A 55,461-nucleotide genomic window follows, 5' to 3' on the forward strand; every position below is an offset into this window, starting at 1 on the left:
GACACGGACTTGCTGTCTCAACGCAATTGATCCTCTCAAATGGCATCATGTATAATGGCGTCATTCATGAGGCTCGGGGTGATAGAGTTTGTCGACGCAGCCGACACCAAGAGACGCCGACGCGGCCCCGCCGTACGACACGGCGCCCTATGAGAAGATGACGGACGAAGAGTTGGTCGAGGCTGTTCATCGAGGGGACACCGACGCGCTCGACTATCTGATTCACAAATACAAGAATTTCGTTCGAGCGAAGGCGCGGTCGTACTTTCTCATTGGGGCTGATCGGGAAGACATCGTGCAGGAAGGCATGATTGGGCTGTACAAGTCCATCCGCGACTTTCGCGGAGACAAGCTCTCCTCCTTCAAGGCGTTCGCCGAACTGTGTATCACGCGTCAGATTATCACCGCTATTAAAACCGCCACGAGACAAAAGCATATTCCGCTCAATTCCTACGTTTCGCTGGACAAGCCCATTTACGATGAGGACTCGGATCGCACGCTGCTCGACGTCATCTGCACGGTGCGTGTCGCGGATCCGGAAGAGCTGATTATAAACCAGGAAGAGTTTGACGATATTGAGGGTAAGATGTCCGAATTGCTGAGCGACCTCGAGCGCCAGGTTCTGATGCTGTATCTCGATGGTCGCTCCTACCAGGAGATTGCCGTGGATCTCGCTCGGCACGTCAAATCCATCGACAACGCCCTTCAGCGGGTCAAGCGAAAGCTGGAGAAATACTTGACGGTGCGCAACGTGATATGATAATGTTGTGCAGGTATGAGCCCCGGTTTGGGGGTTCTTCTGTTTCTGCGTCCATGGCCGAGACATCGGTTTCGTGGTCGGCTGACACGGGGAGGTGCTAGCATGCGCGAGATCATCACCCTCGCTTGCACAGAGTGCAAACAGAGGAACTATACCACGACGAAGAACAAGAAAAATGACCCAGATCGTCTGGAGTTGAAGAAGTACTGCCCCACCTGCAACTCGCACACGACGCACCGCGAGACCCGTTGAGGCGCCGCTTGTGGCCGGCAAAGGAGCATCGAACGTGGCGAAACCGAACGATACTCTGGTGGAACTGAATCAGCACGCAAAGCGCACGGGAATCGTGGCTTTCTTCAAGGAGTCGTTCCGGGAGTTAAAGCGCGTTCGTTGGCCGAAGCGCCGTGAGGTCGTGGTGTACACGGCGGCCAGCCTTTTGGTGTGTGCCATTTTGGGTGTGCTCATCTGGGCGTTTGACATCGGTGTTTCCGCGGCGATGTCGGCCATCGGCGTAGACTAACGCGTCATGGGGGTGGCGGGCGGCTCGCCCTGCTCAATGGAGAATCTTGAGAAGCAGTGGTATGTGATTCACACATACTCCGGCTACGAGAACAAAGTGAAGAGCAATCTCGAAAGCCGCGTCCAGACGATGGGTATGGAGGATCGGATTTTCCGCGTCATCGTGCCTACGGAAGAGGCTGTCGAGGTCAAAAACGGCAAGAAGCGCGTGGTTCAGCGCAAGACGTACCCGGGTTATGTCCTTGTCGAGATGATCATGACGGACGACTCTTGGTATGTGGTGCGCAACACGCCGGGCGTGACGGGTTTTGTGGGCTCGCCTGGCGCGGGAGCCAAACCTGTGCCGCTCATGCCTCACGAAGTCGAACAGATCTTGAGTTCCATGGGTGTGAACGAAGCGAAGCCTGTGGCGCAGTTCAAGGTCGGCGACGTCGTGCGCTTGACCAGCGGGCCGTTCGCGGACATGGTTGGCACGGTCGAGGAAGTTCATCCGGAGCATCAGAAACTCAAGGTTCTCGTCTCGATGTTTGGGCGCGAGACGCCGCTGGAGGCTGACTTCACCCAGGTGGAGCACCTGCCCTGAGGTCGATGGCGCCTTCTGATTCAGGCAGCGAGCTGGCCGATGTCCTGTCGGCGGCTTTCTGTAGCTCGGTGTTTGCCGGGCTTGCATAGATGGTTTCCTGTGGGAGGGCAAACCCCGAACACCACATCTCGAGTGAAGGAGGTGGCTGTGTTGCCGAAGAAGGTCGTCAAGGTTGTGAAGCTGCAAATTCCAGCCGGAAAGGCAACGCCTGCGCCGCCGGTAGGTCCTGCGCTCGGCCAAGCGCAAGTGGGCAACATCATGGGCTTCTGCAAGGAGTTCAATGCGCGCACGGCCGATCAGGTCGGTTTGATTATTCCGGTCGTCATCTACGTGTATGAGGACCGCTCGTACACGTTTGAATTGAAGACCCCGCCGGCTTCCGTGTTGCTCAAGAAGGCGGCTGGCATTGAGAGCGGTTCGGCCGAGCCGAATCGCGTCAAGGTTGGCAAGGTCACGCGGGCGCAAGTTCGCGAGATCGCCGAACAGAAGATGCAAGATTTGAATGCTGCGTCGATCGAGGCCGCCATGCGGATGGTCGAAGGTACGGCCCGCAGCATGGGCATCACGGTTGTCGACTGACGGCAAGCGGGAGCCCGTGGGAGGTTTCAACAACCGATTACCACGCGGAGGTGAGTGAAACATGGCAAAGCTGAGCAAACGTCTCCAGGAGCTTCATAAGCTCGTGGATCGCGATAAACTGTACGACGTTGACGAGGCGATGGACCTCGTGAAGAAGACCGCCACCGCGAAGTTCGACGAGACGGTGGAGGTTGCCGTCCGGCTCGGCGTGGACCCGAAAAAGCAGGATCAACAGGTCCGCGGTGCGGTCGTGCTTCCGCACGGCACGGGGAAGACGCCCCGGGTCCTCGTCTTCGCCAAGGGCGAAAAGGCGCGCGAGGCCCAGGAGGCAGGCGCGGACTTCGTCGGCGACGAAGATCTGATTCAAAAAATTTCTCAGGGCTGGCTCGACTTCGACGTCGCCGTCGCGACTCCGGACATGATGCCGGCGGTCGGCCGTCTCGGTCGGATCCTGGGTCCCCGCGGCCTGATGCCGAACCCGAAGACCGGAACGGTGACGTTCGACGTCGCGCGCGCGGTGAACGAGATCAAGTCCGGTAAGGTCGAGTATCGCCTCGACAAGGCGGGCATCATCCACTGCCCGATTGGCAAGGCGTCGTTCGAGAAGGAGCAGCTGGTCGAGAACTTCCGCGCGCTGATGAGCGCGCTCGTCAAGGCGAAGCCGCCGGCAGCAAAAGGCACGTATGTGCGGGGCGTGACGGTCTCGTCCACGATGGGACCTGGCATCCGCGTCAACCCGCAGCGCGCCGCGGTCGGCGATTGACCCGCAGAGATCTGGCGGGAATCATGCTCGTATGCTATAACATCCATAGCGAAAGGCCGTAGACAGCAGGTCTGCCCGCTTGGGGCAGTGAAAGTCGCCTGCCGAGGCGTTTCCCGCAACGATATGCAACTGGCATGTCGAATTTCGTGGGCGCCTCGCGTCGTCGAGGCGCCTTTCGCTGTGTAGAGGTCACAATTTGCGGGGAGGTGGGCGGTTTGGCGATTCGCCGTGCCGAAAAAGAGCAGATCGTGCAGTCCGTCGCCGAGCGCATGCGCCGCAGCAAAAGCATCGTGCTCGCCGATTACCGCGGCCTCACGGTGGCAGAGGACACGGAGCTGCGCGCGCGCCTGCGCCAGGCCGGGATCGATTACTCCGTCGTCAAGAACACGCTGACGACGCGCGCCGCCGAGCAGGCCGGGATTGAGGGACTGGAGCCGTTTTTGACGGGGCCGACGGCCATCGCCTTCAGCTATGACGATCCCGTCGCGCCGGCGAAAATCCTCCATGAATTCTCGCGCGAACACAAGGCGCTCGAGCTGAAGGGCGGATACGTCGAGGGCAAGGTCGTCGACGCGAAGGAGATTGAGTCGCTGGCGAAGCTGCCGTCGCGCGAAGGGCTCTTGTCCATGTTGCTCAGCGTCCTGCAGGCGCCGATGCGCAACCTGGCGTACGTGCTGTCGCAGGTGGCCGAAAAGCAGGGTAGCGAGGCGGCTCCTGCGGCCGAGTGAACCTGGCGTCCGTGCATTCGGATGAATGTCGCGCGGTCGATGTACAACGAAATCCGATGAGGAGGGCTTTGTGATGACCACGGCTGAGATCTTGGAAGCTGTGAAAAACATGACGGTGCTCGAGTTGAACGAGCTGGTCAAGGCAATTGAGGAAGAGTTCGGCGTGACGGCGGCTGCCCCGGTCGCGTTTGCGGGTGCGGCTCCGGGCGCTGGTGAGGCGGCTCAGGCGGAGCAGACCGAGTTCGACGTGATCCTCGCGTCCGCGGGTGCATCGAAGATCAACGTCATCAAGGTGGTCCGCGAGATCACGGGCCTCGGCCTGAAGGAAGCGAAGGATCTCGTGGATGGCGCGCCGAAGCCGATCAAGGAGAAGGTCTCGAAGGAAGAGGCCGAGAGCATCAAGGCGAAGCTCGAAGAGGCCGGCGCTTCGGTCGAAATCAAGTAAGCTATCTGCAGCGCCGAGGGGTGCCCATGGGGCACCCCTTTCGCGTACCGGAGGTGGTGACGTGGATCATTACTTTCTCGGCGATCCTTCTGCACCGAGCGACGAGCGCATCGTCCGGGCCGAGGCTCGCGGCATCGCCGTGGAGTTGGTGACGGACCGCGGGGTGTTCAGCAAGGCGGGCCTTGACGAAGGGACGCGCCGGCTGATTGAATCGGTGGACCTCACGGGCGCGGCTACGGCGCTCGATCTCGGCTGCGGCTACGGGCCCGTCACGGCGATCCTCGCCCGCGCGTATCCCGGCGTTCGGTGGTGGATGATCGATATCAACCGCAGGGCCGTGGAACTCGCGCGGCGCAATACGGCGGATCTGGTCCCGCAGCCCGTGGTGCTGCAGCACGACGGCATCCCGAACGAGCTCGAATCGTTCTTCGATCACGTCCTTCTGAACCCGCCCATTCGGGCGGGCAAATCCGTGGTGTTTCGCCTGTACGAGGAAGCTCGCCGCGCCCTGAAACCAGGGGGGAAGCTGTGGGTGGTGATTCAGAAGAAGCACGGCGCGCCGTCGACGGAGGCGCGGCTGCGGGAGCTGTTTGAATCGGTGGATGTCGCGCACCGAAAATCGGGCTACTTCGTGTTTTGCGCAGTAGCGGCGCTTCGCTAGCGGGCGAAAGGTCTCGATCCGCTATCCGTCCCCACGCGAACGCCTATCTTTCGCTTGATCGCCTGCACCGTATGTGATATCATCAAGCAATGCAAAATGAGTTGTTTGGACGGATGCCTCCTCTTCGCGCATAAAATCCATTCTTTTGGGGAATAGGTGAATACGACTGGCGTGTCCATCATCGTCTAGCATGCCGAGTTGAAAGAGAAGTGCTGCACGCAAAAGTCCAGAACAGGCGGTCGCTCATCGGGCGTCGTCCTGGCGTCTTTTTGTGTGCGGCGCTTGTCTCTTTGTCTGACTTGGCTCGTCCGAGCTCAAGAAGACCTCTGATGCAAAGCCTCCTTTGCGCATCGTCCAACAAATCCGCTTGAGGGGTGACGGTTTTGCAGGGACACATGGTCAAGTACGGATGGGCGGAGCGCCGCAGCTACGCGCGCATTCGCGAGGTCCTCGATCTCCCAAACCTCATCGAGATCCAACAGAAGTCGTACGAGTGGTTCCTGCGGGAGGGCCTGCGCGAGACCTTCGCGGACATCTCTCCCATCACGGACTTCACCGGGAACCTTGTGCTTGAGTTCGTGGACTACAGCCTCGGCGAGCCCAAGTACGACGTGGAAGAATCCAAGGAGCGGGACGTCACGTATGCGGCGCCGCTTCGCGTGAAGGTTCGCCTCCTCAACAAGGAGACGGGCGAGGTCAAAGAGCAAGAGGTGTTCCTCGGCGACTTCCCGCTCATGACAGAGACGGGCACCTTCATCATCAACGGTGCAGAGCGCGTCATCGTGAGCCAGCTTGTCCGCTCCCCCAGCGTCTATTATAGCAGCAAGATCGACAAGAATGGCAAACGCACGTTCGCTGCGACGGTCATTCCGAATCGAGGAGCATGGCTCGAGTTCGAGACGGACGCCAAGGACGTCGTGTACGTACGCATCGACCGGACGCGCAAGTTGCCCATCACGGTCTTGCTTCGGGCGCTTGGATTGTCGTCCGACGCCGAGATTATCGAGCTTTTGGGCGAAGACGAGTATCTGCAGAACACGCTGGACAAGGATACGACGGACTCGACGGAACGAGCCCTCATTGAGATCTACGAGCGGTTGCGCCCGGGTGAGCCGCCGACCGTGGAGAATGCGCGGGCTCTCTTGGCTTCGCGGTTCTTCGATCCCAAGCGGTACGATCTCGCCGCCGTCGGCCGTTACAAGATCAACAAAAAGCTCCACTTGAAGAATCGCTTGCTCAACCAGCGGCTGGCGGAGACGCTCGTCGACGAGGAGACGGGTGAGATCATCGCCGAGGCCGGGACGGTGCTCGATCGCCGCACGCTGGACAGGATCATTCCGCGTCTTGCGGGCAAGGTCGGGCGGTTCACCATTCGCGGCACGCGGGATCTCTTCGAACACGACGAGATTCCCCTGCAGATGGTCAAGATCTTCAGCCCGGCGGAAGACGGCAAGATCCTGCATGTCATCTCCAACGGCGAACTGCCTGCGGATGTGAAATACATTACGCCGTCTGACATCATCGCGGCAGTCTCGTACTTCTTCAACTTGCTGCGCGGGGTGGGGACCACCGACGACATCGATCATCTGGGCAACCGGCGCCTCCGCTCCGTGGGCGAGTTGCTGCAAAATCAGTTCCGCATCGGGCTCTCTCGGATGGAGCGCGTGGTGCGCGAGCGCATGTCGATTCAGGACGCGAGCGCCATCACGCCGCAGGCGCTGATCAACATCCGGCCGGTGATCGCCGCCATCAAGGAGTTTTTCGGATCCAGCCAGCTGTCGCAGTTCATGGATCAGACGAACCCGCTGGCGGAGCTCACGCACAAGCGGCGCCTGTCGGCGCTCGGGCCCGGCGGGCTGACGCGCGAGCGAGCCGGCTTCGAAGTGCGCGACGTCCACTACTCGCACTACGGTCGCATGTGCCCCATCGAGACGCCGGAAGGTCCGAACATCGGTCTCATCAACTCGCTCTCGACGTATGCGCGCGTCAACGAGTACGGCTTCATCGAGACGCCGTACCGGCGCGTGGATCCCGAGACCGGCGTGGTGACGGACCAGATTGACTACCTGACGGCGGACGAGGAGGAAAATTACCTCATCGCGCAGGCGAACGAGCCGCTGACCGAGGATGGCCACTTCGTGGCCGAAGAAATCACGGTGCGTTCGCGCGAAGACGTGATTACCGTCAGCCGGGATCGCATCGACTACATGGACGTCTCGCCGAAGCAGGTTGTGTCGGTCGCCACGGCGCTTATCCCGTTCCTCGAAAACGACGACGCCAACCGCGCGCTCATGGGTTCGAACATGCAGCGCCAGGCAGTGCCGCTGCTCGTGACCGATTCGCCGCTCGTGGGAACGGGGATGGAGTACCAGGCGGCCAAGGATTCCGGCGTGTGCGTGGTTTCGAAGCACAACGGTGTCGTGGAGCGCGTGACGGCCCGCGAGATCTGGGTGCGCGAAGAAGCGCTGGTGGACGGGCAGGTCGTGAAGGGGAACGTCCACAAGTACAAGCTGATTAAGTTCGCGCGTTCGAACCAGAACACCTGCTTGAACCAGCGTCCGATTGTACGCGAGGGCGATCGCGTCAAAGTCGGGGATATTTTGGCGGATGGGCCGGCGACGCAAAACGGCGAGCTTGCGCTCGGCCGGAACGTGCTGGTCGCGTTCATGACCTGGGAGGGCTACAACTACGAGGACGCCATCCTCATCTCGGAGAAGATGGTGAAGGAGGACGTGTACACGTCCATTCACATTGAGGAGTACGAGATTGAGGCGCGTGACACGAAGCTCGGGCCTGAGGAGATCACCCGAGATATCCCGAACGTCGGCGAAGACGCACTCAAAAACCTCGACGAACGCGGGATCATCCGCATTGGGGCGGAGATCACCACGAACGACATCCTCGTCGGAAAGGTGACGCCGAAGGGTGTGACGGAGCTCACGGCGGAAGAGCGGCTGTTGCATGCGATTTTCGGTGAGAAGGCGCGAGAGGTGCGCGACACCTCGCTGCGCGTGCCGCATGGCGGTGCTGGAATTGTCGTCGACGTGAAGGTGTTCACGCGCGAGAACGGCGACGAGTTGCCCGCTGGCGTGAATCAGCTGGTGCGCGTGTACGTGGCGCAGAAGCGCAAGATCTCGGAGGGCGACAAGATGGCCGGACGCCACGGTAACAAGGGCGTGGTGGCACGCATCCTGCCGGAAGAGGATATGCCGTTTTTGGAGGATGGGACGCCGGTCGAGATCGTGCTCAATCCGCTCGGTGTGCCTTCGCGTATGAACATCGGTCAGGTGCTGGAGACGCACTTGGGCATGGCTGCGAAGGTGCTGGGGCTGAAGATGGCCACGCCCGTGTTTGACGGCGCCAAGCCCGAGGACGTGTTCGAAACGCTTCGCGAGGCGGGCTTGCCTGAGGACGGCAAGCAGGTCCTGTACGACGGTCGGACTGGCGAACCGTTTGAAAACCGCGTCACCGTGGGATACGTGTACATGATGAAGCTGCACCATCTGGTGGACGACAAGATCCACGCGCGGTCCACGGGTCCGTACTCGCTCGTCACTCAGCAGCCGCTCGGAGGCAAGGCCCAGTTCGGCGGCCAGCGGTTTGGCGAGATGGAGGTCTGGGCACTGGAGGCGTACGGCGCGGCCTACACCTTGCAGGAGCTTCTCACCGTCAAGTCGGACGACGTGGTGGGACGCGTGAAGACGTACGAGGCCATCGTCAAGGGCGAGAACGTTCCGGAGCCCGGTGTGCCGGAGTCGTTCAAGGTGCTCATCAAGGAGCTCCAGAGCCTCGGGATGGACGTGAAGATCTTGAGCGGCGACGAGCGCGAGATCGAGATGAAGGAGATGGACGACGACGAGGACAGCCCCGACAAGCTCAATCTGAACCTGGAGTACAACGAGGTCGGCGATTGACCCTGTGCGAGACCGATACCCAGGCACGACGATTGGAGGGTGCACAAGTTGTTTGACCTGAACAACTTTGAGTTCATGAAGATTGGACTCGCGTCGCCGGAAAAGATCCGCTCCTGGTCGCACGGCGAGGTGAAGAAGCCGGAGACCATCAACTACCGCACGCTCCGCCCGGAGAAGGAGGGGCTGTTCTGCGAGAAGATCTTCGGCCCCACGCGGGACTGGGAGTGTCACTGCGGTAAGTACAAGCGGATCCGCTACAAGGGCGTCGTGTGTGATCGGTGCGGCGTCGAGGTCACGCGGTCCAAGGTGCGCCGCGAGCGCATGGGTCACATTGAGCTGGCGGCGCCTGTCTCGCACATCTGGTTCTTCAAGGGCATTCCGAGCCGCATGGGGCTCATCCTCGACATGTCGCCGCGGGCGCTCGAAGAGGTCATCTACTTCGCGTCTTATGTCGTGACTGATCCCGGCGACACGCCGCTCGAGAAGAAGCAACTGCTCTCGGAGAAAGAGTATCGATCCTACCGTGAGAAGTACGGCTACGCGTTCAAGGCGGGCATGGGCGCCGAGGCGATTCGCACGCTTCTGCAGGAGATCGATCTGGACCGTGAGGTGGAGATCCTGCGCGAGGAGCTGCGCACGGCCCAGGGGCAGCGGCGCAACCGCGCCATCAAGCGCCTGGAGGTCATTGAAGCGTTCCGCCAGTCCGGCAACAAGCCGAGCTGGATGATCCTTGAGGCGCTGCCGGTCATTCCGCCGGATCTGCGCCCGATGGTGCAGTTGGACGGCGGCCGCTTCGCCACGTCGGATCTCAACGACCTCTACCGCCGCGTGATCAACCGCAACAACCGCTTGAAGCGTCTGCTCGATCTCGGCGCGCCGGACATCATCGTGCAGAACGAGAAGCGGATGCTGCAGGAGGCTGTGGACGCGCTCATCGACAACGGCCGGCGCGGGCGCCCGGTCACGGGGCCTGGCAATCGGCCGCTGAAGAGCCTGTCGCACATGCTGAAGGGCAAGCAGGGTCGCTTCCGCCAGAACCTGCTCGGAAAGCGCGTCGACTACTCTGGCCGATCCGTCATCGTGGTGGGGCCTGAGCTCAGGATGTACCAGTGCGGCCTGCCCAAGGAGATGGCGCTCGAGCTGTTTAAGCCGTTCGTCATGAAGGAACTCGTCGCGCGCGGGCTTGCGCACAACATCAAGAGTGCGAAGCGCAAGGTCGAGCGCGTGTCGGACGAAGTGTGGGACGTGGTTGAGGACGTGATCAAACAGCACCCGGTGCTGTTGAACCGCGCTCCGACGCTCCACCGCCTGGGCATCCAGGCATTCGAACCCATCCTTGTAGAAGGGCGCGCCATCAAGCTGCATCCGCTCGTCTGCACCGCGTACAACGCGGACTTCGACGGCGACCAGATGGCCGTGCACGTGCCGCTCTCCGCGGAGGCGCAAGCGGAGGCGCGCCTCTTGATGCTGGCGGCGCACAACATCCTCAACCCGAAGGACGGCAAGCCGGTGGTGACGCCGACGCAGGACATGGTCCTCGGCTCGTACTATTTGACCATCGAGCGCGAGGGCGCGATCGGCGAAGGCAAGGTGTTTGCCTCGGTTTCCGAGGTGGAATATGCGCTCCATCAGCGGCTCATTACGCTGCAGACGCGCATCGCCCTGCCGGCGAAGGCGGTTGGCAAGACGTCCTTCACCGAGAAGCAGGCGAACGCCCTTCTCATTACGACGCCGGGCAAGCTCATTTTCAACAGCATCTTCCCGGCCGACTTCCCGTACCTGAACTCGGCGGCGAAGTCGAATTTGCTCGGTGGTCCGCCGGATGAGACGTTCATTTTTGAAAAGGGCGTGGACATCCGCGAGGCCATCCTGAAGCGCCCTGTGCCGAAGGCGGTGATCAAGAAGGACCTGGGCAACATCCTGGCCGAATGCTTCCGCCGTTATGGCACGACGATGACGGCGGAGATCCTCGACAAGGTCAAGCGGCTCGGGTTCCACTACTCGACGCTGGCCGGCATCACCATCTCCATCAGCGACGTCGTGGTGCCGGAGGAAAAGAAGCGGATCATCGCGGAGGCCGAGGCGAAGGAACACAAGCTGAAGCTGCAGTACCGGCGCGGCCTCATCACGGAAGAGGAGCAATACGTGACCTTCAGCCAGATCTGGTCGGAGGCTAAGGAGCAGATCTCGTCCATCCTCATGGAGAGCATGGACCAGTTCAATCCGATTTACATGATGGCCACTTCGGGTGCGCGCGGCTCTAACTCGCAGATCACGCAGCTCGCCGGCATGCGCGGGCTCATGGCGAATCCGTCGGGCGAGATCATCCAGTTGGCCATCAAGTCGAACTTCCGCGAGGGCCTGTCCGTGTTGGAGTACTTCATCTCGACCCACGGCGCGCGCAAGGGTCTCGCGGATACGGCGCTGCGCACGGCGGACTCGGGTTATCTCACGCGCCGCCTGGTCGACGTGGCGCAGGACACGATTGTGCGCGAACACGACTGCGGCACCGACAAGGGCTTGCGCGTGATGGAGATCCGCGACGGCAGCGAGGTCATCGAAGATCTGCGCGATCGCCTCGAGGGCCGGGTGGCGTTCCAGGACGTGTATCACCCGGAGACGGGCGAGAAGATCATCGGCAAGAACGAGATGATCGACGAGGAAGCTGCGGACAAGATCGTCGCCGCGGGCATCAAGGAGGTCACCATCCGCTCGGTGCTCACCTGCCGCACGCGCCATGGCGTTTGCCAGCTCTGCTACGGGCGCAACCTGGCGACGGGCGACATGGTGGAGGTGGGCGAGGCGGTCGGGATCATCGCCGCGCAGTCCATCGGTGAGCCGGGTACGCAGCTCACCATGCGCACGTTCCACACGGGTGGCGTCGCGGGCGACGACATCACCCAGGGTCTGCCGCGCGTGCAGGAGTTGTTTGAGGCGCGCAACCCGAAGGGCCAGGCCGTGATCGCAGAGTTCGACGGCGTCATCACGGATATCCGCGAGGGCAAGGACAAGCGCGAGATCGAGCTTACGGGCGAGAGCGAGACGAAGACGTACCAGATCCCGTACGGCTCGCGGATTCGCGTCAGCGTCGGTCAGCAGCTGGAGGCCGGCGAGGAGCTCACGGAGGGCTCGGTCGATCCGAAGGAGATGCTGCGCGTCAAGGGCCTGCAGGGCGTGCAGAACTACCTGCTGCGAGAAGTGCAGCGCGTCTATCGCCTGCAGGGCGTCGATATCAATGACAAGCACATCGAGGTCATGATCCGGCAGATGCTGCGCAAAGTCCGCATTCTCGATGCTGGCGACACGGATCTCCTGCCGGGGACGTACGTGGACCTCTTCGAGTACGAAGCCGCCAACCGGGAGGCGCTTCTCTCCGGGAAAGAGCCGGCGGTGGCGCGTCCGGCACTGCTCGGAATCACGAAGGCGTCGCTGGAGACGGACTCGTTCTTGTCGGCCGCGTCGTTCCAGGAGACGACCCGCGTGCTCACCGAGGCCGCTATCAAAGGCAAGGTGGATCGCCTGCTCGGGCTGAAGGAGAACGTCATCATCGGGAAGCTCATCCCGGCGGGCACGGGCATGGTGCGATACCGCAATGTGGAGCCGGAGGTCGTGCGCCCTGGCGACGCGGAGGCGGCCGCGGCGGGCGAGGAGATGGCCGAAACCGAGGCCATCTCGAGCGCAGAGTGACGGCGGAAAGGCGCTGGGAAATTCGGGCTGTCGACCCGTGTTTGGTTGACAGCCCGGAAATCGCGATGATAGAATTCCCTAGTGTGCGTCAGCACGATGTTTTCCATTGAGGAGGATCGTGCGGTGTCCCTTGACGACATACGCCAAGCGAAGAAGAAGACCGTCGGCACCAACCAGACGTTGAAGGCGCTGAGGCAGCCGTCTGGTCGAGTGGTGTGCGTGTATGTCGCGAAGGATGCCGAGCCGAGAGTGACGGAACCTGTGGTGCAATTGGCGTCGAAGCTCGGAGTTCCGATTGAATGGGTCGACACCATGAGGCAACTCGGGAAGGCCTGCGGCATTGAGGTCGGCGCGGCGTCCGCCTGCATCCTGGCAGAGTAGCGACGCTTCGCTGTGGCGTGCTTTTTGTTTGCGGACCGATGAACCACCAGGGTCTGTGGTCTTGCGAGAGGGTCAACCGCGAGGATTGGAACACTTGAGAGGAGGTGCACGGGTGCCGACGATTAACCAATTGGTGCGCAAAGGCCGGAAGGCCGTCGTGAAGAAGTCCAAGGCGCCTGCGTTGCAATTCGGCTACAACAGCCAGACCAAGAAGCTGACGAACCTGCCGTCGCCCCAGAAGCGCGGCGTGTGCACGCGCGTGGGCACGATGACGCCGAAGAAGCCGAACTCGGCGCTGCGGAAGTACGCGCGTGTCCGCCTGACCAACACGATTGAGGTCACGGCGTACATCCCTGGTATCGGGCACAATTTGCAGGAGCACTCCGTCGTGCTGGTTCGCGGCGGGCGTGTCAAGGACCTGCCTGGTGTGCGTTACCACATCGTCCGCGGTGCACTGGATGCGGCTGGCGTGAAGGACCGCATGCAGGGCCGTTCGAAGTACGGCGCGAAGCGGCCGAAGAAGTAATCCTTGGTCGGCTGCGTGAGAAAGCGTCGCGTCAGCTGCGCGAGCGTGCCGACGAGTTTGGAAAGGAGGGGGCAGTGTGCCGAGAAAGGGGCCCGTCCCAAAGCGTGACGTGTTGCCGGATCCCGTGTACAACAATAAGTTGGTCGCCCGCCTGATCAACAAGGTGATGGTCGACGGGAAGAAGGGCATCGCGGAGCGCATTGTGTACAAAGCGTTTGATATCATTCGGGAGCGCACCGGCAAGGACCCGATGGAGGTCTTTGAGGCGGCGCTGAAGAATGTGATGCCCGTGCTGGAGGTCAAGGCTCGCCGCGTGGGCGGATCGAACTATCAGGTGCCCGTCGAGGTGCGGCCGGAGCGCCGCGTTTCGCTCGGTCTCCGCTGGCTGGTTCAGTATGCCCGTTTGCGGAGCGAGAAAGGCATGGAGTATCGCCTGGCCGCCGAGCTGATGGATGCCGCCAACAATACGGGTGGCGCAGTCCGCAAGCGCGAGGACACGCACCGCATGGCGGAAGCCAACAAGGCGTTCGCGCATTACCGCTGGTAATCTGAATGGTTAGAAGGGAGGCGGCGCGATGGCACGCGCATTCCCGCTCGAGAAGACGCGGAATATCGGCATCATTGCTCACATCGATGCCGGTAAGACCACCACGACCGAGCGTATCCTGTTTTACACTGGCCGCGTCCACAAGATCGGCGAAGTGCACGAAGGTGCCGCGACGATGGACTGGATGGTCCAGGAGCAGGAGCGCGGAATCACCATCACGTCCGCCGCTACGACCTGTCAGTGGAAGGGGCACCGCATCAACATCATCGACACGCCAGGCCACGTGGACTTCACGGTCGAGGTGGAACGTTCCCTGCGCGTGCTCGACGGTGCGGTAGCCGTCTTCGACGCCAAAATGGGCGTCGAGCCCCAGTCCGAGACGGTGTGGCGGCAGGCTGACAAGTATCGCGTTCCCCGTATCGCCTACGTCAACAAGATGGACATTGTGGGCGCTGACTTCCTCGGATGCGTCGAGCAGATGAGGAAGCGCCTCGGTGCGAAGGCGGTCCCGATTCAGCTGCCTATCGGCGCGGAGGACACCTTCAAGGGTATGGTCGATCTCATTGAGATGAAGGCCATCATCTACACGGACGATCTCGGCACACGCGCCGAGAATACGGACATCCCGCCGGAGCTGCAGGCGCTCGCGGAGGAGAAGCGCACCGAGATGATCGAGGCCGTCGCCGAGGTCAACGAGGAGCTCATGATGAAGTACCTCGAGGGCGAGGAGTTGACGGTCGAAGAGATCAAGACGGGGCTCCGTGAGGGCACCTGCAAAGGAATTCTCTTCCCGGTTCTGTGCGGTTCGTCCTACCGCAACAAGGGCGTTCAGCCGATGCTGGACGCGGTTGTGGAGTATCTCCCGGCGCCGAACGACATCCCGGCCATCCGCGGCTTCACGCCGGACGGGCAAGAGGTGGAGCGGCATTCATCCGACGATGAGCCGTTCGCGGCGCTCGCGTTCAAGATTATGAGCGATCCGTTCGTCGGGAAGCTCGCCTTCTTCCGGGTGTACTCCGGCACGCTGCAGTCGGGATCGTACGTGCTGAACTCGACGAAGGGCAAGCGCGAGCGGATTGGCCGCATCCTTCAGATGCACGCCAATCACCGCGAGGAGATCGACGAGGTGTACGCGGGCGACATCGCGGCAGCGGTGGGCCTCAAGGACACGACGACGGGCGACACGCTGTGTGATGAGAAGAACGTCGTCATCCTGGAGTCGATGGACTTCCCGGATCCGGTGATCTCCGTCTCCATCGAGCCGAAGACGAAGGCCGATCAGGACAAGATGGCCCTCGCGCTTCAAAAGCTCGCGGAGGAGGACCCCACGTTCCGCACCTACACGGACCAGGAGACGGGTCAGACCATCATCCAGGGCATGGGCGAGTTGCACCTCGAGATTATCGTCGACCGCATGCAGCGCGAGTTCAAGGTCGAGTGCAACGTCGGCAAGCCTCAGGTCGCATACCGCGAGACCATCACGAAGCGCGTCGACCAAGAGGGCCGTTTCGTGCGGCAGTCCGGTGGGCGCGGCCAGTATGGTCACGTCAAGATCATCCTGGAGCCGCTCGAACGCGGACAGGGCTTCGTGTTTGAGAACAAGATCGTCGGCGGTGTGGTGCCGAAGGAGTACATCCCCGCGGTCGAAGAAGGCATTCAGGAGGCCATGCGGAACGGCGTGCTGGCGGGTTATCCGCTGGTGGACATCAAGGCCACGCTGTACGATGGTTCGTACCACGAGGTCGACTCCAGCGAGATGGCCTTCAAAATCGCCGGTTCGATGGCGCTCAAGGCAGGCGCCGAGAAGGCGGATCCCATCCTGCTCGAGCCCGTCATGCGTGTCGAGGTGACGGTGCCCGAGGAGTACATGGGCGATATCCTGGGCGACATCAACGCCCGCCGCGGCCGGGTGGAAGGCATGGAGACGCGCGGCAACGCGAGCGTCATCCGGGCCTATGTGCCGCTGGCTGAGATGTTTGGTTATTCCACCTCTCTGCGCTCGCGCACGCAAGGGCGCGGCACCTATTCCATGGAACTCGCGTATTACGACGAGGTCCCGCGGAATGTCGCAGAGGGGATTATCAAGAAGAATAAAGGCGAATAAGGAGTGAGCTCTGGTGGCTAAGGAGAAATTTGAGCGCACGAAACCCCACGTCAACATTGGCACCATTGGCCACGTCGACCACGGGAAGACCACGTTGACCGCTGCCATCACGACCGTGTTGGCTTCGAAGGGCAAGGCGAAGGCGCAGCGTTACGAGGATATCGATAAGGCTCCGGAGGAGCGCGAGCGCGGTATCACCATCAACACGGCGCACGTCGAGTATGAGACGGACAAGCGTCACTACGCGCACGTCGACTGCCCTGGGCACGCTGACTACGTGAAGAACATGATCACCGGTGCTGCGCAGATGGACGGCGCCATCCTCGTGGTGTCCGCTGCGGACGGCCCGATGCCGCAGACCCGTGAGCACATCCTCCTGTCCCGTCAGGTGGGTGTCCCGTACATCGTGGTGTTCCTCAACAAGTGCGACATGGTGGACGACGAGGAGCTGCTCGATCTCGTCGAGATGGAGGTCCGCGAGCTTCTCAACGAGTACGAGTTCCCCGGCGACGACGTCCCGGTGATTCGCGGCTCTGCGCTGAAGGCGCTCGAGGGCGATCCGCAGTGGGTTGCGAAGATCGAAGAGCTGATGAACGCGGTGGACGAGTACATCCCGACGCCGGAGCGCGACACCTCGAAGCCGTTCCTGATGCCGGTTGAGGACGTGTTCACCATCACCGGCCGCGGTACGGTTGCGACGGGACGCGTGGAGCGCGGCACGCTGAAGGTTGGCGATGAGGTCGAGATCGTCGGCCTGCGCGAGGAGCGCCGCAAGACGGTCGCGACGGGTATCGAGATGTTCCGCAAGCTCCTCGATGAGGCGCAGGCGGGTGACAACATCGGTGCGCTGCTCCGCGGTGTGGAGCGCAAGGACGTCGAGCGCGGCCAGGTGCTGTGCAAGCCCGGCAGCATCAACCCGCACACGAAGTTCGAGGCTGAGGTTTACGTCCTGACGAAGGAAGAAGGTGGCCGTCACACACCGTTCTTCAACGGCTATCGGCCGCAGTTCTACTTCCGCACGACGGACGTCACGGGCGTGGTTCAACTGCCGGAGGGCACCGAGATGGTGATGCCTGGCGACAACGTGTCGATGACAGTGGAGCTCATTGCGCCCATCGCTGTCGAGGAAGGGACGCGCTTCTCCATCCGCGAGGGCGGCCGCACGGTTGGCGCTGGCGTCGTGACGAAGATCGTCCAATAAGGCGAACGAAAGAAATTGAAACGGGCTGTGAATGAGAAGGCGGTCGACAGGCCGCCTTCTCGCTTGTCGAGGACATGGCGCGCGCGGCGAGAGGGTCGAGCTGGCACAAGTCTTGTCAGCGCACCGCGCCTCTAGTATAATATCGAGCGTTGGTCTCTGAAGGCGATGAGGCGGAAGGTTGCCCATGTGTCCAGCGCCATATGGGATACCGCTGGGGGAATTTCCGCGGAGTATGTCCAACAAATTGGGCGACAAAGGAGGGAAAACATATGGCGAAGCAAAAGATCCGGATCCGCCTGAAGGCGTACGATCACACGGTATTGGATCAATCCGCGGAGCGCATCGTCGAAACGGCGAAACGTTCGGGTGCAAAGGTGTCTGGGCCCGTGCCGCTTCCGACGGATCGCGAGCTGTACACGATTCTGCGCGCTCCTCACAAGTACAAGGATTCGCGTGAGCAGTTTGAGATTCGCACGCATAAGCGGTTGATCGACATTCACAATCCGACGCCGCAGACGGTGGATGCGCTCATGCGCCTCGATCTGCCATCGGGTGTGGACATTGAGATCAAGCTTTGATCATAGGGTGAAACGCGTGGGTGCGTTGTAACGTGCGACGAGGAGGTGCACGCTTTGAAAGGGATTCTCGGGCGCAAGCTCGGCATGACGCAGGTCTTCACGGAGGACGGCGACGTCGTGCCGGTCACGGTGATTGAAGCGGGCCCGTGCGTCGTGCTCCAGAAGCGCGTCCTGGACAAGGACGGCTACGAGGCGATTCAGCTGGGCTTTGCGGACAAGAAGGCGAGCCGCGCGACCAAGCCGGAAGTGGGTCATGCGGCGAAGGCTGGGACGGCTCCGAAGCGGTATATCCGTGAGATCCGCGGCGTGAACGTGGAGGAGTACGAGGTCGGACAACAGTTGAAGGCGGACATCTTTGCGCCGGGCGACATCGTGGATGTGACGGGCGTGTCGAAGGGCAAGGGGTTTGCCGGTCCGATTAAGCGCCACAATCAGCACCGCGGACCAATGGCTCACGGTTCGAAGTACCATCGCGGCGTGGGTTCGCTCGGTTCCATCGCGCCGAACCGTACCTTTAAGGGTCAGACCATGGCGGGTCGCATGGGTGGCGAGCGTGTGACGGTGCAAAACCTCGAAGTGGTCAAGGTGGACCCGGAGAAGAACGTGATTCTGATCAAGGGTTCCGTTCCTGGGCCGCGGAATTCGTTCGTGACGATTCGATCGGCTGTGAAGCAGCCAGCCAAGAAGTGAGGAGCCTGACCGAAGGGAGGAAGACGACATGCCGACAGTGGCTGTATTGAACACGGCCGGCCAGCAGGTGGGCGAGATCGAGTTGAACGACAAGATCTTCGGCGCTCCGATTCGGCCGGACCTCATGCATATCGTGGTCCTGCAGTATCTCGCCGCTCGGCGCCGGGGGACGCACAAGACGAAGACTCGTGCGGAAGTTTCCGGCGGTGGGCGTAAGCCTTGGCGCCAGAAGGGAACGGGTCGGGCGCGCCAGGGCAGCATTCGTGCTCCGCAATGGCGGGGTGGCGGTGTCGTGCATGGCCCGGTGCCGCGTTCGTACGCGTTCAAGGTCCCGAAGAAGGTGCGGCGCGCTGCGCTGTACAGCGCTCTGTCTTCGAAGGTCCAGGAAGGCAAGCTTGTCGTGGTGGAAGGGCTTGAGTTGGAACGGCCGAAGACGAAGGACATGGTGGGCGTGCTGCGCAACCTGAACGTCGAGAAGGCGCTCATCATCGACGGCGAGAAGAAGGAGCCTGTCTATCTCTCGGCGCGCAACATTCCGAACGTGAAGTACATGGAGGCCGCGGGTCTCAACGTGTATGAACTCCTCCGTCACGACCATCTCGTGCTGACCAAGGACGCCGTTCAGAAGGTGGAGGAGGTGTTCGCCTGATGGATCCGCGCGATTTGATCAAGCGCCCGATTATCACGGAGCGCTCGACGGAATTGATGGAAGAGAACAAGTACGTGTTCGAGGTCGATCGCCGCGCCAACAAGGTGGAGATCCGCAAGGCGATTGAAAAGCTGTTCGACGTTCAGGTGGAGTCCGTCCACACCATGAACGTTCGCGGGAAGAAGAAGCGGGTCGGGAAGTTTGTCGGCCGTACGCCGGACTGGAAGAAAGCCATCGTGAAGCTGAAGCCCGGCTCGAAGACGATCGATTTCTTCGGCGAGTCGTGATCGGAGTCCATAGACAAAGGAGGTCGTCTTGATGGGGATCAAGAAGTATCGCCCGACTTCTCCCGGCCGCCGCTTCATGTCGGTCTCGACGTTCGAAGAGATCACGACGGATACGCCGGAGAGGTCGCTGCTCGTCCCGCTGAAAAAGAAGGCGGGCCGCAACAACCAGGGCCGCATCACCGTGCGCCATCGCGGCGGCGGGCACAAGCGGATGTACCGCATCATTGACTTCAAGCGCAACAAGGACGGCGTGCCGGCAAAGGTCGCGACCATCGAATACGATCCGAACCGGTCCGCGCGCATCGCGCTGCTTCACTACCTGGACGGCGAGAAGCGCTATATCATCGCGCCGCACGGACTGAAGGTTGGCGACGTGGTGATGAGCGGAGAGGACGTGGACATCCGCGTCGGCAACGCTTTGCCGCTTCGGTCCATCCCGGTGGGCACCATCATCCACAACATCGAGCTCTACCCGGGACACGGCGGGCAACTGGCTCGTGCGGCAGGCGCAAGCGCCCAGCTGATGGCGAAGGAAGGCGACTACGCGCAGGTGCGCCTCTCCTCTGGCGAGGTCCGGAAGATCCTGTTGTCTTGCCGAGCGACGATCGGTCAGGTCGGGAACCTGGACCACGAAAATATCACCCTGGGCAAGGCTGGGCGCAGCCGCTGGTTGGGCCGCAGGCCGACGGTCCGCGGTTCCGCGATGAACCCGGTGGATCACCCGCACGGCGGTGGCGAGGGCAAGGCGCCGATTGGCCGCAAATCGCCGATGTCGCCATGGGGTAAGCCCACGCTTGGCAAGAAGACGCGAAAGAAGAACCATCCGACCGACAAGTACATCGTGCGTCGGCGCACGAAGTAATTCGACAGTCAGGTTGAATTGGAAGGGAGGTCGCTCGCAGTGGGTCGTTCTCTGAAGAAGGGTCCGTTCTGTGACGCCCATCTCATGAAGAAGGTCGAGGCGCTGAACGCCTCCGGGGAGAAAAAGGTCATCAAGACGTGGTCGCGCCGCTCGACCATTTTCCCGCAATTCGTGGGGCACACCTTCGCGGTGCATGACGGCCGCAAGCACGTGCCGGTGTATGTGACGGAGGATATGGTCGGACACAAGCTCGGCGAGTTCGTTCCAACCCGCACATTCCGCGGTCATGCCGGAGATGAGAAGTCGTCGCGCTCGCGTTGACGCTTGAAAGAACATAGGCCGCTGGCACGCGCGTGACCAGCGCCGAAGGAGGAGGTCGTGTCATGGCATCGACGCAGTCGGAAACGCGGACGGCTCGCGCGGTGGCGCGCTATCTTCGCATCGCCCCGCGGAAGGCTCGCCTGGTGGTGGACTTGGTGCGCGGGAAGAACGTGCAAGAGGCGCTCGCCATTTTGAAGTTCACTCCGCGCGCGGCTTCGCCCCTGGTGGAGAAAGTGCTTCGGTCCGCGATTGCGAACGCTGAGAACAATCACAATATGGACGTGGATAAGCTCTATATCAAAGCGATCTACGTCGACGAGGGGCCGACGCTGAAGCGCTGGCATCCCCGCGCTCAGGGCCGTGCCTTCAGCATTCTCAAGCGCACGAGCCACATCACCGTCGTCCTGGCGGAACGGTAAGGAGGGATTGCCTGCATGGGACAAAAAGTCAACCCGATCGGCCTTCGGATTGGGATCATCCGAGACTGGGAAGCGAAATGGTACGCCAATAAGAAGGATTATCAGGAGCTGCTTCACGAGGATCTCAAAATCCGCAACTACGTCATGCAGCGCCTGAAGGACGCCGCGGTTGGTTCGGTCGAGATCGAGCGCGCCGCGAATCGGATCAACGTGACGATTCACACGGCGAAGCCTGGCATGGTCATCGGCAAGGGAGGCCAGGAGGTCGACGCGCTGCGCAACGAGCTGAATAAGCTGACAGGGAAGCGCGTCCACATCTCGATCTCGGAAATCAAGCAACCGGACCTGTGCGCGAAACTCGTCGCGGAGAGCATCGCGCAACAGCTTGAGCGGCGCGTGGCGTTCCGGCGTGCGATGAAGCAGGCCATTCAGCGGTCGATGCGCGCGGGAGCGAAGGGCGTCCGGGTGCAGGTCTCGGGCCGATTGGGTGGCGCGGAGATTGCGCGCACGGAGGGCTACGTCGAGGGGACGGTTCCTCTGCAGACCCTTCGAGCGGACATCGACTATGCGCTCGCTGAGGCGCATACCACGTATGGCCGGATCGGCGTGAAAGTCTGGATCTACCGGGGAGAAGTGTTGCCGAAGCGGAAGAACGCCCAGGCGGAGGCGGCTTCTGAAGCGGTTCAAGGAGGTTGATGGACGATGTTGATGCCAAAGCGCGTGAAGTACCGCAAGGAACATCGCGGTCGCCTGAAGGGGCGCGCGAAGGGCGGACGGACAGTCGCGTTTGGCGACTACGGGCTGGTGGCGCTGGAGCCCGCCTGGGTGACGAACCGGCAGATTGAGGCTGCCCGTATCGCGATGACGCGTTACATGCGCCGCGGTGGCAAGGTGTGGATTAAGATCTTCCCGTCCAAGCCCGTGACGAAGAAACCTGCGGAGACGCGCATGGGTAGTGGTAAGGGTTCACCCGAGATGTGGGTGGCCGTGGTGAAGCCGGGGCGCGTGCTGTTTGAAGTGGCCGGCGTGAGCGAAGAGGTTGCGCGCGAAGCGATGCGACTTGCCGCGCATAAGCTGCCGATCAAGTGCAAGTTCGTGACTCGTGAAGAAGTGGGTGGTGACGCGAATGAAGGCAACTGAGCTTCGGAGTCTGAGTGACGAGGAGCTGAAGGCCCGGATTGATGGGCTGAAGGACGAGTTGTTCAACCTCCGCTTCCAACTCGCTACGGGTCAACTGGAGAATCCAATGCGCATTCGGCAGGTTCGCAAGGATATCGCGCGTGCGAAGACCATCCTGCGCCAACGCGAGTTGGGCATCGGCTGAGAGAGGGGAGGTTCTGGGACATGGCGGAGAACGAGCGCAATCAGCGCAAGGTGCGCGTCGGCAAGGTCGTGAGCGACAAGATGGATAAGACCATCGTGGTGGCGGTCGAGGAGCGCGTGATGCACCCGCTCTATGGCAAAACGGTCAGGCGCACGAAGAAGTTCAAGGCGCACGACGAGAACAACGAGGCGAAGGTCGGCGATGTCGTGCGGATTATGGAGACTCGGCCGCTCAGCAAGGAAAAGCGCTGGCGTCTGGTCGAGATTGTCGAGCGCGCGGAGATTGTGTGACCGAGCTGGCTGCTGAAGGGAGGATACGGCGATGATTCAACCGCAAACGCGGCTCGTGGTTGCGGACAACTCGGGTGCGAAGGAGATCATGTGCTTCCGTGTGCTCGGGGGTTCGAACCGAAAATACGCGAATATCGGCGATGTGATCGTGGCATCCGTCAAGACCGCAACACCCGGAGGCGTTGTCAAGAAGGGCGACGTGGTGAAGGCGGTCATCGTGCGGAGCAAGCGGGGCATCCGTCGGAGCGACGGCTCGTACATCCGATTCGACGAGAACGCGGCTGTCATTATCCGCGACGACAAGAGCCCGCGCGGCACGCGCATCTTTGGGCCGGTGGCGCGTGAGTTGCGCGATCGCGACTTCATGAAGATCATCTCGTTGGCACCTGAGGTGCTGTGACGGAACGAGCGCGAGGAGGGGGTGTGACCGTGCCAAAGCTGCGTGTGAAGACCGGCGATAAGGTGGTCGTGATCGCAGGCAAGGACAAGTCGAAGCAGGGGCGGATCCTGAAGGTGTATCCGAAGGAGGGCCGTGTGGTCGTCGAGGGCGTGAACATCGTGAAGCGCCACACGAAGCCGAATCCACAGCATCCCGAGGGCGGGATCGTGGAAAAAGAGGCCCCCATTCACGTGTCGAACGTGATGATTGTGGATCCCAAGACGGGCGAGCCCACGCGCGTAGGATACAAATTCCTCGAGGACGGGCGGAAGGTCCGGTACGCGAAAAAGTCTGGCGAAATCCTTGACTGAGTAGCCAGGTGAAGGGAGGGAACAGCGTTGGCTCGTTTGTTGGAGAAGTACCGGAATCAGGTGGTTCCGGCGCTGATGAAGCAGTTCAACTACAAGAATCCGCTGCAGGTGCCGCGGATTGAGAAGATTGTGATCAACATGGGGCTCGGCGAGGCGACGCAGAACCCGAAGGTGATTGACGCGGCAGTGGAAGACCTGCGCGCCATCTCCGGCCAGCAGCCGGTGGTCACGCGTGCGAAGAAGTCCATCGCGGGCTTCCGCCTGCGCCAGGGGATGCCGATTGGCGTGAAGGTCACCCTGCGCGGCGAGCGGATGTATCACTTCCTGGATAAGCTGATGAATCTCGCGCTTCCGCGCGTGCGCGACTTCAGGGGCGTGTCGCCGCGCTCGTTCGACGGCCGCGGGAACTACACGCTCGGCTTGCGTGAGCAGTTGATTTTCCCGGAGATCGACTACGACAAGATCGACAAGGTTCGGGGCCTGGAAGTCGTCGTGGTCACCACCGCGAAGACGGACGAAGAGGCGCGCGCGCTTCTGACCGAGCTGGGCATGCCGTTCCGCCAGTAATGGAAAGGGAGGTCCTACGGTGGCCAAGAAATCGATGATCATCAAGGCGCAGCGGAAGCCGAAGTTCAGCACCCGGGCGTATACGCGCTGCCGCATCTGCGGTCGGCCGCACTCGGTGTATCGCAAGTTCGGCGTGTGCCGCATCTGCTTCCGCGAGCTGGCATACAAGGGACAGTTGCCGGGCGTCAAGAAAGCCAGTTGGTAATCGGCAAGTGGAAGGAGGCGAGCTCGCATGATGACGGATCCGATTGCAGATATGCTCACGCGCATTCGCAACGCGAACCTCGTTCGGCACGAGAAGGTTGAGGTTCCGGCTTCCAAAGTAAAGCGCGCGATCGCGGAGATTTTGAAAAACGAGGGCTACATTCGGGATGCCGAGTACATCCAGGACGGCCCGCAGGGCACGATTCGGCTGTTCCTGAAGTATGGCAAGAACAACGAGCGCGTGATCACGGGTCTGAAGCGGATTTCCAAGCCGGGGCGCCGTGTGTACGTGGGCCACGAAGACCTGCCGCGCGTGCTCGGTGGACTCGGCATCGCGATTATCTCGACGTCGAAGGGGATCATGACGGATCGCGAGGCGCGCAAGCTTGGCGTCGGCGGCGAGGTCATTTGTTACGTGTGGTAAGTCGGGACGACGGGAGGTGCAGGGAATGTCTCGTATTGGTCGCAAGCCGATTCCGATCCCGGCGGGGGTCGAGGTGTCGGTCAACGGCACGGAAGTGACGGTGAAGGGGCCGAAGGGCCAGCTGTCTCGCCGCGTGCATCCAGAGATGAAGGTTACCGTTATGGACAATCAGGTCATCGTCGAACGCCCGTCCGATGAGAAGCTGCACCGCGCGCTGCACGGCACGACGCGCAGCGTGATCGCCAACATGGTCGAGGGCGTGACCAACGGGTACACGAAGAGCCTGGAGCTCGTGGGTGTCGGCTATCGTGCGGCGAAGCAGGGCAACAAGGTGACCCTCTCGGTCGGGTTCTCCCACCCGGTGGACCTCCCGCAGGTGGAGGGCATCGAAGTGGAAGTGCCGGCTCAGAACAAGATTGTCGTTCGGGGCATTGACAAGGAGCTCGTCGGCATTTACGCCGCCAAAGTGAGGTCCATCCGCCCGCCCGAGCCGTACAAGGGCAAGGGCATTCGTTACGAAGGGGAAAACGTGCGGCGCAAGGTCGGGAAGACCGGTAAGAAGTGATGCCGGCGGCTGCGCCGCGTGAGCAAAGGAGTGAACAGCGTGATTACGAAGCCAAACCGCAACGAAGCGCGCAAACGGCGTCACGTGCGGGTTCGGGCCAAGGTCTTCGGAACGCCCGAACGGCCGCGGCTGAACGTGTTCCGGTCGAATAAGCACATCTACGCGCAACTGATCGACGACACTGTGGGCCACACCATCGCGGCTGCGTCGAGCCTCGAGAAGGGCTTCGAAGGCAACGGTGGCAATGTGGAAGGCGCGCGGCAGGTGGGCCGCATGATTGCGGAGCGCGCCCTGGCCAAGGGCTACAAGAAAGTCGTGTTCGATCGCGGCGGGTACCTGTATCACGGGCGTGTGCGGGCGCTCGCGGACGCCGCGCGCGAAGCAGGGCTGGATTTCTAATCCCACAGGGAGGAAGGTGTACACGTGCGCATTGACCCGAATCAATTGGAGTTGACGGAGCGCGTTGTCCATGTGAACCGCGTCGCGAAGGTCGTGAAGGGCGGTCGGCGCTTTTCGTTCTCGGCGCTCGTCGTGGTGGGCGACGGTCACGGGCATGTGGGCGCGGGCCTCGGGAAGGCACAAGAGGTTCCGGACGCCATCCGCAAGGGCATCGAGGACGCGAAGAAGCACCTGATCGAGGTGCCCATCCAGAAGACGACCATTCCGCACGAGGCGCTCGGCCACTTCGGCGCGGGCAAGGTCCTCATCAAGCCGGCTCCCGCAGGTAGCGGCGTGATCGCGGGTGGTCCCGTGCGCGCCGTGCTCGAGTTGGCGGGGATCAAGGACATCGTGACCAAGTCGCTTGGGTCGAACAACCCCATCAACATGGTGCACGCGACCATCGACGCGCTGAAGCAGCTGAAGCGGCCTGAGGACGTCGCGCGGCTTCGCGGAAAGTCGCTTGAAGAGATTCTGTAAAGAGGAGGCGTACACGGTGGCGAAGAAGCTCGCAATTCGGCTCGTTCACAGCCCCAACGGACGCCAACCCGTGCAGCGCAAGACGGCCGCGGCACTCGGGTTCCGCAAGTTGTACCAGACGGTCGTGCGAGAAGATACGCCGGTCATTCGCGGCATGGTGAACCGCATTCGCCATCTGGTCGAAGTGACCGAGGTTGACGAGTGAGAGGGAGGTGTGACGGATGAAACTGCATGAGCTGAAGCCCGCTGAAGGTTCGAAGCACCGCAAGAAGCGCGTGGGCCGCGGAACGAGCTCCGGACACGGCAAGACGTCCACGCGCGGTACAAAGGGCCAGTGGGCGCGATCCGGCGGAGGCGTTCGCCCGGGATTCGAGGGTGGTCAGACGCCGCTGTTCCGCCGCCTGCCGAAGCGTGGTTTCACGAACGCGCGCTTCAAGAAGGTGTATGCGACGGTCAACGTGGAGCGCCTGAACGCTTTCCCAGCTGGGGCGGTGGTGACGCCGGAGCTGTTGCTCGAGCGCCGGATCATTCGTGAGCCGCTGGACGGTGTGAAGATTCTCGGCGAAGGCGAGTTGCAGGTGAGCCTGACGGTGAAAGCCCACGCGTTCTCATCCTCGGCGAAGGCGAAGATTGAGGCCGCGGGTGGTACCGTCGAGGTGATCTGACGTGTGGCAGGCCATCGCCAACCTATGGCGTCTGAAGCACCTGCGCAAACGCATCCTGTTTACGCTCATGGTTCTCGCCGTGTACCGGATTGGGACCTACATTCCGGTGCCCGGCATGAACGTGAGCGCGCTGAATGCGGGTGCCGGAAACAACGCGCTGTTCAGCTTGCTGAACATGTTCTCCGGCGGCGCATTCTATCGCTTTTCGATCTTCGCGATGAGTGTCACGCCGTACATCACCGCGTCGATCATCGTCCAGTTGTTGCAATCGGGCGTGATTCCGCGGTTTGAGGAGTGGCAGAAAGAGGGCGAATCGGGCCGGCAGAAGCTGACCCAGGTCACCCGCTACCTCACCGTGGCTCTCGGTCTGCTCCAGGCCGCGGGCTTCACGTACATGTTTGCGCGATCGGGGCTTTTGTTGCCGGGAGCCAACAACTGGTGGTCGTACGTCGTGATCGTCGTCACCTTGACGGCGGGCGACACGCTTCTCATGTGGTTCGGCGAGATGATCACGGAGAAGGGCGTCGGAAACGGTATCTCGCTTCTGATTTTCACGAGCATCCTGTCTCGCTTTTCGACCCTCGGGCAAGAGGTCTATGCGAACTGGTTCATGAACCAGTCGGGGCACCTCTTCCTCGGGATTTTGAAGACGCTGATCCTGATCGCGGGGATCGTCGTCATTTTTGCGCTGATCGTGTTTGTCCAGCAGGCGGAGCGAAAGATCCCGGTCCAGTACGCGAAGCGCGTGGTGGGGCGGACGGTGTATTCAGGCCAGCAGTCGTACATCCCCATCAAGTTGCTCGCAGCTGGCGTCATTCCGGTGATCTTTGCCATCTCGCTGCTGTTTCTGCCGTATACCATCGCGTCGTACTTTCAATCGCATCACTGGGCCGAGTTCATTCTGCGCTATTTGAGCCCGCAAACGGGTTGGTTCATGGGCGCGGAAGTGATTCTCATCATCCTGTTCACGTTCTTCTACACGCACGTCCAGATCAACCCGCAGCAGCTCGCAGAACAGCTGCAGAAGCACGCGGGTTTCATTCCGGGCGTGCGGCCTGGGCGCGAGACCGAGATGTATATCGTGAAGGTGATCAACCGGATCACCGTGTTCGGCTCCGTGTTCCTGGGCGTGATTTCCGTGTTGCCGTTCATTCTTCTGGGCGCCATGAACCTCACCGATTACAACATTCAGGGCACGTCGCTCATCATTCTCGTCGGTGTCGCGCTGCAGACGATGCAGCAGATGGAAGGCCAGTTGCTCCAGCGCCAGTACCGGGGATTCATCCGCGAGTGACGGAGCCAAGTGCTGGTCGCTCGTGCAAGGAGGGGGATGTCCGTGCAGGTCATTTTAATTGGATTGCCGGGCGCCGGAAAGGGAACGCAGGCCGCCAAGATACAGGCGGAGTTTGGGATTCCCCACGTTTCGACGGGAGACATGTTCCGGCAAGCTATCGCGTCCGGGAGCGATCTCGGCCGACAGGTGAAGGCGTATCTCGACTCCGGGCGCTTGGTGCCTGATGAGACCACTGTCGCGGTGGTGCGCGACAGGCTGCAGAAGCCGGACGCGGAGAAGGGCTTTCTGCTCGATGGCTTCCCGCGGACGGTGCCGCAGGCGCGGGCACTCGATGACTTGCTTCAGGAACTGGGGAAGCCGCTCGACTGCGTTCTGTACATCCACGTCGATCCTTCGGTGCTCAAGGAACGCCTGACGGGTCGCCGCGTATGTCGTTCCTGTGGGGCGACGTACCACGTCAAGTTCCAACCGCCGAAGGTGGAGGGCGTGTGCGACGTGTGCGGCGGCGAGCTGTACCAGCGCCCCGACGATACCGAGGAGGCGGTCGCCACTCGCCTGGAGCAGTTCAAGCAGACGGAACCCCTCATTGCGTACTATGAGGAGCGGGGTCTGCTCAAGCGGATCGACGGCGAGCAGCCCATCGAAAAGGTCCACGAGGACGTCGTCGCGGCCCTGGCGCCGTTTCAGAGGTGAAGCAGAGCGCGATGGGTGCACCTCGGGAGCTCCCTCCGGTTGGTTCGTACGTCGAGGTGATTCAAGGGCGGGACGCGGGTCTCATCGCGGTGGTTCTTGCGCACGAGGGCGACCGATTTGTGCGGATCGCCGACGGTGATGTTCGGCGCGTCGAGAAGCCCAAGAAGAAAAACGTGGCCCACGTTCGGCGAATTCATCGGGTGGCCGAAACCATTGCCCAGAAGTTGGCGGAAGGCGGCCGTGTGACGAATGCGGAGCTCCGCCACGCGGTGAGAATGTTGTTGGAGGCGCAAACGGCGAACGGACAAGAGCGTGAACAAGGGGGGACATGAGATGGCAAAGGACGATGTGATTGAAGTCGAAGGCACGGTGATTGAACCACTGCCGAACGCGATGTTCCGCGTCGAGCTCGAGAACGGGCACAAAGTCTTGGCGCATGTGTCAGGGAAGATCAGGATGCACTACATCAAGATCCTGCCGGGCGATCGCGTCACGGTCGAACTGTCACCGTACGATCTGAGCCGTGGCAGGATTACGTACCGCTACAAGTAATGGAGTGCTAGCATTCGCGGAGTCGTTGCGGTATGATACCGCAAGTGGAGGAGGGGTAAGTGTGAAAGTCCGTCCTTCCGTCAAGCCCATGTGCGAGAAGTGCAAAGTAATTCGCCGCAAGGGCAACGTGATGGTAATCTGCGAGAATCCGAAACACAAGCAGCGCCAAGGCTGACCAGGCATGCGCCACGGCGGGAAACTTGGGGCTTCCACGAAGACAGCGCGGCTGGTCCTTCCACGCGGCCTGCGGCCGCAACGCACATGCGTCCGCGGGTGAGCGTGAAGGGACTGTCTTCGTGTTTGCATACAAATCACTGAGCAGTCGCTGGACTCGGCAGCGCGCGCGAGGCGCGGTTCTGTACAAGCCCAGCGCGGACGAAGCACATTTGGAGGTGCAGTCTGTACATGGCACGTATTGCCGGCGTCGACTTGCCGCGCGATAAGCGCGTCGAGATCGGACTGACGTACATCTACGGCATCGGCCGCACGACGTCCAACAAGATCCTCGCGGCTACGGGCATTGATCCGAACAAGCGCGTCCGGGATCTGACGGAGGATGAGGTCGTTCGCCTGCGCGAAGAAATTGAGCGCAATTACAAGGTCGAGGGAGATCTCCGCCGCGAAGTGGCGATGAACATCAAGCGGCTCATCGATATCGGCTGCTACCGAGGCATCAGGCATCGCCGCGGGCTCCCGGTTCGTGGGCAGCGCACGAAGACCAACGCGCGCACGCGGAAGGGTCCGCGCCGCACGGTCGCAGGTAAGAAGAAGTAATCTCTGGAGGTGTCATCGTTGGCTAACAAGGTCACCAAGCGCCGTGGCTCGTCGACGAGTGCTCGCCCGCGCCGCCGAGATCGGAAGAACATCGAGGTGGGCGTGGCCCACATCAAGTCGACGTTCAACAATACCATCGTGAGCATCACGGACCCGGCGGGCAACGTCATCTCATGGGCTTCCGCCGGCACGGTGGGGTTCAAGGGCTCGCGCAAGAGCACGCCGTACGCTGCGCAGCTCGCGGCTGAGGCTGCCGCGCGTGCTGCGATGGAGCACGGGATGAAGTCGGTTGAGGTACTGGTCAAGGGCCCGGGTGCTGGCCGCGAGGCTGCCATTCGCTCGCTTCAGGCCGCAGGGCTCGAGATCACGGGGATCCGCGACGTCACGCCCATCCCGCACAACGGATGCCGTCCGCCGAAGCGCCGCCGCGTGTAATGAGGCGTCGGGATTTTGCGGGTTGAACAGGTATAACAACTAATGGAGGTGTCCATCCTAGAATGGCAAGGTATACAGGGCCCGTGTGCCGTCTGTGCCGCCGTGAAGGCATCAAGCTCTACCTGAAGGGTGAGCGGTGCTTCAGCGAGAAATGCGCTGTCGACAAGCGGCCGTACGCGCCGGGACAACATGGACAAGGTCGGAAGCGCACCACCGAGTACGGGATGCAGCTGCGGGAAAAGCAAAAGGCGCGCCGCTACTACGGGGTGCTTGAGAACCAGTTTGAGCGTTACTACGAGGAGGCCGCTCGCCGTCGCGGGGTGACGGGTGAGACGCTGCTCCAGCTGCTCGAGAGCCGCCTGGACAACGTCGTGTACCGGCTGGGCTTTGCGGCGTCCCGCGCGGAGGCTCGCCAATTGGTCCGCCATGGGCATATCCAGGTGAACGGCCGGCGCGTGGACATCCCGTCGTTTTTGGTGAAGGAAGGCGACGTGGTGTCCGTCCGGGAGAAGAGCCGCGACAACGCCCGCCTGAAGGAACTCGCCGAATTGATTCCGAGCCGCACCATTCCGGCCTGGCTGGAACTCGACGCCGAGAATTGGACGGCGAAGGTGCTGCGCCGCCCTGCGCGCGACGAGATCGACGCCCCGGTGCAGGAGCAGCAGATCGTCGAGTTCTATTCACGTTAATCCGGGGTGAACGCTGGATCGTCTAGCCAGCTCCGAGCGTCGACGAGTACCACTCCCAAGGAGGATTAGGAATGATCGAGATAGAGAAGCCGCGGATCGAGATTGTGGAACAAACCGGCGACTACGGGAAGTTCGTGTGCGAACCGCTGGAGCGCGGCTACGGGACGACGCTCGGCAACTCACTGCGCCGCATCCTGCTGTCTTCCATCCCGGGGGCAGCGGTGCGGTCGGTGAAGATCGAGGGCGTGCTGCACGAGTTCTCCACGATTCCTGGGGTCGTCGAGGATGTCACCGAGATCATTCTCAATCTCAAACGGCTCTCGTTGAAAATTCATTCCGACGAAGAGAAGACGCTGATCATCGACGCCGTGGGCCCGGGAGTGGTGACGGCTGGCGACATCCGCGCGGATTCGGACGTCGACATCATGAATCCTGACCTGCACATCGCGACGCTGACGGAGGGCGCGCGCATCTACATGGAGATGCGCGCCGGCCGGGGGCGCGGATACGTGCCGGCACACCGCAACAAGCCGGAGGAGCAGGAGATAGGGCTCATTCCCATCGACTCGCTGTACTCGCCCATTTCGCGCGTGAACTTCTCCGTGGAGAACACGCGCGTGGGTCAGATCACGGACTACGACAAACTCACGCTCGAGGTGTGGACGGACGGAAGCGTGGCGCCGGACGAGGCGGTCTCGATCGGGGCAAAGATTCTGACGGAGCACTTGATGCTGTTTGTCGGTCTGACGGATCGGGCGCGGGACACGGACCTCATGGTCGAGAAGGAGAACGCGCACAACGACAAGATCCTCGACATGCCCATTGAGGAATTGGACCTGTCGGTTCGCTCCTACAACTGCCTGAAGCGGGCGGGCATCAACACGGTGGCGGAGCTCTGCGCGAAGTCGGAAGAAGAGATGATGAAGGTCCGCAACCTCGGCCGCAAGTCGTTGGAAGAAGTGGTCGAGAAGTTGCATGCCCTTGGGCTTAGTTTGCGCAAGGACGACTGAGCGATTCGCAGCAAAGGAGGGAGACGCATGGCATATCGCAAGTTGAACCGGACTTCTTCGAGCCGCAAGGCGCTGTTTCGGAGCCTTGTGACGGATCTGTTCCTCTACGAGCGCATTCAGACGACGGAAGCGAAGGCCAAAGAGTTGCGTGCGATTGCGGAGAAAATGATCACGCTGGCGAAGCGGGGCGACCTGCATTCGCGCCGGCTCGTGGCTCGTTACGTGCGGCGCGAGAAGCTTTCGCCGCTCGGCGAGGGCCCGGATGCGATTCAGAAGCTGTTCGGGGACATCGCGCTTCGGTACAAGGACCGCAACGGCGGGTACACGCGCATCGTGAAGGTGGGCCCGCGGCGCGGTGACGCTGCACCGATGGTCGTGATCGAACTCGTGTGAGGGTGGGGCGTGTGAGCCGTGGGCGCCGGATTCGACTCGTGCTGGGCTATGACGGGTCGGGCTTCCACGGCTTTGCCCGTCAAGAAGGCCTGCGCACGGTTCAGGGCGTGCTTGAAGACGAGCTGAGGCGGATGCTCAACGTGGAGATTGCCGTCGAAGGTTCCGGCCGAACGGACCGGGGCGTGCACGCGCGCGCGCAGGTGGTTCACTTCGACTTGCCGTACGGGCCACCCGCGGACCGCATGGTGCATGTGCTGCGGCGGCGCCTGCCCGCTGATCTTTTGCCCCGCGACGCGGCCGAGGTGGACGAGGGCTTCCACGCTCGCTTTTCTGTGGTCCGTAAGACCTACCGGTACACGCTCGATTTGTCCCCTCTGCCGAGCCTCTACTGGTATCGCTTCAGCTGGCATCATCCAGAACCGCTCGATGTCGCCGCGATGCAGGAGGCGGCGCGACATTTGCTGGGGGAGCACGATTTCACCTCATTCTGTGCGGCCGACGCGCCGCAACAGGACAAGGTGCGCAGGCTCGATCGCGTCGAGTTTCGGACGGACGGATCGCGCCTCCACATTGAATTCGAGGGAAATGGGTTTCTTCAGTACATGGTGCGCATCCTGGTCGGGACCTTGGTGAAAGTCGGGCGAGGCAGAGAGAGGCCGGATCGAATTCCCCTCATCTTGGAGGCTCGGGACAGGCGGCTCGCCGGCGAAACGGCGCCGCCGCACGGGTTGTGCTTGTGGAACGTGGAGTATCCGCCTGAGTACGGCGGGAAAGTCATTGATCTGGGTGACGATTTATAATAGAATTGTGCAGGTATTTGACCCACTCGATTCCCCCGTTCCATCGGTAGGTCAAATTGCATCGTTCGGAGGGAACGTTGATGCGTACGACATATATGGCGAAGCCAGGCTCCGTCGAGCGCAAGTGGTATGTCATCGATGCCACGGGATGGCGCGTGGGCCGCTTGGCGACGCAGATCGCGATGATATTGCGCGGGAAGCATAAACCCGAGTATACGCCCCACGTCGACACGGGCGATTTCGTGATCGTCGTGAATGCGGACAAGGTCGTGTTCACCGGCCGCAAGCTGGACCAAAAGAAGTATTACCGCCACTCCGGTTACCCGGGCGGTCTCAAGGTCACCACGGCGCGCACCATGCTCAACACGCATCCGGAGCGCGTGCTGTACTATGCGGTGCGCGGCATGTTGCCGCACAACTCGCTCGGACGTCAGCAGCTGAAGAAGCTTCACATTTACGCGGGGCCTGAGCATCCGCATGCGGCGCAAAAACCGATTCCGTTGGTACCCGGCGAGACGCGGGAGTAAAGGAGGGGCTGCAACTTGGCAAGCGTTCAATATTGGGCTGTGGGCCGTCGCAAGACCTCCGTCGCTCGCGTGCGCCTTCTTCCGGGCGACGGCAAGATTGTCGTGAACAAGCGGCCGATGGATGAGTATTTCGGGCTCGAGTCGCTCAAGCTGATCGTGAAGCAACCGCTGTTGCTCACGGACACGGTGGGGCAGTACGACGTGTACGTGAACGTGCGCGGCGGCGGGATCTCGGGGCAGGCCGGCGCCATTCGGCACGGCATTGCTCGCGCGCTGCTGAAGGTGGATCCGAATCTGCGCCCGACGCTGAAGCGCGCAGGGCTCCTCACGCGCGATGCGCGCATGAAGGAGCGCAAAAAGTACGGGCTCAAGGCTGCGCGTCGCGCGCCGCAGTTCTCGAAGCGCTGAACGCGACACGCGGCGGCGCGTTGTGTTGGAGAGGCTGTTCCTATCCCGAGTCGGATGGGAGCAGCCTTTTTTGCCGTGCGCGCGAGCGCGGGCCTGAGGAGTCACCGCCTCATCGCTGCAGCGCTGTCACCGGGTTTCCGTGCGCGTTCGAGCCTCATGATCTGGCGCCCTGCTGCGCACACTGAGGGCAGCACGTTGCGCCGGAGGGGGCATGTTCATGCGCGGAAAACAGACGCACGTGCCGCTCGCGTTCGCCGCGATGGCGATGCTCGTGGGGGCGACGTCTCTCGCGGTACCGGCACGGGATGCGCAAGCGGCATGGTTTCATCCGCTTCAGCATAAGGTGAACGCAGGTGTGCATGCGACGGGCATCCAGGGCAAGATCATTGTCGTCGACGCAGGCCACGGTGGGCGCGACTCGGGCGCGCGGGGCGTCGGCGGGATTGAGGAGAAGGACATCACGCTCGCCGTCGCGCTCAAGCTCGCGCGCTACCTGCAGCAAGGCGGCGCCGTCGTCTTGATGACGAGGACCACGGACACAGACCTCGCCACAGAGCGCGATCGCGCCATGAAGCAGCGCCACCTGGGCGATTTGCGCGGCCGACTCAACGTGGTCCGCCGGCAGCGCGTCGACGCCTTCGTGTCGATTCACTGCAACAGCGCGCCGTCTCCAGATTGGCGCGGGGCTCAGGTCCTGTACCTGAAGACCAATCCGCACGCGAAGCAGTTGGCCACCGTCATGCAGGACGCGTTTCGGTCAGAGCTTTTGCCGACCCATCGCGATGTGCAGTCGAATCGGACGCTCTTTCTTCTCAAGCGGATTCAAGGGCCGACCGTCCTGGCCGAAATCGGATTTGTCTCCAACCCGGAGGAGGCGCGCGCGCTCGCCACGGAAACCTATCAGGAGCGCGTGGCCTTTGCCATGTACCAGGCTCTCGTGCGCTACTTTAGCGATCCAGCTCTCACGCAAGCGCCGCTGGACGGCGGCTTGATGCACAGGAGGGAGTGACATTGCGGCAGCGGCGCATCTGGGTGTTCGTGACCATGGCGGCTATGGGCGGGCTCGCGCTCGCGGCCTATCCGCCCCTGACCGCGGATCTCGTGGGGCGCCCGGCCTCGGCCACGCGCGCGGAAACGTCGTCGGGCCGTGCGTTGCCGCTCGCCCTCGACCGGGCGCCTTTCGATTGGGAAGGGCGCCCGGTCTACGTCTTGACCAACCGCTCCTCCACCGTCCTCCAGCACATCGTCATTCGGAGTTGGGAAGGCGACCTTCTGCCTATTCTCTCCATTGGGCCGAGGGCCCCTTCGCCCATCCCGCAGCGCCCCCTCGCCGACCCGCCTTACACGCTCAAGCCCGGTTGGTCCCTTTGGTTTGTCGGCCAGGACCAGCCGTGGCCTCGCTATGTCGTCAGCTGGCTGGATCAAGGCGTGAACGCGTACCAGGTCGTCTCCGGCCGTTTGGTTTCCCCCGCCTGATGATGTACACTAAACGCAGCGTCGCATGTAGGTTCCCAGGGGTCTGTGGACAAGGGGGTTTCGATAGATGGTCACTCGCGAGCAGGTCATGGAAGCGCTGCGGGACGTGAAAGATCCTGAGGTCGGCCGGAGCATCGTGGAGTTGGACATGGTGCCGTCGGTCGAGATCGACGGCGGAAAGGTCACGGTCGACGTGTTGCTCACCATCCGTGGCTGCCCGCTGTCGAACGTCATTGAGCGGGAAATCAAGGAGCGCCTCTCTCAGCTGGACGGCGTCACGGATATCGAGGTGCGCGTGGGGCATATGACCGACGAGCAGCGCGCGCAGTTCGCCGCGAAGGTGCGTGGCATGGGGCGGGCGAACGCCGAGGCGCAGCAGGCTGAGCTGCCCCCCATTTTGCGGCAGCAGGGGCGCCAGTTTCTCGCCATCGCCTCCGGCAAGGGGGGCGTCGGCAAGTCCACGGTGACGGCCAACCTAGCGGTTGCCCTTGCGCGCAAAGGCTATCGGGTGGCGCTCATCGACGCGGATATCTACGGCTTCAGTATCCCGGTCATCTTCGGCATCGAAGGCGTGAAGCCGGCGACCATCGAGGATTTGATCATGCCGGTGCAGGTCGAGGGCGTGAAGATCATGTCCATGCAGTTCTTCGTGCCCGAGAACACGCCCGTCGTGTGGCGCGGCCCGATGCTCGGCAAGACGCTGCGCAGCTTCTTCGGGCAGGTGCATTGGGGCGACGTGGACATCGTGCTCTTGGACCTGCCGCCAGGCACGGGCGACGTGGCGCTCGACGTGCACACGCTGCTGCCGCAGAGCAAACAGCTCATCGTCACGACGCCGCAGGCCGCCGCGGCCGAGGTGGCGGTGCGCGCGGGCCTGATGGGTGTGCGCACCAACCACCAGGTCATCGGCGTCGTTGAAAACATGGCGTATTTCGTGTGCGAATCGTGTGGCGAGACCGCGTACCTGTTCGGCCGGGGCGGCGGGGAGCGCGTGGCCGCGGCGCTCAACACCACGCTGCTCGCCGAGATCCCCGTTGCCAACCAAGAGAAGGAGCGGGCCGGCATCTTTGCCGCGGACTCCTTGCACGGGCAGGTCTTTGCCAAGCTGGCTGATCGCGTCGCGGAGGCCATGGGCCTCGCTCAAGGCCGCGAGCTCCGCGCGTGACGGCTCATCTCCACGGGGCGAGCATCGGCAATCGGCAGATGTACACAGGAAACGGCACAAGCGCGCCAAGTTCGGCGCGCTTGTGCCGTCGCGTTTACGGGCTCTTCGGCCTTGTTCATGAGGAGGATCCCGACTCGTCCGAGGAGTTGTTCGACTTCGATCCGCCCTTTTCGCTCTGTCCCTGACCGCCCGCCGTGGCCTGTCCAGCCTGCATCGCCTTTTGCACCGCATCTTGCACGGTCTGCTGGAATTGCACCTGAAACGTCGGTGAGGTGAGGGTCTGGAGGATCACCTTCTGCAGTTCCGACCGAAACTCGGGTCCCTGCATCATGGTCTGCAGGGACTTCATGAACTCGTTCGACTGCAACAGTACCAGCATGTCCTGCTGGAAGTTCGGATCTTTCATCAGACTCTCGACCGTGTCCTTGAGTTCAGGCTGGGCGGCCTTGGCCAGTGCCGCCGCGAACTGCGGGTCCTTGGCGGCCTCGGTCAGAAAGCTCTGCGTCTGTTTCGACTGGATGAAGTCGGTGAGCGCTTGTTTCACCTCGTCCGGGGATGCGATGAGCTGATTCTTGAACTCCGGATTTTTCAGGGTGTCCAAGAGCGCCTGCTGGCCTTCCTTGGAATTGAGGATGTCCACGACCATCTGTTTCGTCTGTGTGTAATTCCCGCCCCCGCCCTCTCCGCTTGCGCTCACGTCAGCCCCGGCGTTCATGCCACAGCCAGTGACAGCGAGAGCCGCGAGCCCGATGGCCACGAGGCGCGCAAGCCTGTCCTTCACGCGAAGCCCCTCCCCAACACCCGGTTTACCGTCAGTATGCGACGCGGCCCACCGGCTTATCCCCGGCGGGCGCGAAGGTATGACCACGCGTCACTCCACTTTCGACTTCACGTTGGCGCCCGCGAGGAGCTCGGAGACCGTCACAAAGCGATACCCTTGCTGGCGCAGGTTCTCGACGATCCGCGGCAGCGCCTCCACAATCTGCTTTGACGAGTCGCTGGCGTGCATCAGCACGATGTCGCCCGGCACCACGCGCTTCGTGACGCGGTTCACGATGGCATCCACGCCAGGATTCTTCCAGTCGAGAGAATCGGTGTTCCACTGCACGACCGTGTAGCCCATGTTGGTCAGACAGCGAATGACGCGCGGATTGAGGTCGCCGTTTGGCGTCCTGAACAACTTCGGTTTCACACCCGTGACCTGCTGAATCGCCTTGTCCGCGAGCATGGCCTGCTCCCGGATCCAGGAGTCCGGGTAATTCGAATAGTCCTTGTGCAGGTAGCCATGGCTTCCAATTTCATAGCCCATGGCCTTGATCTTCTTGGCGATTTCGGGATGGTGCATGGTCCATGGGCCGCTCAGAAAGAACGTCGCCTTCGTCACGCCGCACTTTTTCAGGGTCTCTAAGACCGGCTCAGGCGTGCGATGTCCCCAGGAGATGTCAAAGGTCAGGGCCACCACTTTCTCCTTCGTATCGACCTTGTAGATGGCCTTCGGCGCCTGTTCCTTCGTATCGGCGGCCCTCGCCATCCCGACTTGCAGGCTCATGCACGAAAAGGCACACACGCACGCGGCCACGAGGACCAACACGCCCGCGCGAAGTCGCTTCCAGAAGCTCTGCATTGGCCAACCTCCCCTTGCATTCTGCCTGCAGTGTTTGCAGCGTCCCCGCCTCCTATGCGATCTCGCCATCCGCTTGGGCGCTTCTTGTGACCAATCGCCGGGATAGCCCATAGCTTACGATCAGCGACTCACCCAGGAGGCGATGATCATGCTGATGCTCGCGCTCGGCGACTCCATTACATATGGCTACGGTGCGAGTGCGCCGGAGAAACGATTCGCAGAGCGCCTGCGCGCCCGGTTCGCTCGGCAGGTGCGCACAACGCTTCATGTCCAGGCCAAGCCGGGCTGGACGGCCAGGCAGCTGTTCAAATCGCTCCAGGATCTCCCGCCCTGCATCGTGGAAGAGGCCGAGATTGTCACGCTCATGATTGGCGGAAACGATCTCCTGCGCAGCGCGCCCCTCCTTCTGACGCGCCGGGCCGATCTGATTCAGGACATCATGCGCCGCTGCGAGGAGGACGTCGAGCGCCTCGTGGAGTGGTGCAAGCGTCCGCACAGCACCTTCGGCATTGCGACGCTCTACAATCCCTTTCCCAATTTCGAGCTGGCCGAGGAGGTGACGCAGGCGTACAACGATCGCGTCCGCGGGATCGCGCTTCGGCACGGGCTTGTGGTCGTCGAAACCTACAAAGCGTTTCGCGGGCACGAGCCGAACTACGTCGAGCACTACCGAAGCGGGCAGTTTCGGGATCTGCGCCTGTTTCGCAACCCGATTCACCCGACGGACGAGGGCCACGAGGCGCTGGCAAAGGCGTTCTTCCGCGCGTTGCAGCGGGCGCGATCGAAGGAACGCGCGAGGGCCATGCGCGGTCGGGCGGCGCGGCGAGCGTGAACGCCGGGTGGAAGGGGCTGTCTTGACGCGGGGCCTCGGGTAGGAAACAATGGGAACGAGACTCCCCGATGGTCAGGGGGCTTTGTATGGACGCGTGGTTCGCGGCAATCCGGGACTTTGGCTTCAAGGACGTCATTGACATCCTGTTTGTGGCCTTCATGATTTACTATCTGCTGCTTCTCATTCGCGGCACACGGGCCGTGCAGCTGCTGAAGGGTGTCATTGTCGTCGTGGTCGTGACCATGGTCTCGAGCCTGCTCAACCTGTCCGCCTCGAATTGGCTTCTGAACCGGATCATCGAAATCGGTTTGTTTGCCATCCCGGTCGTGTTTCAGCCCGAGCTTCGGCGCGCGCTGGAGCAGTTGGGGCGCGGAAGCCTGTGGAACTTCAATCTCCTCCTGCACGAGGAACCGAACATGGTGCACACGGTGAACGAGATCGTCAAGGCCTGTCAGGTGCTCGCGAAGACGAAGACGGGGGCGCTCATCGTCATCGAGCGCCAGACGGGCCTGAACGAATACATCGAGACGGGGACGCGGCTGGAGGCGCGCGTCAGCACGGAATTGTTCATCAACCTGTTTATCCCCAACACGCCGCTGCACGATGGGGCCGTGATTGTGCGCGGGACGCAGATCATGGCCGCGGGATGCGTGCTGCCGCTCACGGACAACCGAAATCTGGACAAGCAACTCGGTACGAGGCACCGCGCGGGGCTCGGCATCACTGAACAGTCGGACGGGGTGAGCGTGATTGTGTCCGAGGAGACAGGGCAGGTGTCCGTCTGCGTGGACGGCGTCATGCACAGCCATCTCGATGAGGAAGCCCTCAACGAACTGTTGATGAAGCTCGTCGTGCCGCAGAAGACGAGCGCGCTTTCCTTCTGGAATCGAAAGGCGGAGTCCCGATGATGGATCGGCTGCTCAACAACAACGTGGCGCTTCGCATCATCGCACTCGTGCTCGCGTGCATCCTGTGGCTTGCGGTTCACGCGGAACAGGGAGGCAGTCAACAGACCTCGACGGGCGTCACCGAGTCCTTCGAGCTTCCGGTGCGGGTGGAGACTTCGGCGGATGAAGTGTTGGTGTCCCAGGTGCCGACGGTCACGGCCCGGGTGACGACGAGCCTCTTGCGGCTGCCGACGCTCGCGAACGAGATGATGAAGGTCGAGATCGTCGCGGATGCGCAGGATCTTGGCCCCGGCACGTACACCCTGCACGTGGCGGCCATGAATATGCCGGCTGGCGTGCGAAGCTACGTGCTTGCGCCAGCCACCATCACGGTGACGCTCGAGCCGAAGGTCACTGTGGAGCGGCCCGTTCGGCTGAGCGTCGTGGGGACGCCGAGCCAGGGGTACGTCCTCGGCAAGCCGCAGCTCGGCGCGGGGGTGGTCGAAATCTCGGGCGCACAATCTAGCGTGCAGTCGGTGGAGGAGGTCGCGGGGGTCGTGGACGCGAGCGGGCTTTCGCAGACGCAGACGAAGCTCGTGGATCTTCTCCCGCTGGATGGGGCGGGCAAAGCGGTGCCGGGGGTGACGGTCACGCCGTCCGCCATCGCGGTGACGCTGCCGGTGACCTCGGCAAGCCAAACCGTGGAGCTGGTCCCCGCTGTGACCGGAACGCCGGCGGCCGGATATGCCATCGCATCCGTGCGCTTGGAACCGGCGCGCGCCGTGGAACAGGGCTTGCCGGCCGGGCAGCTTCCGCCGGGCGGGCTGCGGGTGCCCGTTGACGTGACGGGGCTCGCCAAGTCGACGACGGTGTCAATCCCGGTTCCGCTCCTGCCGGGGATGACAGGCGTGTCGCCCGCGGCGGTCACGGCCGTGATCGACGTGGAGCCATCGGCGGTGGCCACGCTGTCGAACATCCCGGTGACCATCACGGGGGCGACGGGCGTTCGCCTGATTGGGCCGCGCACGGTGACCGTGACGGTGACGGGGGCGCAGTCGGCCGTGCAGGCGGTCAAGAAGGATGGGGGCGCGGTTCAGGCCTACGTGGATGCCTCCGGGCTGAGCCGTGGCACGGCCTCGCTGCCCATCCTGGTCCATCTGCCGGAAGGGCTCAGCGCCGTCAGCGTCTCGGCGCGGACGGCCACGGTCCAGGCGATGCCGTGAAGCGCCAAAGACTGCATCTTTGCACGAACCGCCTTCTGTGGCACAATGTTTGCGTTGTGAGAGAGGAGCGTGCATCGGTGGGCAGGTGGTTTGGGACGGACGGCGTGCGCGGCGTGGCGAACCAGGAGCTCACGCCGGAGTTGGCGTTCCGGTTGGGGCGCGTAGGCGCATATGTGCTGACCTCACGCCGGCCGGGATCGCGCATTGTCGTCGGCAAGGACACCCGAATTTCGGGTGACATGTTGGAAACGGCGCTCGTGAGCGGAATTCTGTCGATGGGAGTGGATGCGCTCCGGCTCGGCGTCATTTCGACGCCTGGCGTGGCGTACCTGACGCGGCTTCTCCGCGCGGACGCGGGCGTGATGATTTCCGCGTCTCACAACCCGGTGGCCGACAACGGCATCAAGTTTTTCGGCGGCGATGGGTTTAAGCTCCTGGACGAGATGGAGGAGCGGATGGAGGCCTTGCTGGCCGAAGAAAACGATTCGCTGCCGAGGCCCATCGGCGACGGCGTGGGTCGGATGTACGACGAGCCGGCGACGGAGGCGTATATCCGCTTCCTGGTGCAGGCTGCGCGCGTGCGATTCGACGGCCTCAAAGTAGTGCTGGATTGCGCAAACGGCGCGGCGTCCTTCATCGCGCCCGAGGTGTTCCGGCGTCTCGGCGCGGACGTGATCGTCATCCACGCGAATCCGGACGGCGTGAACATCAACGTGGACTGCGGATCGACGCATCCGCACATCGTGCAGCGGGCGGTGCTGCAGCACAGCGCGGACGTGGGGCTCGCGTTCGATGGCGATGCGGATCGGTGCATCGCCGTGGACGAGAACGGCGAGGTGGCGGACGGCGACTTCATTATGGCCATTCTCGCGCGCGCCATGAAGGAAAAAGGAGAGTTGCGCGGAGACAAGGTCGTCGCCACGGTCATGTCCAACCTCGGCTTTGTCAAGGCCATGAGCGATCTCGGCATCACCGTGCTGCGCACGGCCGTGGGCGATCGGTACGTGATGGAGCGGATGCGCGAAGAGGGGGCGTCGCTCGGCGGCGAACAGAGCGGGCACATCATCCTGCTGGATCACACCACCACGGGCGACGGCATGCTGACAGCCGTGAAGCTGGTGGAGACCATGGTGGAGAGCGGCAAGCGGCTCTCCGAGTTGTCCCGCGTGATGGTCCGCTACCCGCAGATCTTGGAGAATGTGCGCGTGCGCGACAAACGCGCGTGGCGCGACAACGCGGCCATCCAGGACGCGCTGCGCAGGGCAGAGGCTCAGCTCGGCGACAGCGGGCGCGTGCTCGTGCGCGAGTCGGGGACCGAAAACCTCGTGCGGGTCATGGTCGAGGGCCTCGATGAGAAACTTCTGCGGCGCGTGGTGAGCGAGATGGTCCAGGTGATTCAGGCGGAACTCGGCGCGTGAGCCGGGCCGGCCGAAGGGAGGGATGCCAGGCGAGGAACCGGATGGGCGATTTCACGTAGGATGTCACATGCGGCTGTGAATCTGATACGCAGCGCATGTCAAGCGCCTGGACTCGGCTGTCGCCGAGTTGACGCGGAGGAGGTCGGCGAAAGATTCGGCGGATGCCTCCCGGCGCCAATCCGATCGCGCCGCAAGCGAAGCCTGAAATCCACCGGGCGACCGGTGGGACAGAGGTGAGCAGATCGGATGAAGGAGGATACCTGCTTCATGTGCGGAATTGTCGGCTACATCGGCCCAAGGAATGTCAAAGATGTCGTCGTCGGCGGCTTGGCGAAGCTCGAATACCGCGGCTACGATTCCGCGGGCGTGGCTGCACTGGCGGATGGGAACATCCGGATTGTCAAGGCGGTGGGTCGCCTGTCGAACTTGGAAGAGAAGCTCGCGGAGATGCCTATCTCCGGCCACATCGCCATCGGCCACACGCGGTGGGCGACGCACGGCAAGCCGTCGAACGAAAACGCGCATCCGCATCAGGACTGCAGTGGCCGATTTGCCATCGTGCACAACGGAATTGTGGAAAACTACCTCTCCCTGCGCGAAGAGCTGATGGCGCTCGGGCACGAGTTTCGCTCGGAGACCGACACGGAAGTCGTGGCGCACCTGATTGAAGAGATGTACAACGGCGATCTCTTCGAGACCATGATCGCCGTCGGCAAGCGGATCCGCGGCGCGTACGCGCTCGTCGTCATGGCGAAGGATCACCCGGACGAAATTGTCGCCGTCCGCCGCGCCAGCCCGATGATCATTGGCCTCGGCGAGAAGGAAAACTTCGTGGCGTCGGATATCCCCGCCATTCTCGAATACACGCGCGACATCTACGTGATGGAGGACGGCGAGATGGCGGTCCTGCGCCGCGACGGCGTCGAGTGTTTCACGATGGACGGCGAGCCCGTGAAGAAGGACGTGTATCACGTCACCTGGGACGCGGTCAGCGCGGAGCGCGGGGGTTATCCGCATTTCATGCTGAAGGAGATCCACGAACAGCCGAGGGCCGTCCGCGACACGCTGCGCGGCAGGGTGTCGGACGATTACCGTCGCGTGGAGCTTCCGGAGCTCGGCCTCACGGACGAGGAGATCCAGGCCATCGACCGGATTCACATCGTCGCGTGTGGCACATCGTGGCACGCGGGCCTCGTGGGGAAGGCCGCGATCGAGGCGTTCGCGCGCATTCCGGTCAACGTGGAAATTGCGTCGGAGTACCGGTATGCCGATCCCATCGCGACGCATCACACGCTGGTCATCGCCATCACGCAGTCGGGGGAGACCGCGGACACGCTGGCGGCGATGCGGGAGATGAAGAAGCGCGGCGTGCGCGTGGTGGCCATCACGAACGTGGTGGGCAGCTCGGCCGCGCGCGAGGCGGACAGCACCATCATCACGTGGGCGGGGCCGGAAATTGCCGTGGCGTCGACGAAGGCGTACACGACGCAGCTCGTGGCGCTGTACCTCTTGGCCGTGCGGTTTGGCCTGAGCCGAGGCACGCTTGCGGAGGAGAAGGCGCGCGAGGTGCTGGCGGCGCTCGCCGACCTGCCCCAGGTCGTGGAGCAGGTGCTGGACACGGCGCCGCAGATCGAGTCGTTTGCCAAGCGCTACAAGGATGCGCACGACACGTTCTTCATCGGCCGCGGCATCGACTATGCGGTCTCGCTCGAGGGCGCGCTCAAGCTCAAGGAAATCTCCTACATTCACGCGGAGGCGTACGCGGCGGGCGAGCTGAAGCACGGGACACTCGCGCTCATCACGGACGGCGTGCCGGTCATTGCGCTCGCGATGCAGCCGGAACTGTACGAGAAGACGCTGTCGAACATCGTGGAGGTGAAGGCGCGCGGCGCGTTCGTCCTCGGGCTCACGTGGGTGGGCAACGAGGATTTGGAGAAGACGGTCGACGAAGTCATCTATTTGCCCAAGACGATGCCGTTGCTCGCGCCGGTGGCGGCGGTGATTCCGCTGCAGCTGTTGGCGTACTACGCGGCGGTAGCGCGGGGGAACGACGTCGACAAGCCGCGGAACTTGGCGAAGAGCGTGACGGTAGAGTGACGCGCGAAGGCGGACCGGGAGAGCTCCGGTTCGCAAAATCAAGTTCTTCACATCCAACCAATTTGTCCCTGAGAAAATAAGTTGTTCGCTACAGCACGGGGGAATTCGGGTCAAAAGCCTGGATTCGCCCGTCTTTTTTCGCGCCTGTGAGCGATGGGCGGCGGAAGCATAAAGGCGTGGGATTTGGCGGGGGTAAAGCGCGAGGGCGCATCGAAGAAGTGGATTCGAGAGTCATACCGTGCCGGGAGCTAAGAAGGGGGGCGAGGGGCAGGGCGAGAATGTTTGGGTACGGGGTGTCTGTGGTGAGCATGGTGGTCTTTGTGCAACGGTCGACTCATTGTCGAAGTGATAAGGTGAATGGCGTGCGCGAAAGGGAGTAGGAGTTCATTCTGGAGGCTTATGCCTGGAAGAGGTCCGATACGACGTTTCATCTGCTGGCAGCACGGTGAAAACGATACCTATGTCGTGAACACCTCAAAGGAAAGGTGTGCTAAGGCGGTATCGACAAGGTAGATACTCTGCTGATGAGGTTCGTGCGGAACTTGAATAGATGGATGTGCTGGGTAATTTGATGGCCGTGCCCAAAGTTGTCGGAACAAAGACCATGATACAGTTGAGTGGGAACCGTGAGCTCCTTTATGCAGTGTTTGAGTTTGTCGATGGTAAGGAGGTTGAGAACCCCGAAGGTACTTGGGATGGATTGAGTTAGAAATCTCCTAAACGAAGTTGTTTTCTGCAGGAAGCGTAAAAATCAGGAGATCGTCCGGTTGGAGCAGAGGAGGGTCATTTGACAAACGGTCGATTTGAAGAAGGTTTTGAACTGTTCAAGAACACCGCACGGAAAGGGAAGAGCTGCACGATGGCCTCCTTCCAAGGTGCGCACTCGACTAGGGGCGATGCAACCGATGATGGACGGCGGTGGGTCCATCTCTTTGCCACACATCAGGTTGGCCTCATCCATATCAGATCAACACGCGCATCCGCTCCGGGCCGCGCCGCAAGGTGACCACGTATCGAAAGCGCCCCGCACGGAAGGGCCAATTCAAGAGAATCAGCACGCTGGGCCCCGAGGCATCGCACAGCATCTGCATGCCGTGCGCCATGTCGCGGACATGGTGCGAATGGGCAAGCTCCGAGACGCCTAAGGCCGCCATTCCGACGGCAATGGCAGCGAGAAACACCACAGCAACCGTCCATTCGCTCACTCTCTGCAAGGACTTGCCCATGACCTCCCAGGTCCCCTCACAGGAAGCCCCTGCGATTTCGCAGATGCGCGCATCTGCCTGCCAACGAACCGCGACTTCTCGCTGCTCTCCTCGCCACTTGGCATAGACAGCCAAAACACAAGCCAGCAGCGCAAAAGAAGGGAGATCTAACCAGAACCAGCCGGCAGAGTCGACCGGCAGGTGGCCGACGAGGCTCCCGGTGGCTAGGTAGGCAGCGAAGATCAACGCGAGCGCACAGAACAACCCAATGGCCTGGCGACGCGTCGCGCGGGAAAGAATCACGCCCCGAATATCCGTTGGTTCCATGCCACTCACCTTCCGCTGTCAACCATTTTACACCTGAACGCTCGTCAACGGATCACCGAGTGGGTTGTCCATCGTTTTTGCTGGAGCCCAACCGTTCAGTTGATGCAAGAGGTGGCGAAGCGTCACGAAAGGGTCCTCGTTGTTCCCCTCTACGAGGAGGCCATGCCCGGCGTGTATTCCAACACGGCGGCCGTGATCGACGCAGTCGTACCTGGTCGACCCGCGGGGCAACTTTGTGCGCGTTGCTTCGCGAGATCAGGACGAGATTGTCATCGCCGACATGGACCGCGAGGTCATCCGCGAGGTGCGCGAGACGTGGCAGTTTTACCGAGATCGCAGGCCGGAGACGTATGGTACACTGGCCTCAACCTAATTCCTCACGGACGCGAAAGAGGGATGCGCATGGCGGTCGAAAACGAGGTGCTTGGCGCGGGCAGATCGGCGTGGCTCGAGAAGGATAGGCGCTACGTGTGGCACGGCATGGTGCCCTACGAGGCGGCGCAACATCCGCTGCACGTCGTTCGGGGCGACGGCCCCTATGTCTTTGACGTGGACGGGCGCAAGTATTTGGACGCGATGTCGGGGCTTTGGTGCGTGAACCTCGGTTATTCGCGGCGGGAACTCGCTGAGGCGGCCTATCGCCAGCTGACGGAGATGCCGTATTATCCTCTGACTCAAACCCACTCGCCCGCCATCGAGTTGGCTGAGCGAATTTCCACTTGGCTCGGTGGTGAGTACCGCGTCTTTTTCTCGAACAGCGGCTCGGAGGCCAACGAGGTCGCGTTCAAGATCGCGCGCCAATACCACGCGCAGCGGGATGAGCCGCATCGCTGGAAGATTGTCTCGCGCTACCGCGCGTACCACGGAAACACGATGGGGGCACTTGCGGCGTCCGGACAGTTTGACCGGAAGTACCGCTACGAGCCGTTGGCGCCGGGCTTCGTTCACGTCCCACCGCCCGATTGCTATCGCTGCCCGTTCGCCAAACAGCCGGCGACGTGTGCCCTGGAGTGCGCGCGCCACGTGGGTGACGTCATGCGTTGGGAAGTGGATGCGACCATCGCGGCCGTGATCGCCGAGCCCGTCATCACGGGCGGAGGTGTCCTCGTCACGCCGGACGGTTACCTGCCCAAACTACGGGAGATCTGTGATCGGCACGGCGCACTGCTCATTGTGGATGAGGTGATCTGCGGCTTTGGGCGGACGGGTGCGCCCTTTGGCCATCAGCGCTTCGGCGTGCGCCCGGACATCGTGACGATGGCCAAGGGCATCACGAGCGGCTATCTGCCGCTCGCCGCGACCGCGGTGCGCGCGGAGATTTTCGACGCAGCCTTCGCGACGAGTGAGGACTACGCGCACCTGCGGCATGTCAATACGTTCGGCGGTCACCCGGCCTCCTGCGCCGTAGGGCTCGCGACGCTCGATATCATGGAGCGCGAGAACCTGGTCGATCGCGCCCGCACGTTGGGCGATGTGCTGGCGGGGGAACTGGCGCGGCTTGAGGATCTGCCGCACGTGGGGGACATCCGCACATTTGGCCTGCTGGCGGGCGTGGAGATGGTCGAGGACAGGGCGACGCGTGCGCCGCTGGCGCCGGATCTCGTGGCTCGCGTGGTGGCGGAGTGCAAGGCGCGCGGCGTGATCGTCGGGAAAAATGGCGACACCACGCCGGGTGGCAACAATGTCGTGACGCTGTGTCCGCCTTTCGTGGTGTCTGAAGGGGACATTCAGCACATCGTCGACGTGCTTCGAGACGCCATTCTCTCCCTTTCGTGACGGCGCAGTGCAGGTGGTGTGAGCGGCGTGGGCAGCGCATCTCCCGCATGTCGCGGCGCGGTGCGCTGCCTTGGGTTTACGCGCCTGGGTCCAACTGGGCGAGCGGCGCCGCCGGGGTTTCGCGTTCCGCGACGGGGCGTCGGAGCGTGGGCAGTTGTGCGTAGACGGCTTCCAGCATGCGCCCTACGCGATCCGCCATGACCTTCGGCGGATGGGGCATGCCCTGTTGCAGCCACCACTCCACCGTTCCGACGTAGGCGTGCACGACGAACTGGAGGATGACCTCTTCCTCCGGCAGCGGTTGACGGCCCACGACTTTGCGAATCTCCTCCCGGAACGAGCTCATGCAGGATTCGACGTAGCGCCGGCGGAAGTAAGGCGCCCCTGCTTGGGTCAGCATGGTACCGAAGAAGTCGTACCGGTCCGCGAGATATTGAAAGCAGTGTTCGGTGGCCGGGACCCAGTCGAGTTCACAGACGCACCGGCCGAACTCGTCCATCTCCCGAATGGCGTCCTCAATGATGCGATCCAACAGGTCGTATTTGTCCAGAAAATGGAGATAGAACGTCTTTCGGCTGACGTTGGCGCGGTCCGTGATGTCCTGGACCGTGATATGCTCGAAATCCTTCTCCTTCATGAGGCCCACGAACGCCTCGCGAATCGCCTGGCGCGATTTCTGTACTCGCCGATCCACTGGGCTCGTCCTCCTCGCTTCCTTTCCTTGCTTTCCTCACTGCTCCTTCGTTTCCAATTCGAAAGAGGCCACACTTTTCGCGCAAATGTGTACTAATGCGCATCGGCGCGCGACGTGTCCATGGCCCTCGGGCCGCGCTGCGCTACAATCGTACACGTTCGAAGCTTACTACATGGTTGTGTAATTCGCCAGTGGGGAGGTTGGCGCAATGCGAGTCCAAGCGCGAGGCGTGCTGAGCAAGGAGAGCCCGTTTCACGCCATCGAGATTGAGCGGCGGGCGCTTCAACCCGAGGACGTGCTGATTGAAATCCAATACTGCGGGATCTGCCACTCCGACATTCATTCGGCCCGCGGCGAGTGGGGCGAAGTGCGGTATCCCTTTGTGCCCGGGCACGAGATCACTGGCATCGTCAAGGAGGTCGGCCCCGCGGTGACCCGATTCAAGCCGGGCGATCGCGTCGGGGTGGGCTGCATGGTCGACTCGTGCGGCGAATGCGAGAACTGCAAGCGCGGCGATGAGCAGTACTGTGTGAAGGGCAACATTCAGACCTACGGGAGCGTGGACCGCTATGGTCAATACACCATGGGAGGCTATTCCACGCACATCGTCGTGAAAGAAGACTTCGTCCTTCGAATTCCGGATGCGCTGCCCCTCGACAAGGCCGCTCCGCTCCTGTGCGCGGGGATCACGACGTATTCGCCGCTGCGCCACTGGCAGGCGGGGCCCGGAAAGGAAGTCGCCGTGATCGGCCTCGGTGGGCTCGGCCACATGGCCGTGAAGCTCGCGAAGGCGATGGGGGCGGAGGTGACGGTGCTGTCCCAGTCGCTGCGCAAAAAGGAGGATGGGCTGCGCCTCGGGGCAAAAGCGTATTACGCGACGAGCGATCCGGAGACCTTCCGCCAGCTCGCGGGCCGTTTCGATCTCATCATCAACACGGTGTCTGCCAAGATCCCCATCAATGCGTATCTCGAGCTGCTGAAGACGGACGGGACGCTCGTCAACGTGGGCGCGCCGCCGGAGGCGCTCGAGGTGAACGCGTTCCCGCTTATCACTCACAGGCGGTCGTTCGCGGGTTCGTGCATCGGCGGCATTCGCGAGACGCAGGAGATGCTCGATTTCTGCGCGGCACACGGGGTGACGCCGGAGATTGAGATGATTTCGGCGGACGAGATCGACGCGGCGTGGGAGCGCGTGCTGAAGTCGGACGTGCGGTACCGGTTCGTGATTGACATCAGCACGATGCGGCAATCGTGATTCCGTGTTCAGGCGCGCTGGTCGGTGAACGGAAGCGCGGCGAAGATTCGCGGAGGGGATGACGTTGCGGCCGGCCATGTTCGCCGCCTGGGTGGCGGTGTTTTCCGCCCTGGGGCCGTTCACGGTCGACATGTACCTGTCGGCCTTTCCGGACCTTGCGAGCCAACTGCACGCGAGTCCGGCGGTGATTCAATTGAGCCTCACGATGGGCATGTTAGGTCTGGCGTGCGGTCAGGCCGCGGCGGGGCCGCTCTCCGACGTGTGGGGGCGCCGCCGTCCGCTCGCGTGGGGCATGGGCTTATTCACGCTGGCCTCGTTGGGCTGCGCCCTGTCCCCGAACGCGGCCTGTTTCGTCGCGATGCGATGGATCCAGGGCTGCGGAGCAGGCGCGGCCCTGTCTATTCCTCGCGCCATGGTCAGAGATGAATTTGAAGGGCTTGCGTTGACGAGGTTGTATGCTTTGACGTCGATCATCGGCAGCGTCTCGCCCCTCATTTCGCCTCTGGTTGGTGGCATGGTCCTCACCGCCGCGGGGTGGCGAGGCATCTTTTGGCTCCTGACTGCGGTGGGAATGGTACTCTTCGTGATGGCCAGATTTGTGTTGCCGGAGACGCTGCCGCGCGCGCGAAGGGTGAGCCGAAGCGCGGGGGCGCCGGGAACGGCGTACCTCGCCGTGCTGAGAGATAAGACGTTTACCGTCTACGCGGTGATTTCAGGCCTGTACATGGGGGCGATTTTCGCGTATGTGGCGGGAAGTCCGTTCGTGTATGAGACGCTGTATGGGCTCAACCCGATTGTCTATTCGGCAGTCTTTGCGTCGAACGGAGTCGGGCTTATGGCCGCAGCGCAAGCGCTCAGGATGCTTGCACCGCGCGTGCCGGTGAAGCGACTCCTGCACGGAGCGCTGTGGGTGGGGGCGTCGGCTGGGCTTTGCGCATGTTTCACCGCGGGCCTGCACGGGCCGTTCCCCGTTCTCGTTGGAGCCTTGTTTGTGTTGAACGCGGCGAACGGGTTCATCGGACCTGCCTGCACGTCGCTCGCCATGCAAAACCATGGAGAACGAGCGGGTACGGCATCCGCAGTGCTCGGGATTTTGCCGTTTCTCTTCGGCAGCATCACGTCGCCCTTGCCTGGCGTCGGGGGTGCGCGCGACGCCTGGCCGTTTGGGCTCACCATCTTGGGTTGCGCCGCCCTGTGTCTGTGCCTGATTGGGCTCGGTCGCATGGGCCGCGCAAAGACCGCGCCCGCTTCCGACGCCTCAAACCTGTGACGACCGGACGCGAGCTAGCTCCGGTTGGTCTTTTCCTGTCCTTGCGGTACAATCGAGATACAGCCCTATCTGTGCGGATTTCGAGCTGAAACGGAGGCTATGCGACCTGCCTCCGTTTTCTCGCGTTTACGAGGAGAGTGACGATGGTGTCGCGCCAGGAGAGTCCATACCGTTGGTTCGTGCTGTTCACCGCGCTCGCCGCCTACTATCTCATTGTCAGTCAGCGGACCGCGCCCGGGCTCGTGACCAACGTGTGGATGTCCGATTTCCACATGAGTCCGGGTGCTCTCGGGCTCATGGACGGCATCCAGTTTCTCGCGTACGCGCTTTTGCAGGTGCCCGTGGGGCTCTTGTCGGACAGGTTTGGACCCGGGCGCTTGCTCGTAGCCGGCACGGCCATCAACGGGGTGGGAACGCTCCTGACGGGCCTTGCCGCGGCACCCTGGATGTTAGAGATGGCCCGTCTGCTCGTCGGCGTCGGGGATGCCACCATTTTCGTCAATCTCGTGGCCATTTTGAACGAATGGTTTCGAGCGCAGGAGTTTGTGGCGCTGCTCGGGGTCATTGGCATTGCGGCGGGCTTTGGCTCGCTGACGGCGACGGTTCCTTATGCCTTGTTCATTCGAGCCTGGGGTTGGCGCAGCCTTTTTATCGCGGTGAGCGCCGTTTTGATCCTGTTGGCCGTGGCGCTCGAAATCGTCGTCATCCGCCGGCCGCGCCGCATGTTTCCGGACGATGGGGCCCGGGCGGGTCAGCCGGTGAGACCTTTGCACGTCCGGCAGGCGATTCGCGAGACGTTCGGCTCGCGGCAGGCCTACGCCCTTGCGATGTGCCACTTTGGGCTGGTGGGAACGTACGTGGGGTTCATGGGCTCCTGGGCTGTTCCGTACCTCATGCAGGTCTTTCACATGGCGAGATCGTCTGCCAGCGCGCTCGTCATGCTGGGACTTTTGGGCGCGATGGCCGGCGGGCCGACGACGAGCTGGCTCGCAAGCCGGTTCGGGCACGTGAAGCGCCTGTACCTCGCGGTCCACGCGCTCACCCTCGCCAGCTGGTTGGTGTGGGTGAGCATGGGCATGCGGCCGTCGCTCGGCCTTGTGTCCGCGCTTCTCCTCGTGATTGGCTTCGGCAACGGGGGCAGCTCGCTGACCTTCGCGTTGGTGCGCGAGACGTTTGCCGTGGAACGCGTAGGGATTGCATCGGGCTTCGCCAACATGGGGGGCTTCCTCAGCGCCGTCTTGCTCCCTGCGCTGTTTGGCGTCGTGCTGAGCTCCGTGCCGGCATCGCGCGCTCTCGGCTTCCACTTCGCGCTGGCGATCCCGACGGCGTTTGCGGCCATCGGCTTCTGCGGCGCGTGGCTCGCGCGGGAGCGCGCGCCGCAGAAGGCATCGCTCGTTCTCGGCGTCACCGCACGGGATGATAGCTGAGGTGTTCCACGAAGGTCCGGATGCGCCGGAGCGCCTCTTCGATGAGTTCCACCGAGGTGGCGTACGAGCAGCGGACGAAACCCTCGCCGGGATCGCCAAACACGTTGCCCGGGACCACGGCCACGCCCTGCTCCAGAAGCAGCCGTTCCGCGAACTGTTCTGACGTGAGCCCCGTGGGGCGGATGTCGGGGAACGCGTAGAACGCGCCCCGCGGCTCGTGGCACGGCAGCCCGATTTCGTTCAGCCCTGCCACAATCAGCTTTCTCCGCCTGTCGTAGCTCTCCACCATGCGATCCCGCTCGTCGTCCCCGTTTCGCAGCGCTTCGAGTGCGGCCCGCTGCGCCATGTGCGGCGCGCACATGATGGTGTACTGGTGAATCTTGAGCATGGCCGAGATGATGGGCTCCGGCCCGGCCGCGTAGCCGATGCGCCAGCCCGTCATGGCGTACGCCTTCGACATGCCGCTCACCACGACGGTGCGCTCTCGCATTCCGGGGATGGCGGCGATGCTCACGTGTTGGCTGCCATACGTCAGCTCGGCGTAAATCTCGTCGGACACCACAAACAGGTCGTGGCGCTGGACGACCTCCGCGATGGCCTGGAGGTCTTCCTTGTCCATGACCGCACCGGTCGGATTGTTCGGAAAACACAAGACGAGCACCTTGCTTCGTGGCGTGATGGCTCGCTCCAGGGCATCAGCAGTGAGTCGAAAACCGTCCTCCGCGTAGGTGGGCAGTTCCACCACGTCTGCGCCCGCGAGCAGCGCGCAGGGCTTGTAGCTGACGTATGTCGGGACAGGGATGAGGACCTCGTCGCCTGGGCACACCAGCGCCCGCAGCGCGAGATCGATGGCCTCGCTTCCGCCGACGGTGACGAGAACCTCGTGGGACGGATCGTACGTGAGTCCAAACTTCGTGAGATATTTGGCGATCTCGACGCACAGCTCGGGGAGCCCCCGATTGGGTGTGTACGTCGTGTAGCCCTGCTCCAGGGAGTACATGCACGCCTCGCGCACGTGCCAAGGGGTCACGAAGTCGGGTTCGCCCACGCCGAGCGAGATGACGTCCTGCATTTGACTGGCGAGATCGAAAAACCGGCGGATGCCAGACGGGGGAAGATTGCGAACGACGGGGGACAAACGTTCATATAGCGTGTTCATGGCGTGATCATCAGTCGCCTTTCTCCATCGGTGTCGTCGTAGATGACGCCGTCCGACTTGTACGTCTTGAGCAGGAAGTGCGTCGCCGTGGACGTGACGTTTTCGAGCGTCGCCAGCTTCTCAGACACGAACCTGGAGACCTCGCGGAGATCTCGCCCTACGACCGTCACCTGAAGGTCGTAGCCCCCGGACATCAGCGAGACGGACTTCACCTCGTCGAAGCGATAGATCTTGCGCGCGATGGCGTCGAAACCGACCTCCCGCTGTGGGAGCACCTTGACAGCGATCACGGCCGTCACTTGATTGACGGGGAGCTTCTCCCAGTTGACAACGGCGGAATAGCGCAGGATGACTTTTTCCTGCTCCAATTCCTCAATGGTCTTTTCGATCACGTCCGGCCTCTCGCCGAGCATTCGCGCAATGGTTTCAGGGCTCAATTTCGCATTTTCGTGAAGAAGATTGCAGACTTTTAGGCGCAGCGCGTCGTTCATGGAAATCCCCTCTGTGGCCGCGATGGAGTCGTGTTTCGCAGATGGCTCTCATTGTAGCACAGTTTCGCGAAATGTGCCGGAAGATTGCGATGAACGGTCGGCTGGATTGAAATCGACGAAAAATCCTTTGCGGCATGCCGAAATACATGGTACAATAGAGGAAAGTTGTGAATCCTGCAGGAGTGATAGGATGCCGAAGACGGTGGAGACCAGCCTGGGTAAGGTGCAGATTGCGGAAGAGGTCGTTGCGAAAATTGCAGGCATGGCCGCGCTGGAATGCCCCGGGTTGGCCGGGATGGCTCCGCGTCGCCAGGTCATGGATCGCCTGAACGAGGTGCTGAGGCGCGAGAACCTGGAGCGCGGGGTGGACGTCCAAATCGGTCCGAATGGCGATGACGTTAAGGTCGGTCTGTACATCATCGTGCAGTACGGCGTTAACATCTATGATACGGCAGTGAACGTGCAGGAGCGGGTCGCGGACGCGCTGAATCGTTACATCGGCATGGACAACACGCAGATCCACGTCTACGTGCAGGGCGTTGACTTTGGCGACGCCAGCCGCTGAAGCGGGCGTGATGATGGAAAACGCCGCCGGGCTGTGACTCGGCGGCGTTTTCCATGCCGTGCGCAGAACTCACATGCCGTCGCG

70 protein-coding genes and 1 pseudogene (1 of these 71 only partly in view) are annotated in these 55,461 nt (G+C 62.3%); 64 read left to right on the top strand and 7 right to left on the bottom strand.

Annotation, left to right across the window (positions count from 1 at the left end):
• The first annotated feature begins 88 nt into the window (after positions 1–88).
• From sigH to AS26_RS00260, 53 genes are all read left to right on the top strand, one after another.
• Entirely contained in the window at positions 89–760 is a 672-nt protein-coding gene (sigH, locus tag AS26_RS00005; protein ID WP_062305105.1) for an RNA polymerase sporulation sigma factor SigH, read from the top strand.
• Positions 761–862: 102 nt separating this feature from the next.
• Complete coding sequence (gene rpmG, locus AS26_RS00010) at positions 863–1,012, top strand: 50S ribosomal protein L33 (protein ID WP_008339831.1); 150 nt, start codon at positions 863–865, stop codon at positions 1,010–1,012.
• 34 nt (positions 1,013–1,046) lie between these two features.
• A complete protein-coding gene (secE, locus tag AS26_RS00015) occupies positions 1,047–1,280 on the top strand; it encodes a preprotein translocase subunit SecE (protein WP_245629522.1) in 234 nt (77 codons plus the stop codon).
• A gap of 36 nt (positions 1,281–1,316) precedes the next feature.
• Entirely contained in the window at positions 1,317–1,862 is a 546-nt protein-coding gene (nusG, locus tag AS26_RS00020; protein ID WP_062305111.1) for a transcription termination/antitermination protein NusG, read from the top strand.
• A 150-nt stretch (positions 1,863–2,012) separates the two neighbouring features.
• Positions 2,013–2,441, top strand: a complete 429-nt coding sequence (gene rplK, locus AS26_RS00025; protein WP_062305269.1) for a 50S ribosomal protein L11 — start codon at positions 2,013–2,015, stop codon at positions 2,439–2,441.
• Between the two features lie 61 nt (positions 2,442–2,502).
• Positions 2,503–3,204 (top strand): 50S ribosomal protein L1, encoded by a 702-nt coding sequence (gene rplA, locus AS26_RS00030; RefSeq protein ID WP_062305115.1) that lies wholly within the window; start codon positions 2,503–2,505, stop codon positions 3,202–3,204.
• Positions 3,205–3,419: 215 nt separating this feature from the next.
• Entirely contained in the window at positions 3,420–3,932 is a 513-nt protein-coding gene (gene rplJ / locus AS26_RS00035; RefSeq protein ID WP_083515926.1) for a 50S ribosomal protein L10, read from the top strand.
• A 70-nt stretch (positions 3,933–4,002) separates the two neighbouring features.
• Positions 4,003–4,377 (top strand): 50S ribosomal protein L7/L12, encoded by a 375-nt coding sequence (rplL, locus tag AS26_RS00040; RefSeq protein ID WP_014465742.1) that lies wholly within the window; start codon positions 4,003–4,005, stop codon positions 4,375–4,377.
• A gap of 61 nt (positions 4,378–4,438) precedes the next feature.
• Entirely contained in the window at positions 4,439–5,038 is a 600-nt protein-coding gene (locus tag AS26_RS00045; RefSeq protein ID WP_062305118.1) for a class I SAM-dependent methyltransferase, read from the top strand.
• Between the two features lie 395 nt (positions 5,039–5,433).
• Positions 5,434–8,952, top strand: coding sequence for a DNA-directed RNA polymerase subunit beta (gene rpoB / locus AS26_RS00050; RefSeq protein ID WP_373278126.1), 3,519 nt, complete (start codon positions 5,434–5,436; stop codon positions 8,950–8,952).
• Positions 8,953–9,000: 48 nt separating this feature from the next.
• A complete protein-coding gene (rpoC, locus tag AS26_RS00055; RefSeq protein WP_062305123.1) occupies positions 9,001–12,639 on the top strand; it encodes a DNA-directed RNA polymerase subunit beta' in 3,639 nt (1,212 codons plus the stop codon).
• A 123-nt stretch (positions 12,640–12,762) separates the two neighbouring features.
• Positions 12,763–13,020, top strand: a complete 258-nt coding sequence (locus AS26_RS00060) for a ribosomal L7Ae/L30e/S12e/Gadd45 family protein (RefSeq protein WP_008339811.1) — start codon at positions 12,763–12,765, stop codon at positions 13,018–13,020.
• A gap of 112 nt (positions 13,021–13,132) precedes the next feature.
• Positions 13,133–13,546, top strand: coding sequence for a 30S ribosomal protein S12 (gene rpsL, locus AS26_RS00065; RefSeq protein ID WP_008339808.1), 414 nt, complete (start codon positions 13,133–13,135; stop codon positions 13,544–13,546).
• A 76-nt stretch (positions 13,547–13,622) separates the two neighbouring features.
• The gene (gene rpsG / locus AS26_RS00070; RefSeq protein ID WP_062305126.1) at positions 13,623–14,093 is read left to right on the top strand and encodes a 30S ribosomal protein S7; all 471 of its coding nucleotides are present in this window, start codon (positions 13,623–13,625) and stop codon (positions 14,091–14,093) included.
• Between the two features lie 28 nt (positions 14,094–14,121).
• On the top strand, positions 14,122–16,197 hold the full coding sequence (gene fusA / locus AS26_RS00075) for an elongation factor G (protein WP_062305129.1): 2,076 nt from the start codon (positions 14,122–14,124) through the stop codon (positions 16,195–16,197).
• 13 nt (positions 16,198–16,210) lie between these two features.
• Positions 16,211–17,398 carry an elongation factor Tu gene (tuf, locus tag AS26_RS00080; protein ID WP_062305132.1) on the top strand — a complete coding sequence of 396 codons (1,188 nt, stop codon included), beginning with the start codon at positions 16,211–16,213 and terminating at the stop codon, positions 17,396–17,398.
• Positions 17,399–17,667: 269 nt separating this feature from the next.
• Positions 17,668–17,976 (top strand): 30S ribosomal protein S10, encoded by a 309-nt coding sequence (gene rpsJ / locus AS26_RS00085; RefSeq protein ID WP_008339792.1) that lies wholly within the window; start codon positions 17,668–17,670, stop codon positions 17,974–17,976.
• Positions 17,977–18,030: 54 nt separating this feature from the next.
• Entirely contained in the window at positions 18,031–18,666 is a 636-nt protein-coding gene (gene rplC, locus AS26_RS00090) for a 50S ribosomal protein L3 (RefSeq protein WP_083515927.1), read from the top strand.
• A 28-nt stretch (positions 18,667–18,694) separates the two neighbouring features.
• The gene (gene rplD, locus AS26_RS00095; protein WP_062305133.1) at positions 18,695–19,315 is read left to right on the top strand and encodes a 50S ribosomal protein L4; all 621 of its coding nucleotides are present in this window, start codon (positions 18,695–18,697) and stop codon (positions 19,313–19,315) included.
• The gene (rplW, locus tag AS26_RS00100; RefSeq protein ID WP_012811930.1) at positions 19,315–19,602 is read left to right on the top strand and encodes a 50S ribosomal protein L23; all 288 of its coding nucleotides are present in this window, start codon (positions 19,315–19,317) and stop codon (positions 19,600–19,602) included. Before rplD ends, rplW begins: the two co-directional genes overlap by 1 nt.
• 31 nt (positions 19,603–19,633) lie before the next feature.
• Positions 19,634–20,464 (top strand): 50S ribosomal protein L2, encoded by an 831-nt coding sequence (gene rplB, locus AS26_RS00105; RefSeq protein WP_062305137.1) that lies wholly within the window; start codon positions 19,634–19,636, stop codon positions 20,462–20,464.
• A 39-nt stretch (positions 20,465–20,503) separates the two neighbouring features.
• A complete protein-coding gene (gene rpsS, locus AS26_RS00110) occupies positions 20,504–20,785 on the top strand; it encodes a 30S ribosomal protein S19 (RefSeq protein ID WP_008339784.1) in 282 nt (93 codons plus the stop codon).
• 62 nt (positions 20,786–20,847) lie between these two features.
• Positions 20,848–21,204: a 50S ribosomal protein L22 gene (rplV, locus tag AS26_RS00115; RefSeq protein ID WP_062305140.1), complete on the top strand. Its 357-nt coding sequence runs from the start codon at positions 20,848–20,850 to the stop codon at positions 21,202–21,204.
• A 15-nt stretch (positions 21,205–21,219) separates the two neighbouring features.
• Positions 21,220–21,900 (top strand): 30S ribosomal protein S3, encoded by a 681-nt coding sequence (gene rpsC, locus AS26_RS00120; protein WP_062305143.1) that lies wholly within the window; start codon positions 21,220–21,222, stop codon positions 21,898–21,900.
• A gap of 6 nt (positions 21,901–21,906) precedes the next feature.
• Complete coding sequence (gene rplP / locus AS26_RS00125; RefSeq protein WP_008339779.1) at positions 21,907–22,344, top strand: 50S ribosomal protein L16; 438 nt, start codon at positions 21,907–21,909, stop codon at positions 22,342–22,344.
• Positions 22,331–22,528 carry a 50S ribosomal protein L29 gene (gene rpmC / locus AS26_RS00130; protein WP_008339776.1) on the top strand — a complete coding sequence of 66 codons (198 nt, stop codon included), beginning with the start codon at positions 22,331–22,333 and terminating at the stop codon, positions 22,526–22,528. The genes rplP and rpmC overlap by 14 nt, the downstream gene beginning before the upstream one ends.
• Positions 22,529–22,548: 20 nt before the next feature.
• Positions 22,549–22,818 carry a 30S ribosomal protein S17 gene (gene rpsQ / locus AS26_RS00135; protein WP_062305146.1) on the top strand — a complete coding sequence of 90 codons (270 nt, stop codon included), beginning with the start codon at positions 22,549–22,551 and terminating at the stop codon, positions 22,816–22,818.
• Positions 22,819–22,849: 31 nt separating this feature from the next.
• Entirely contained in the window at positions 22,850–23,218 is a 369-nt protein-coding gene (gene rplN, locus AS26_RS00140; protein WP_062305149.1) for a 50S ribosomal protein L14, read from the top strand.
• A 38-nt stretch (positions 23,219–23,256) separates the two neighbouring features.
• On the top strand, positions 23,257–23,568 hold the full coding sequence (gene rplX, locus AS26_RS00145; RefSeq protein WP_035469237.1) for a 50S ribosomal protein L24: 312 nt from the start codon (positions 23,257–23,259) through the stop codon (positions 23,566–23,568).
• Between the two features lie 27 nt (positions 23,569–23,595).
• Entirely contained in the window at positions 23,596–24,135 is a 540-nt protein-coding gene (gene rplE / locus AS26_RS00150; protein ID WP_083515928.1) for a 50S ribosomal protein L5, read from the top strand.
• Positions 24,136–24,154: 19 nt separating this feature from the next.
• Positions 24,155–24,340: a type Z 30S ribosomal protein S14 gene (locus AS26_RS00155; RefSeq protein WP_008339767.1), complete on the top strand. Its 186-nt coding sequence runs from the start codon at positions 24,155–24,157 to the stop codon at positions 24,338–24,340.
• A gap of 27 nt (positions 24,341–24,367) precedes the next feature.
• Positions 24,368–24,763 (top strand): 30S ribosomal protein S8, encoded by a 396-nt coding sequence (gene rpsH / locus AS26_RS00160; RefSeq protein ID WP_062305151.1) that lies wholly within the window; start codon positions 24,368–24,370, stop codon positions 24,761–24,763.
• A 25-nt stretch (positions 24,764–24,788) separates the two neighbouring features.
• Complete coding sequence (gene rplF, locus AS26_RS00165; protein WP_062305154.1) at positions 24,789–25,328, top strand: 50S ribosomal protein L6; 540 nt, start codon at positions 24,789–24,791, stop codon at positions 25,326–25,328.
• A 39-nt stretch (positions 25,329–25,367) separates the two neighbouring features.
• Positions 25,368–25,727, top strand: a complete 360-nt coding sequence (gene rplR, locus AS26_RS00170; RefSeq protein WP_062305156.1) for a 50S ribosomal protein L18 — start codon at positions 25,368–25,370, stop codon at positions 25,725–25,727.
• A 24-nt stretch (positions 25,728–25,751) separates the two neighbouring features.
• The gene (rpsE, locus tag AS26_RS00175) at positions 25,752–26,246 is read left to right on the top strand and encodes a 30S ribosomal protein S5 (RefSeq protein WP_062305158.1); all 495 of its coding nucleotides are present in this window, start codon (positions 25,752–25,754) and stop codon (positions 26,244–26,246) included.
• 16 nt (positions 26,247–26,262) lie between these two features.
• Positions 26,263–26,451: a 50S ribosomal protein L30 gene (gene rpmD / locus AS26_RS00180; protein ID WP_014465720.1), complete on the top strand. Its 189-nt coding sequence runs from the start codon at positions 26,263–26,265 to the stop codon at positions 26,449–26,451.
• Between the two features lie 16 nt (positions 26,452–26,467).
• Positions 26,468–26,911 (top strand): 50S ribosomal protein L15, encoded by a 444-nt coding sequence (rplO, locus tag AS26_RS00185; protein ID WP_062305159.1) that lies wholly within the window; start codon positions 26,468–26,470, stop codon positions 26,909–26,911.
• A gap of 1 nt (position 26,912) precedes the next feature.
• Positions 26,913–28,205 carry a preprotein translocase subunit SecY gene (gene secY, locus AS26_RS00190; RefSeq protein ID WP_062305161.1) on the top strand — a complete coding sequence of 431 codons (1,293 nt, stop codon included), beginning with the start codon at positions 26,913–26,915 and terminating at the stop codon, positions 28,203–28,205.
• A gap of 42 nt (positions 28,206–28,247) precedes the next feature.
• Complete coding sequence (locus tag AS26_RS00195) at positions 28,248–28,898, top strand: adenylate kinase (RefSeq protein ID WP_062305278.1); 651 nt, start codon at positions 28,248–28,250, stop codon at positions 28,896–28,898.
• 11 nt (positions 28,899–28,909) lie between these two features.
• Positions 28,910–29,230, top strand: coding sequence for a KOW domain-containing RNA-binding protein (locus tag AS26_RS00200; RefSeq protein ID WP_062305163.1), 321 nt, complete (start codon positions 28,910–28,912; stop codon positions 29,228–29,230).
• Between the two features lies 1 nt (position 29,231).
• Complete coding sequence (gene infA, locus AS26_RS00205; RefSeq protein ID WP_026964681.1) at positions 29,232–29,450, top strand: translation initiation factor IF-1; 219 nt, start codon at positions 29,232–29,234, stop codon at positions 29,448–29,450.
• 61 nt (positions 29,451–29,511) lie between these two features.
• On the top strand, positions 29,512–29,625 hold the full coding sequence (gene rpmJ / locus AS26_RS13680; RefSeq protein ID WP_008339738.1) for a 50S ribosomal protein L36: 114 nt from the start codon (positions 29,512–29,514) through the stop codon (positions 29,623–29,625).
• 230 nt (positions 29,626–29,855) lie between these two features.
• On the top strand, positions 29,856–30,224 hold the full coding sequence (gene rpsM, locus AS26_RS00210; protein ID WP_012811919.1) for a 30S ribosomal protein S13: 369 nt from the start codon (positions 29,856–29,858) through the stop codon (positions 30,222–30,224).
• An 18-nt stretch (positions 30,225–30,242) separates the two neighbouring features.
• Entirely contained in the window at positions 30,243–30,659 is a 417-nt protein-coding gene (rpsK, locus tag AS26_RS00215; protein ID WP_062305166.1) for a 30S ribosomal protein S11, read from the top strand.
• Positions 30,660–30,721: 62 nt separating this feature from the next.
• The gene (rpsD, locus tag AS26_RS00220) at positions 30,722–31,348 is read left to right on the top strand and encodes a 30S ribosomal protein S4 (RefSeq protein ID WP_012811918.1); all 627 of its coding nucleotides are present in this window, start codon (positions 30,722–30,724) and stop codon (positions 31,346–31,348) included.
• 71 nt (positions 31,349–31,419) lie between these two features.
• Positions 31,420–32,358: a DNA-directed RNA polymerase subunit alpha gene (locus tag AS26_RS00225; protein WP_008339730.1), complete on the top strand. Its 939-nt coding sequence runs from the start codon at positions 31,420–31,422 to the stop codon at positions 32,356–32,358.
• A 27-nt stretch (positions 32,359–32,385) separates the two neighbouring features.
• Positions 32,386–32,751, top strand: a complete 366-nt coding sequence (gene rplQ, locus AS26_RS00230) for a 50S ribosomal protein L17 (RefSeq protein ID WP_062305168.1) — start codon at positions 32,386–32,388, stop codon at positions 32,749–32,751.
• Between the two features lie 11 nt (positions 32,752–32,762).
• Positions 32,763–33,551: a tRNA pseudouridine(38-40) synthase TruA gene (gene truA / locus AS26_RS00235; RefSeq protein ID WP_062305169.1), complete on the top strand. Its 789-nt coding sequence runs from the start codon at positions 32,763–32,765 to the stop codon at positions 33,549–33,551.
• 80 nt (positions 33,552–33,631) lie between these two features.
• Positions 33,632–34,078: a 50S ribosomal protein L13 gene (gene rplM / locus AS26_RS00240; protein WP_062305171.1), complete on the top strand. Its 447-nt coding sequence runs from the start codon at positions 33,632–33,634 to the stop codon at positions 34,076–34,078.
• A 15-nt stretch (positions 34,079–34,093) separates the two neighbouring features.
• Positions 34,094–34,486, top strand: a complete 393-nt coding sequence (gene rpsI, locus AS26_RS00245; protein WP_008339723.1) for a 30S ribosomal protein S9 — start codon at positions 34,094–34,096, stop codon at positions 34,484–34,486.
• A gap of 217 nt (positions 34,487–34,703) precedes the next feature.
• Positions 34,704–35,495, top strand: coding sequence for an N-acetylmuramoyl-L-alanine amidase (locus tag AS26_RS00250; RefSeq protein WP_062305173.1), 792 nt, complete (start codon positions 34,704–34,706; stop codon positions 35,493–35,495).
• A gap of 2 nt (positions 35,496–35,497) precedes the next feature.
• Entirely contained in the window at positions 35,498–35,962 is a 465-nt protein-coding gene (locus AS26_RS00255) for a hypothetical protein (protein WP_373278125.1), read from the top strand.
• Positions 35,963–36,029: 67 nt separating this feature from the next.
• Positions 36,030–37,127, top strand: a complete 1,098-nt coding sequence (locus AS26_RS00260) for an Mrp/NBP35 family ATP-binding protein (RefSeq protein ID WP_062305174.1) — start codon at positions 36,030–36,032, stop codon at positions 37,125–37,127.
• 115 nt (positions 37,128–37,242) lie between these two features.
• Here the strand turns inward: AS26_RS00260 and gerD are convergent, their stop codons facing one another.
• Together gerD and pdaB are read right to left on the bottom strand one after the other, a co-directional pair.
• Positions 37,243–37,908, bottom strand: a complete 666-nt coding sequence (gerD, locus tag AS26_RS00265) for a spore germination lipoprotein GerD (RefSeq protein ID WP_062305176.1) — start codon at positions 37,906–37,908, stop codon at positions 37,243–37,245.
• A gap of 90 nt (positions 37,909–37,998) precedes the next feature.
• Positions 37,999–38,751 carry a polysaccharide deacetylase family sporulation protein PdaB gene (gene pdaB / locus AS26_RS00270; RefSeq protein WP_062305177.1) on the bottom strand — a complete coding sequence of 251 codons (753 nt, stop codon included), beginning with the start codon at positions 38,749–38,751 and terminating at the stop codon, positions 37,999–38,001.
• 148 nt (positions 38,752–38,899) lie between these two features.
• Between pdaB and AS26_RS00275 the strand changes: the two genes are divergently transcribed.
• The 5 genes from AS26_RS00275 (at position 38,900) to glmS (ending at position 45,208) form a co-directional block, all read left to right on the top strand.
• Complete coding sequence (locus AS26_RS00275) at positions 38,900–39,583, top strand: SGNH/GDSL hydrolase family protein (protein ID WP_062305281.1); 684 nt, start codon at positions 38,900–38,902, stop codon at positions 39,581–39,583.
• An 86-nt stretch (positions 39,584–39,669) separates the two neighbouring features.
• Complete coding sequence (cdaA, locus tag AS26_RS00280) at positions 39,670–40,491, top strand: diadenylate cyclase CdaA (protein WP_062305179.1); 822 nt, start codon at positions 39,670–39,672, stop codon at positions 40,489–40,491.
• Positions 40,488–41,693: a CdaR family protein gene (locus tag AS26_RS00285; protein WP_062305180.1), complete on the top strand. Its 1,206-nt coding sequence runs from the start codon at positions 40,488–40,490 to the stop codon at positions 41,691–41,693. Before cdaA ends, AS26_RS00285 begins: the two co-directional genes overlap by 4 nt.
• A 77-nt stretch (positions 41,694–41,770) precedes the next feature.
• Positions 41,771–43,111: a phosphoglucosamine mutase gene (glmM, locus tag AS26_RS00290; RefSeq protein WP_062305181.1), complete on the top strand. Its 1,341-nt coding sequence runs from the start codon at positions 41,771–41,773 to the stop codon at positions 43,109–43,111.
• A gap of 267 nt (positions 43,112–43,378) precedes the next feature.
• Positions 43,379–45,208: a glutamine--fructose-6-phosphate transaminase (isomerizing) gene (gene glmS, locus AS26_RS00295; RefSeq protein WP_062305282.1), complete on the top strand. Its 1,830-nt coding sequence runs from the start codon at positions 43,379–43,381 to the stop codon at positions 45,206–45,208.
• A 962-nt stretch (positions 45,209–46,170) separates the two neighbouring features.
• Here glmS and AS26_RS00300 read toward each other — a convergent pair.
• Positions 46,171–46,740 carry a hypothetical protein gene (locus AS26_RS00300; protein WP_062305183.1) on the bottom strand — a complete coding sequence of 190 codons (570 nt, stop codon included), beginning with the start codon at positions 46,738–46,740 and terminating at the stop codon, positions 46,171–46,173.
• A 202-nt stretch (positions 46,741–46,942) separates the two neighbouring features.
• Between AS26_RS00300 and AS26_RS13685 the strand changes: the two are divergent.
• A pseudogene (locus AS26_RS13685) lies at positions 46,943–47,113 on the top strand (nitrilase-related carbon-nitrogen hydrolase); the annotation flags it as partial.
• 29 nt (positions 47,114–47,142) lie between these two features.
• Complete coding sequence (locus AS26_RS00305) at positions 47,143–48,516, top strand: aspartate aminotransferase family protein (protein WP_062305184.1); 1,374 nt, start codon at positions 47,143–47,145, stop codon at positions 48,514–48,516.
• 76 nt (positions 48,517–48,592) lie between these two features.
• Here the strand turns inward: AS26_RS00305 and AS26_RS00310 are convergent, their stop codons facing one another.
• Positions 48,593–49,210: a TetR/AcrR family transcriptional regulator gene (locus AS26_RS00310; protein WP_062305186.1), complete on the bottom strand. Its 618-nt coding sequence runs from the start codon at positions 49,208–49,210 to the stop codon at positions 48,593–48,595.
• 208 nt (positions 49,211–49,418) lie between these two features.
• On the opposite strand from AS26_RS00310, the gene AS26_RS00315 reads away from it, so the two are divergent.
• From AS26_RS00315 to AS26_RS00325, 3 genes are all read left to right on the top strand, one after another.
• On the top strand, positions 49,419–50,465 hold the full coding sequence (locus tag AS26_RS00315; protein WP_062305188.1) for an NAD(P)-dependent alcohol dehydrogenase: 1,047 nt from the start codon (positions 49,419–49,421) through the stop codon (positions 50,463–50,465).
• A gap of 64 nt (positions 50,466–50,529) precedes the next feature.
• Complete coding sequence (locus AS26_RS00320) at positions 50,530–51,735, top strand: multidrug effflux MFS transporter (RefSeq protein WP_169793460.1); 1,206 nt, start codon at positions 50,530–50,532, stop codon at positions 51,733–51,735.
• A 143-nt stretch (positions 51,736–51,878) separates the two neighbouring features.
• Positions 51,879–53,162 carry an MFS transporter gene (locus AS26_RS00325; protein WP_245629524.1) on the top strand — a complete coding sequence of 428 codons (1,284 nt, stop codon included), beginning with the start codon at positions 51,879–51,881 and terminating at the stop codon, positions 53,160–53,162.
• Here AS26_RS00325 and AS26_RS00330 read toward each other — a convergent pair.
• Positions 53,140–54,321: an aminotransferase class I/II-fold pyridoxal phosphate-dependent enzyme gene (locus AS26_RS00330; RefSeq protein WP_062305191.1), complete on the bottom strand. Its 1,182-nt coding sequence runs from the start codon at positions 54,319–54,321 to the stop codon at positions 53,140–53,142. The two genes, AS26_RS00325 and AS26_RS00330, sit on opposite strands and share 23 nt — an antisense overlap.
• Entirely contained in the window at positions 54,318–54,812 is a 495-nt protein-coding gene (locus AS26_RS00335) for an Lrp/AsnC family transcriptional regulator (protein ID WP_062305193.1), read from the bottom strand. The genes AS26_RS00330 and AS26_RS00335 overlap by 4 nt, the downstream gene beginning before the upstream one ends.
• A 190-nt stretch (positions 54,813–55,002) precedes the next feature.
• Between AS26_RS00335 and AS26_RS00340 the strand changes: the two genes are divergently transcribed.
• Positions 55,003–55,377, top strand: coding sequence for an Asp23/Gls24 family envelope stress response protein (locus tag AS26_RS00340; RefSeq protein WP_062305194.1), 375 nt, complete (start codon positions 55,003–55,005; stop codon positions 55,375–55,377).
• Between the two features lie 69 nt (positions 55,378–55,446).
• On the opposite strand, the gene AS26_RS00345 is transcribed toward AS26_RS00340, so the two are convergent.
• On the bottom strand, positions 55,447–55,461 hold the final stretch of the coding sequence (locus AS26_RS00345; RefSeq protein ID WP_062305196.1) for a DUF2273 domain-containing protein. The gene runs 240 nt beyond the window's last position; only the last 15 of its 255 coding nucleotides appear in the window; its start codon lies off the right edge, out of view; it ends in the stop codon at positions 55,447–55,449.

The sequence above is a fragment of the Alicyclobacillus sendaiensis NBRC 100866 genome (assembly GCF_001552675.1).
Classification (GTDB): domain Bacteria; phylum Bacillota; class Bacilli; order Alicyclobacillales; family Alicyclobacillaceae; genus Alicyclobacillus; species Alicyclobacillus sendaiensis.

Bases quoted from the DNA above. Each gene is read 5' to 3' on its own strand.
- rpmG (WP_008339831.1), top strand. From the start codon at position 863: ATGCGCGAGATCATCACCCTCGCTTGCACAGAGTGCAAACAGAGGAAC.
- nusG (WP_062305111.1), top strand. From the start codon at position 1,317: ATGGAGAATCTTGAGAAGCAGTGGTATGTGATTCACACATACTCCGGC.
- rplA (WP_062305115.1), top strand. From the start codon at position 2,503: ATGGCAAAGCTGAGCAAACGTCTCCAGGAGCTTCATAAGCTCGTGGAT.
- rpoB (WP_373278126.1), top strand. From the start codon at position 5,434: ATGGTCAAGTACGGATGGGCGGAGCGCCGCAGCTACGCGCGCATTCGC.
- fusA (WP_062305129.1), top strand. From the start codon at position 14,122: ATGGCACGCGCATTCCCGCTCGAGAAGACGCGGAATATCGGCATCATT.
- rpsJ (WP_008339792.1), top strand. From the start codon at position 17,668: ATGGCGAAGCAAAAGATCCGGATCCGCCTGAAGGCGTACGATCACACG.
- rplD (WP_062305133.1), top strand. From the start codon at position 18,695: ATGCCGACAGTGGCTGTATTGAACACGGCCGGCCAGCAGGTGGGCGAG.
- rplW (WP_012811930.1), top strand. From the start codon at position 19,315: ATGGATCCGCGCGATTTGATCAAGCGCCCGATTATCACGGAGCGCTCG.
- rplB (WP_062305137.1), top strand. From the start codon at position 19,634: ATGGGGATCAAGAAGTATCGCCCGACTTCTCCCGGCCGCCGCTTCATG.
- rplV (WP_062305140.1), top strand. From the start codon at position 20,848: ATGGCATCGACGCAGTCGGAAACGCGGACGGCTCGCGCGGTGGCGCGC.
- rpsC (WP_062305143.1), top strand. From the start codon at position 21,220: ATGGGACAAAAAGTCAACCCGATCGGCCTTCGGATTGGGATCATCCGA.
- rplP (WP_008339779.1), top strand. From the start codon at position 21,907: ATGTTGATGCCAAAGCGCGTGAAGTACCGCAAGGAACATCGCGGTCGC.
- rpmC (WP_008339776.1), top strand. From the start codon at position 22,331: ATGAAGGCAACTGAGCTTCGGAGTCTGAGTGACGAGGAGCTGAAGGCC.
- rpsQ (WP_062305146.1), top strand. From the start codon at position 22,549: ATGGCGGAGAACGAGCGCAATCAGCGCAAGGTGCGCGTCGGCAAGGTC.
- rplN (WP_062305149.1), top strand. From the start codon at position 22,850: ATGATTCAACCGCAAACGCGGCTCGTGGTTGCGGACAACTCGGGTGCG.
- rpsH (WP_062305151.1), top strand. From the start codon at position 24,368: ATGATGACGGATCCGATTGCAGATATGCTCACGCGCATTCGCAACGCG.
- rplF (WP_062305154.1), top strand. From the start codon at position 24,789: ATGTCTCGTATTGGTCGCAAGCCGATTCCGATCCCGGCGGGGGTCGAG.
- rplO (WP_062305159.1), top strand. From the start codon at position 26,468: ATGAAACTGCATGAGCTGAAGCCCGCTGAAGGTTCGAAGCACCGCAAG.
- AS26_RS00200 (WP_062305163.1), top strand. From the start codon at position 28,910: ATGGGTGCACCTCGGGAGCTCCCTCCGGTTGGTTCGTACGTCGAGGTG.
- infA (WP_026964681.1), top strand. From the start codon at position 29,232: ATGGCAAAGGACGATGTGATTGAAGTCGAAGGCACGGTGATTGAACCA.
- rpsM (WP_012811919.1), top strand. From the start codon at position 29,856: ATGGCACGTATTGCCGGCGTCGACTTGCCGCGCGATAAGCGCGTCGAG.
- rpsD (WP_012811918.1), top strand. From the start codon at position 30,722: ATGGCAAGGTATACAGGGCCCGTGTGCCGTCTGTGCCGCCGTGAAGGC.
- AS26_RS00225 (WP_008339730.1), top strand. From the start codon at position 31,420: ATGATCGAGATAGAGAAGCCGCGGATCGAGATTGTGGAACAAACCGGC.
- rplQ (WP_062305168.1), top strand. From the start codon at position 32,386: ATGGCATATCGCAAGTTGAACCGGACTTCTTCGAGCCGCAAGGCGCTG.
- rplM (WP_062305171.1), top strand. From the start codon at position 33,632: ATGCGTACGACATATATGGCGAAGCCAGGCTCCGTCGAGCGCAAGTGG.
- AS26_RS00250 (WP_062305173.1), top strand. From the start codon at position 34,704: ATGCGCGGAAAACAGACGCACGTGCCGCTCGCGTTCGCCGCGATGGCG.
- AS26_RS00260 (WP_062305174.1), top strand. From the start codon at position 36,030: ATGGTCACTCGCGAGCAGGTCATGGAAGCGCTGCGGGACGTGAAAGAT.
- pdaB (WP_062305177.1), bottom strand. From the start codon at position 38,751: ATGCAGAGCTTCTGGAAGCGACTTCGCGCGGGCGTGTTGGTCCTCGTG.
- AS26_RS00275 (WP_062305281.1), top strand. From the start codon at position 38,900: ATGCTGATGCTCGCGCTCGGCGACTCCATTACATATGGCTACGGTGCG.
- cdaA (WP_062305179.1), top strand. From the start codon at position 39,670: ATGGACGCGTGGTTCGCGGCAATCCGGGACTTTGGCTTCAAGGACGTC.
- AS26_RS00285 (WP_062305180.1), top strand. From the start codon at position 40,488: ATGATGGATCGGCTGCTCAACAACAACGTGGCGCTTCGCATCATCGCA.
- glmS (WP_062305282.1), top strand. From the start codon at position 43,379: ATGTGCGGAATTGTCGGCTACATCGGCCCAAGGAATGTCAAAGATGTC.
- AS26_RS00300 (WP_062305183.1), bottom strand. From the start codon at position 46,740: ATGGAACCAACGGATATTCGGGGCGTGATTCTTTCCCGCGCGACGCGT.
- AS26_RS00305 (WP_062305184.1), top strand. From the start codon at position 47,143: ATGGCGGTCGAAAACGAGGTGCTTGGCGCGGGCAGATCGGCGTGGCTC.
- AS26_RS00315 (WP_062305188.1), top strand. From the start codon at position 49,419: ATGCGAGTCCAAGCGCGAGGCGTGCTGAGCAAGGAGAGCCCGTTTCAC.
- AS26_RS00325 (WP_245629524.1), top strand. From the start codon at position 51,879: ATGGTGTCGCGCCAGGAGAGTCCATACCGTTGGTTCGTGCTGTTCACC.
- AS26_RS00330 (WP_062305191.1), bottom strand. From the start codon at position 54,321: ATGAACACGCTATATGAACGTTTGTCCCCCGTCGTTCGCAATCTTCCC.
- AS26_RS00335 (WP_062305193.1), bottom strand. From the start codon at position 54,812: ATGAACGACGCGCTGCGCCTAAAAGTCTGCAATCTTCTTCACGAAAAT.
- AS26_RS00340 (WP_062305194.1), top strand. From the start codon at position 55,003: ATGCCGAAGACGGTGGAGACCAGCCTGGGTAAGGTGCAGATTGCGGAA.